Source organism: Ruminococcus sp. (assembly GCF_017549005.1).
Lineage (GTDB): Bacteria > Bacillota > Clostridia > Oscillospirales > Ruminococcaceae > Ruminococcus.
In genome coordinates, this window is record NZ_JAFYYT010000053.1 from 1 (window position 1) to 57671 (window position 57671).

Annotated in this window: 40 protein-coding genes (1 of these 40 running past the window's edge); 8 read left to right on the forward strand and 32 right to left on the reverse strand. The window is 44.7% G+C overall.

Going from position 1 to position 57671, the window contains the following annotated elements; all coding sequences use genetic code 11:
- Window positions 1–655: 655 nt before the first annotated feature.
- Together IKW96_RS12760 and IKW96_RS12765 are read right to left on the reverse strand one after the other, a co-directional pair.
- The gene (locus IKW96_RS12760; protein WP_296575531.1) at window positions 656–1654 is read right to left on the reverse strand and encodes a GGGtGRT protein; all 999 of its coding nucleotides are present in this window, start codon (window positions 1652–1654) and stop codon (window positions 656–658) included.
- 14 nt (window positions 1655–1668) lie between these two features.
- A complete protein-coding gene (locus IKW96_RS12765) occupies window positions 1669–2361 on the reverse strand; it encodes a hypothetical protein (RefSeq protein WP_295080535.1) in 693 nt (230 codons plus the stop codon).
- Between the two features lie 480 nt (window positions 2362–2841).
- Between IKW96_RS12765 and IKW96_RS12770 the strand changes: the two genes are divergently transcribed.
- The gene (locus IKW96_RS12770; RefSeq protein ID WP_296575534.1) at window positions 2842–3306 is read left to right on the forward strand and encodes a C-GCAxxG-C-C family protein; all 465 of its coding nucleotides are present in this window, start codon (window positions 2842–2844) and stop codon (window positions 3304–3306) included.
- Between the two features lie 134 nt (window positions 3307–3440).
- Window positions 3441–4550 (forward strand): GGDEF domain-containing protein, encoded by a 1110-nt coding sequence (locus tag IKW96_RS12775; RefSeq protein WP_296575537.1) that lies wholly within the window; start codon window positions 3441–3443, stop codon window positions 4548–4550.
- Between the two features lie 374 nt (window positions 4551–4924).
- Here IKW96_RS12775 and IKW96_RS12780 read toward each other — a convergent pair whose 3' ends face one another.
- The 26 genes from IKW96_RS12780 to IKW96_RS12905 form a co-directional block, all read right to left on the reverse strand.
- A complete protein-coding gene (locus IKW96_RS12780) occupies window positions 4925–7000 on the reverse strand; it encodes a transglutaminase domain-containing protein (RefSeq protein WP_296575539.1) in 2076 nt (691 codons plus the stop codon).
- Window positions 7001–7326: 326 nt separating this feature from the next.
- A complete protein-coding gene (locus IKW96_RS12785) occupies window positions 7327–7854 on the reverse strand; it encodes a class D sortase (RefSeq protein WP_296575542.1) in 528 nt (175 codons plus the stop codon).
- Entirely contained in the window at window positions 7844–14677 is a 6834-nt protein-coding gene (locus IKW96_RS12790) for a leucine-rich repeat protein (protein ID WP_296575545.1), read from the reverse strand. Before IKW96_RS12790 ends, IKW96_RS12785 begins: the two co-directional genes overlap by 11 nt.
- Window positions 14678–15020: 343 nt before the next feature.
- Window positions 15021–17015: an EAL domain-containing protein gene (locus IKW96_RS12795; protein WP_296575548.1), complete on the reverse strand. Its 1995-nt coding sequence runs from the start codon at window positions 17013–17015 to the stop codon at window positions 15021–15023.
- A gap of 384 nt (window positions 17016–17399) precedes the next feature.
- Entirely contained in the window at window positions 17400–19118 is a 1719-nt protein-coding gene (locus IKW96_RS12800) for a S41 family peptidase (protein ID WP_296575551.1), read from the reverse strand.
- Between the two features lie 120 nt (window positions 19119–19238).
- Window positions 19239–20045 (reverse strand): hypothetical protein, encoded by an 807-nt coding sequence (locus IKW96_RS12805; RefSeq protein ID WP_296575554.1) that lies wholly within the window; start codon window positions 20043–20045, stop codon window positions 19239–19241.
- Between the two features lie 99 nt (window positions 20046–20144).
- Window positions 20145–21860: an FtsK/SpoIIIE domain-containing protein gene (locus IKW96_RS12810; RefSeq protein ID WP_296575556.1), complete on the reverse strand. Its 1716-nt coding sequence runs from the start codon at window positions 21858–21860 to the stop codon at window positions 20145–20147.
- Window positions 21857–25099, reverse strand: coding sequence for an FtsK/SpoIIIE domain-containing protein (locus IKW96_RS12815; protein WP_296575560.1), 3243 nt, complete (start codon window positions 25097–25099; stop codon window positions 21857–21859). Before IKW96_RS12815 ends, IKW96_RS12810 begins: the two co-directional genes overlap by 4 nt.
- Complete coding sequence (locus IKW96_RS12820) at window positions 25100–25426, reverse strand: hypothetical protein (protein ID WP_296575562.1); 327 nt, start codon at window positions 25424–25426, stop codon at window positions 25100–25102.
- 8 nt (window positions 25427–25434) lie between these two features.
- Window positions 25435–27312, reverse strand: a complete 1878-nt coding sequence (locus IKW96_RS12825; RefSeq protein ID WP_296575565.1) for a protein kinase — start codon at window positions 27310–27312, stop codon at window positions 25435–25437.
- Entirely contained in the window at window positions 27302–27466 is a 165-nt protein-coding gene (locus IKW96_RS12830; protein ID WP_295090428.1) for a hypothetical protein, read from the reverse strand. The genes IKW96_RS12825 and IKW96_RS12830 overlap by 11 nt, the downstream gene beginning before the upstream one ends.
- Window positions 27467–27517: 51 nt before the next feature.
- Entirely contained in the window at window positions 27518–28783 is a 1266-nt protein-coding gene (locus IKW96_RS12835) for an SseB family protein (RefSeq protein ID WP_296575570.1), read from the reverse strand.
- Between the two features lie 59 nt (window positions 28784–28842).
- Window positions 28843–29472, reverse strand: a complete 630-nt coding sequence (locus tag IKW96_RS12840) for a hypothetical protein (protein ID WP_296575573.1) — start codon at window positions 29470–29472, stop codon at window positions 28843–28845.
- An 8-nt stretch (window positions 29473–29480) separates the two neighbouring features.
- Window positions 29481–31376 (reverse strand): polymorphic toxin-type HINT domain-containing protein, encoded by a 1896-nt coding sequence (locus IKW96_RS12845; protein WP_296575575.1) that lies wholly within the window; start codon window positions 31374–31376, stop codon window positions 29481–29483.
- Window positions 31377–31441: 65 nt separating this feature from the next.
- A complete protein-coding gene (locus IKW96_RS12850; protein WP_296575578.1) occupies window positions 31442–31927 on the reverse strand; it encodes a hypothetical protein in 486 nt (161 codons plus the stop codon).
- 20 nt (window positions 31928–31947) lie between these two features.
- Window positions 31948–32307, reverse strand: a complete 360-nt coding sequence (locus IKW96_RS12855; RefSeq protein ID WP_296575581.1) for a hypothetical protein — start codon at window positions 32305–32307, stop codon at window positions 31948–31950.
- Between the two features lie 12 nt (window positions 32308–32319).
- On the reverse strand, window positions 32320–33033 hold the full coding sequence (locus IKW96_RS12860; protein WP_296575583.1) for a hypothetical protein: 714 nt from the start codon (window positions 33031–33033) through the stop codon (window positions 32320–32322).
- Between the two features lie 17 nt (window positions 33034–33050).
- Window positions 33051–34115, reverse strand: a complete 1065-nt coding sequence (locus tag IKW96_RS12865; RefSeq protein ID WP_296575586.1) for a hypothetical protein — start codon at window positions 34113–34115, stop codon at window positions 33051–33053.
- Between the two features lie 50 nt (window positions 34116–34165).
- A complete protein-coding gene (locus tag IKW96_RS12870) occupies window positions 34166–40498 on the reverse strand; it encodes a YDG domain-containing protein (protein WP_296575589.1) in 6333 nt (2110 codons plus the stop codon).
- Window positions 40495–41721, reverse strand: coding sequence for a hypothetical protein (locus IKW96_RS12875; RefSeq protein WP_296575591.1), 1227 nt, complete (start codon window positions 41719–41721; stop codon window positions 40495–40497). The genes IKW96_RS12870 and IKW96_RS12875 overlap by 4 nt, the downstream gene beginning before the upstream one ends.
- Before the next feature lie 132 nt (window positions 41722–41853).
- On the reverse strand, window positions 41854–42156 hold the full coding sequence (locus IKW96_RS12880) for a hypothetical protein (protein ID WP_296575595.1): 303 nt from the start codon (window positions 42154–42156) through the stop codon (window positions 41854–41856).
- 20 nt (window positions 42157–42176) lie between these two features.
- Window positions 42177–42500 carry a hypothetical protein gene (locus IKW96_RS12885; protein WP_296575598.1) on the reverse strand — a complete coding sequence of 108 codons (324 nt, stop codon included), beginning with the start codon at window positions 42498–42500 and terminating at the stop codon, window positions 42177–42179.
- 28 nt (window positions 42501–42528) lie between these two features.
- Complete coding sequence (locus tag IKW96_RS12890; protein WP_296575601.1) at window positions 42529–42849, reverse strand: hypothetical protein; 321 nt, start codon at window positions 42847–42849, stop codon at window positions 42529–42531.
- Window positions 42849–44354 carry a tetratricopeptide repeat protein gene (locus IKW96_RS12895; protein ID WP_296575604.1) on the reverse strand — a complete coding sequence of 502 codons (1506 nt, stop codon included), beginning with the start codon at window positions 44352–44354 and terminating at the stop codon, window positions 42849–42851. Before IKW96_RS12895 ends, IKW96_RS12890 begins: the two co-directional genes overlap by 1 nt.
- Window position 44355: 1 nt before the next feature.
- Complete coding sequence (locus tag IKW96_RS12900; protein WP_296575607.1) at window positions 44356–44910, reverse strand: She9 / Mdm33 family protein; 555 nt, start codon at window positions 44908–44910, stop codon at window positions 44356–44358.
- Between the two features lie 16 nt (window positions 44911–44926).
- Entirely contained in the window at window positions 44927–45238 is a 312-nt protein-coding gene (locus tag IKW96_RS12905; protein WP_296575610.1) for a hypothetical protein, read from the reverse strand.
- Between the two features lie 476 nt (window positions 45239–45714).
- Here IKW96_RS12905 and IKW96_RS12910 point away from each other — a divergent pair, with 476 nt between their 5' ends.
- The 6 genes from IKW96_RS12910 (at window position 45715) to IKW96_RS12935 (ending at window position 53009) form a co-directional block, all read left to right on the forward strand.
- Window positions 45715–45939 (forward strand): cation transporter, encoded by a 225-nt coding sequence (locus IKW96_RS12910; protein ID WP_296575613.1) that lies wholly within the window; start codon window positions 45715–45717, stop codon window positions 45937–45939.
- A gap of 30 nt (window positions 45940–45969) precedes the next feature.
- Complete coding sequence (locus IKW96_RS12915) at window positions 45970–47841, forward strand: heavy metal translocating P-type ATPase (RefSeq protein ID WP_296575616.1); 1872 nt, start codon at window positions 45970–45972, stop codon at window positions 47839–47841.
- A gap of 45 nt (window positions 47842–47886) precedes the next feature.
- Window positions 47887–48729 (forward strand): ARMT1-like domain-containing protein, encoded by an 843-nt coding sequence (locus IKW96_RS12920; protein ID WP_296575619.1) that lies wholly within the window; start codon window positions 47887–47889, stop codon window positions 48727–48729.
- A 221-nt stretch (window positions 48730–48950) separates the two neighbouring features.
- Entirely contained in the window at window positions 48951–50015 is a 1065-nt protein-coding gene (locus tag IKW96_RS12925; RefSeq protein WP_296575623.1) for a MoxR family ATPase, read from the forward strand.
- Window position 50016: 1 nt separating this feature from the next.
- Window positions 50017–51858: a hypothetical protein gene (locus IKW96_RS12930; RefSeq protein WP_296575626.1), complete on the forward strand. Its 1842-nt coding sequence runs from the start codon at window positions 50017–50019 to the stop codon at window positions 51856–51858.
- Between the two features lie 197 nt (window positions 51859–52055).
- A complete protein-coding gene (locus tag IKW96_RS12935) occupies window positions 52056–53009 on the forward strand; it encodes a hypothetical protein (RefSeq protein WP_296575630.1) in 954 nt (317 codons plus the stop codon).
- Window positions 53010–53041: 32 nt separating this feature from the next.
- Here IKW96_RS12935 and IKW96_RS12940 read toward each other — a convergent pair whose 3' ends face one another.
- From IKW96_RS12940 to IKW96_RS12955, 4 genes are all read right to left on the reverse strand, one after another.
- Window positions 53042–54463: a sodium:alanine symporter family protein gene (locus IKW96_RS12940; protein ID WP_296575633.1), complete on the reverse strand. Its 1422-nt coding sequence runs from the start codon at window positions 54461–54463 to the stop codon at window positions 53042–53044.
- Window positions 54464–54530: 67 nt separating this feature from the next.
- The gene (locus tag IKW96_RS12945) at window positions 54531–57017 is read right to left on the reverse strand and encodes a heavy metal translocating P-type ATPase (protein ID WP_296575636.1); all 2487 of its coding nucleotides are present in this window, start codon (window positions 57015–57017) and stop codon (window positions 54531–54533) included.
- Window positions 57018–57033: 16 nt separating this feature from the next.
- Window positions 57034–57336, reverse strand: coding sequence for a metal-sensing transcriptional repressor (locus IKW96_RS12950; RefSeq protein ID WP_296575639.1), 303 nt, complete (start codon window positions 57334–57336; stop codon window positions 57034–57036).
- 244 nt (window positions 57337–57580) lie between these two features.
- A protein-coding gene (locus IKW96_RS12955; protein ID WP_296575641.1) for a CotH kinase family protein crosses the window boundary here: on the reverse strand, window positions 57581–57671 show its 3' portion. It continues 1274 nt past the right edge of the window; the window shows 91 of its 1365 coding nt (coding positions 1275–1365); the start codon falls outside the window, past its right edge — the gene reads right to left on this strand; the stop codon is at window positions 57581–57583.

Sequence of the window (57671 nt, forward strand, 5' to 3'; positions counted from 1 at the left end):
ATTGGATAACATTGATTGATAACGTGATCGAATTGATACACAAACGAACTTGCAAGTGGCTGTGAGATTCTTATTATTTTCCTACACTTTTCCTACAGTTTTAAGATTTTTCTGCAAAGGCAATAAGCGCCAAATCAGCTTTTCTCCCCGAAAAACAGGGACAAAACAGGATTATATTAAAACATGAAAAACTGCCGAAAATCCGTAAGCGTCGGCTTGTGGTCCCGAAGACCGTGGAGCATACAAAATCAACGTTATAACATGATGGCCGCCATTAGGCGGCCATTCGTTTTAAAGAGTGTACAAAAAAGCTCTCACAGCCGAAACTGTGAGAGCCTTGTTGTTTTATTCAGATAAACACATTAACGTGTATATCACGCCAGCTTAGTATCCTGCGCTTAGTGGATTTCGCATAAAGGTATTCTTTAGCATCGTCCAGATTCAGCGTAAAATAGCCAATCTGAGTATATTTTGGAATTACTTTCCTTCGTTGATTGCAGCCTGAGCAGCAGCAAGTGGAGCCGTCACCCACAATAAACTTAGGGTGACAAATGGGTGACAAATCACGTTGACGTTTCAAATAATAGTAAAATCCTGACAAATCATAAGACTTGTCAGGATTTCGCTTTTTTATCGTATTATAGCCGATTAGCTATTACTTCATAGCCTCTTCAACAGCAACTGCGCAAGCAACTGTTGCACCAACCATCGGGTTGTTGCCCATGCCGATGAGTCCCATCATCTCAACGTGAGCGGGAACAGATGAAGAACCTGCGAACTGTGCATCGGAGTGCATACGTCCAAGAGTATCTGTCATACCGTAGGAAGCAGGACCTGCTGCCATGTTGTCAGGGTGAAGTGTACGTCCTGTACCGCCGCCTGAAGCAACTGAGAAGTACTTCTTGCCAGCGTCAACGCGCTCCTTCTTGTATGTACCTGCAACAGGGTGCTGGAAACGTGTTGGGTTAGTTGAGTTACCTGTGATAGATACGTCAACATTCTCCTTCCACATGATAGCAACGCCTTCTCTTACATCGTTTGCACCGTAGCAGTTTACCTTTGCACGGAGACCGTCTGAGTAAGCCTTGCGGAATACTTCCTTTACCTCGCCTGTAGCGTAATCCATCTCTGTCTCAACATATGTGAAGCCGTTGATACGAGCGATGATCTGAGCAGCGTCCTTGCCGAGACCGTTGAGGATAACACGGAGGGGCTTCTGACGAACCTTGTTTGCCTTCTCAGCGATACCGATAGCGCCCTCAGCAGCAGCGAATGACTCGTGACCTGCGAGGAATGCGAAGCACTCTGTGTCCTCTTCGAGGAGCATCTTGCCGAGGTTACCGTGGCCGAGACCAACCTTACGCTGGTCAGCAACTGAACCGGGGATGCAGAAAGCCTGGAGGCCTTCACCGATTGCAGCAGCAGCGTCAGCTGCTCTCTTGCAGCCCTTCTTTATAGCGATAGCGCAGCCTACTGTGTAAGCCCACTTTGCATTTTCAAAACAGATAGGCTGGATTCCCTCTACCATCTTGTAGATATCGAGACCCTTAGCCTTACATACGTCAGCACACTCCTCGATAGAGCTGATGCCGTAGTTCTTAAGAACAGCGAGAATCTGCTTCTCACGTCTCTCATATGATTCAAATAAAGCCATTTTACAAGTCCTCCTTAGTCTTTTCTCGGATCAACGATCTTAACTGCGTCAGCAACTCTGCCGTACTGGCCCTGTGCCTTCTCAAATGCAGTATTTGCGTCATCGCCTGCCTTGATAAAGTCCATCATCTTACCGAAATTGATGAACTTGTAGCCGATGATCTCGTCGTCCTCATTAAGGGCGAGGCCTGTGATATAGCCGTCTGTGAGCTCGAGGTAACGGGGACCCTTCTTGAGAGTACCGTATGTAGTACCGATCTGTGAACGGAGACCCTTACCGAGGTCCTCAAGACCTGCACCGATTACAAGACCGCCCTCTGAGAAAGCAGACTGTGAACGGCCGTATACGATCTGGAGGAAGAGCTCTCTCATAGCTGTATTGATAGCGTCACAAACGAGGTCTGTGTTGAGAGCTTCAAGGATAGTTCTTCCGGGGAGGATCTCAGCAGCCATAGCAGCAGAGTGAGTCATACCCGAACAGCCGATCGTCTCAACGAGAGCTTCCTGGATAACGCCCTCCTTAACATTGAGTGTGAGCTTGCAGGTACCCTGCTCAGGTGCACACCAGCCTATACCGTGTGTGAAGCCGGAAATATCCTTTATCTCCTTAGCCTTTACCCACTTTGCTTCCTCAGGGATCGGAGCAGCGCCGTGAGCAACGCCCTGTGCGATAGGGCACATTGTTTCAACTTCGTGCGAATAAATCATTATAAATACTCCTTTCGGTTTTTAGGCAGCCCATATTGCCGACTGCCAAAAGCAGCGCTATATGCAGCTTTTCAGTTTCATGCACCGATACAGTGCGAATGTATCCTATTCCGTGCCGAACATACCTAATATATATTTTACGACTTTTTGGCTTTAAAATCAAGTCTTTTTTACAAAAATATTTCGCCATTTATTGTGGAGCTGCCGAACATGGCTATATTTCGCCATATGAAGCGTTAAAAAAATAACTTACTCCTCTGCTCTTGATTTTCTGCCCATAATAAGGTATAATATAAATCATAATTTTGCTTCGCAAAATTATGATTAGTTTAGAGTTTAGAGTTGAGAGTTAATGAATTCGCTTCGCTCACATTATTTAAATTATGTCGCCGCAGGCGACACCATAACTTTCAACTCTCAATTCTCAACTTCAGAATTTAGCATAGCTGAATTTCGATTTTTCGTAAGGAGAATAAATATATGGAATACGATCACGCTGATAATGCCTGCGAGCTCTTTGCAGGAGGTCTGAACTGCGCCCAGGCGGTTTTTGTAGCATTTACTGACGTTACAGGTATGGACAGAGACCTCGCCGTGCGCCTTTCCTCGTCATTCGGCGGCGGTATGGGCAGAATGCGTGAGGTCTGCGGTGCCTGCTCGGCTATGTTCATGATTGCAGGCATACTCTACGGCCCTGATGAGAGCTTCTCGCATGAGGAAAAGACCGGACACTACAAGCGCATACAGGAGCTTGCCGCTGAGTTCAGGGCAGAACACGGCACGATCATCTGCCGCGAGCTTCTAAAGGAACTCTCGGTAACAAGCACTCCCGAGCCGGAAAAGCGCACCGAAAAGTACTATAAAGTACGTCCCTGCGTAAGATTTGTAAGGACGGCTGCCGAGATACTCGACAGATATATTTCCGAAAATCCCCCGAGACTATGATTTTTTTGCAAAATATTGCCGTTTTAAAGAATATTTATTTATAAAATCTCATTATTAACAATTTATATATTGAAATTCTACGCTGATTGGTGTATAATAAATCATAACCACACCTGAGGGGAAGTGACAATTGTATGGATTCCCAGAAGAGCACTACTTTCCTAAGAGAATTCGTTTCTGACCACAAACAGCTCTTTGATAAAACACACGAAGTAACGGCATTTTCCGTTGGACTACTTGCCTGTCTCTGTGCTCATATCACGTATCTAATCATGTTCCGCATACTTGAAGTACGCGAAATGATGATATTCAATATTTTCAGCGTTCTGTTCTATATAGCGCTCATTATCTCCGTTCGTTTCGTACATGAAAGAAGCCTGCTGATCTACCTTTCGGATCTTGAGATAATAGTCCATGCTGCCTATGCAACGCACCTTATGGGCTGGCAGCCCGATTTCGCAATGTTCTTTATACTGATAATCCCCGCGACGTTCCTTACAAGTACAAAACGAATGTATATCCCGTTTATAGTCGGCGGTATATCACTGGGATTCTTCCTGTATTTCAAGATAACACTCGATTATGACGCAGTCGGCCAATACCCGTTCATGGATAACAAACTTATCAGAGCAATGCAGATAACCAACGCTTTCATTGGCGTTTTCGTTCTTGTTTGCGCTGCTATGACAAATATCCTTATCCGCGAATATATGGAGTTTCAGCTGGTGGACCAGCGCGAGAGCTTCAAAAGGCTCGCTTCTATCGACCCGCTTACCAATCTCTACAACCGACGTGCAATGAACGAGAACATCAGAAGTATCCGCAGAAGGAGCCGTTCACCCAAAAGTAAGTACGTCATCGGTATCGGCGATATCGACAACTTCAAGAAGGTCAACGATACCTACGGCCACGACGCAGGCGACAAGGTCCTTGTTTATGTGTCGAACCTCTTCATAAGCACCATTCCCGACGACGGATACGCCGCAAGATGGGGCGGTGAGGAGTTCCTGTTCATTATTCCCGAGTCCAGTATCGAGGAAGGTCTTGCCTTTACAGAAAAGATACACAAGTCACTGAGGGCTCATACCTTCGAGATCGATGACTGCGAATTCGGAGTTACCATGACATTCGGCATAAGCGTGGGAATTCCCGTCGATAAGATAGATACAGTCATAACAAAGGCTGACAAACGCCTCTATAAAGGCAAAAATAACGGTAAAAACCACACAGAATACACAGACTGAGCAAAATTCCCCGTACTCTATGTGCGGTACTCGTAAAGAAGTTTATATGGGACTTACCGGGGGAAACCTTTCTGAGGAAAGGTTCTCCCCCGAACCCCTTTCCAAAGACTTTTAACCCCAATTTTTGCAAACAGGACGCCCGACATAATAAAAACGCCCTCTGTATATCTTACAGGGGGCGTCCTGTTTGCAAAAATTTAAGCTGGAAGTTTTAGGAAAGGAGTTCGAGGATTACTCCCCGTTGTACGGGGAGATGTCCGAAGGACAGAGGGGACAGGTCCCTGTTAGGGAAACCCTTTTTCAAAAGGGTTTTCCTCAATAAATCTCACAAATACTTCTCTATGCGTATCACACAAAGTACGGGGACTTTTTTGTTATATAGGTAGCGCTTTTATGAGCTTCAGCAGGTATTTCTGTATTGTCAGAGCGTCATTCAGTGTTATTCCGTTTCCGCCGCCCTCAACATCGCCGTCTGCTATTCCCTGCCTTGTTATATGTGTTTCCGCCGTACCTTCCAGTCCGTATACATTCGGACTTGCAAGAGCCTGCATGATAAGTACTGCGTCCGACAAGTCTACTATACCGTCTCCGTTCGAGTCACCTGCAAGCTTCTGTTTTGGCTTTGCTGTGGTAGTTGTCGTCGCTTTTGCAGTTGTAATAGTCGGTTTTGCAGTAGTTGTCGTTGTTTTCGTGGTTGTAGTAGTCGGTTTTGCGGTAGTTGTCGTTGTTTTCATGGTCGTAGTGGTCGGTTTTGCAGTAGTTGTCGTTGTTTTCGTGGTCGTAGTGGTCGGTTTCGCAGTAGTTGTCGTTGTTTTCGTGGTTGTAGTGGTCGGTTTTGCAGTAGTTGTCGTTGTTTTTGTAGTTGTAGTGGTAGGTTTTGCGGTAGTTGTTGTCATTTTTGTAGTTGTAGTGGTAGGTTTTGCGGTAGTTGTTGTCATTTTTGTAGTTGTAGTGGTAGGTTTTGCGGTAGTTGTTGTCGTTTTTGTAGTTGTAGTGGTAGGTTTTGCGGTGGTTGACGTCGTTGTAGTTGTCGTGGTCGTTTCTGAAGCAGTTGTCGTAACAACAGTCGTGACCGCATTTATATTCGCCTCAAGTACCGATATTGACTTTCCTGTATACTTTACAGGAACACTTCCGGTGCTGTCGGCATGATGATACTCGGTATCCAGTCCGTAATACATATTCACTCCGTCTGAATACATACCGTAAATGTAACCCGTTTTCTTTTCAGCTTCCGAAAGCTCGTAGGCTTTTGACTTTTGACCGTCATACAGGGCATATATCACTGTAGGGGTCGAATAATACACTATACCGTTCACTATTTCGGGGACGGTAAAGGCCTCTGTCCAGTAGGAACGCGGATTTCCCCATACATACCATACAGAATCGGGAGAACCGATACTCGCCAAAGCCTGTACAGACGAGGTCTTATGAGCAGCTCCATCATATTTTGCCAGTTCTGCCGTGACCTTGCCGGGCTTGCCCTTTATTGTGAGCCAGCCGCCCTCATAGGGCTTGATAACAGCTCTCGAATCCAGCCAGAATGCGCTGCTGAATGTATCGGGCACCTGCAAATTATACAGGTCGTTTCCGAAAACGTCTTTCCAGTCATTGGTATCATGGTTCTCGACTGCGATTTCAGGTACAGTTCTCAGGAAATTTGAATGCTTTACGATACCCTTGTAGCCGCAATAGCCGTCGTCCCAGGCAACATCAACGAAATAACGGCTTCCGTCTATGGTAATGACGTTCCATGCGTGTGAAAGCTCGTCGCTTGTGACAAGCTCAGTGCGTATGCCGAGCTTATTCATAAGCTTCGCATAAAGCTCAGAATAGCCCTCGCAGACAGCCATGCCGTTCTTGAGCATTCCGTATGAGCTGTACTGCTCCCTGTCAGGGCGGGTAACAGCTCCGTAATAGGCAGGATAATCATAATCAAAGCTCACTGCAAGATAATCGTGGATATACAGGGCTTTTTCCTCATCGGACCAGCTGTCGTCAACTCCGGACAGGATATCGTCGAGCTTTGCCATATAGGCGTTGTACTGCTCCGTGTACTCGCTGCCGCTGAAAAGATAGGAAAGATTTATGGTACTGCTGCTCGGCAGATATGTGATTGTTCCTTTTTTTGCAAGCATTCCCACGTCATAGCAGGCGGCAACGTGCCTGTATATGCTTATAAGGCTGTCGGTATTCGCGGAAGTCATCTTTATGCCCTTATTCCTGAAATCCACAGTGCTGCTGTGTGAGTAAAGCGCCTCATATACCACCTCCGCAGCTTTTTTCGTCTGCTCAGCCGTCATGCCGCTTATCTCACCGATATACGAAAAATCGGGCATCGATGGAATTATGTACTCAGCAATGGCAACATCATTCGGTATCAGATACGTCATCATAAGGAATGAAACAGCCATTGCCGCTGCTCTTTTTGAATGCCGTTTGCTTGTCATACTCCATCACCCTTTCAGATACTGCATTTTATAGAAATAATTAACATATTTCTTTCAACTATTTATTCTATAATTGTATCATACCACAATAATAAAATTATTTCAATTGATATCATGCATGAAAAAAGAGTAAAATATGTATGCAAATTCACGGACACAATGAACTTTTTACGGTATACTGCGAAAAATCGGCTCGGCTCAAACCTGGTACTTATATAGCATTTTGTACTTTCTATTGAGGGAAGAACCTTTCCTCAGAAAGGTTTGCCCCGATATAAAGTATAAGTTTCTGTATAAGTATCAAGTTTGAGCCGGGCCGTTGTTTTTTATTTCAGGACTCCCACGACTATCTGCCGCTGAGTACCGTCGTCGGTACAGGTAACTATCGTTACTCTGTTATCACCGAAATCCCCAAGTATCCATGTTTCATTCGGTTCGACGATAAAGCTCTCGCTCACGGTATAGCTGTAGCAATTCTTAGCTGTGTCGTACAGCTTTATCTCCATGCCTGGCTCCGCTTTTTTGAGATCGTTGAAATACTCCTTGTAGATCGTACTGCTGTGACCTGCAATACAGTAATTTCCTTTTCCCAATTCGCCGCTTCCCATGAAATGCCCTGCCGCTTTGGCAAGTACTTCATTATCAGTTCCTTCCAAAATAGGAGCTTTAATATTCAGATCAGCGATCTCAATAACGGGATTTTCACGCATGAGCTTATGCTTGCGGTACTCTCTGTACAGCTTTCTGCCGCAAAAGAATCCTAAAATACTCGTTCCGAGAAGTATTGCGGCGAGCCCTGTTATAAACAGAGCCCACTGCTTTTTTGTTGGTTTTTCCTTTGTATTATTCTTCATTATCCTTATGGCGTTCAAATATTCCCGACTTCAGAACGGCTGCAAGACCAAGTGCGATCATGATAAGTGCTCCGAATGCCATTAAAATATTTGTCATTGTTTTGTTTCCTGTCTGCGGGAGCGAAACAGCTTCATTTGCTGAATTTGTTCCCTCACCTGTCTCAGGGTCGATAGTGTATGTATCGAGAACCTTGCCTGACTTGTCCCTGAGTACTATCTCAAGCTGACCGTCGGCGGTGGTCTTTACGTCTGTATCTCCGACCTGCTTGACATTCTTCTCCTGATAGTCGATGACTGCCCATTTAGCAAGCTGCTCGTCTGAAGCGATATTTTTATCGTCAGCTGTTGTTACGGGAGCTGTGGTGGTAGTAGTCGCAGTAGTTGTTGTTGAAGTCGTAGTTGTTGTAGATGTAGTTGTAGTTGATACAGCTGTCGTCGTATCGGTGACTACAGGACCATTTCCGCTGAGATCGTAATTTCTGCCCGAAAGGTCAGTCACCTTGCCCTCTGCTATGAGCCTGCAGCCTTCCTTTACGGTAATAACTGCATTATCCGCTATGAGAACATCAACATATTCGGGGATAGTCACGTCAGCTGTTACCACAACGTTTCCGAACAGTGTGAGCTCGGTCTTTTCGCCTGCTGTTACTGCATCTTCAACTGCATATCTGATATCAGCATATGCCTCATTGCTGCTGAGCATTGCGACTGCCTCGTGATGTATAGGACAACAGTCTGTGAGCTCTCCGCAAACGTCGCATACACGTACTGCAAAGCCCGCCTTTTCACCCTGTGGAGCATAAAGCACCCTGAATCCGCCTGTTGATATGCACTGATGCGCTTTGACGCTGTGTATCCTCTGCTCTTCCTTAGTACCGTCTGCGTACTCATATATGAGAGTTCCGTTTACTCCGTCTTTGAGAGCCTTTACCCTGATAATATCCTCATCGCCTGTTACTGCAAACTTTCCGTCTTCGCCTATTTTGCTGCCGTTGATGTCCGAAAGCTCAAATGCGCTGTCTGATACAGAGTTTGCCGCACCTTCGGCAGAAGGAGCTCCGTGACGTGTATCTACCTCAACGTAAATGTTTTTCAGCAGCTTGCCGTGATTACGATGATACACGAAATAGTCGCCAATTATGTTAAGAGCACCGCGAAGTCTTCCGTTTCCGTATCTTCCGTTCACATAATCGGTAAATGCATTGGAAACTTCCTGCTCGTCATTTATATTCATGTTGAATATAAAGTCATTCCTGAATTTTTCAAGTTCATTCCGAGGATCTGACGGTCCGTTGAAAATATCTCTCAGTCTGTTTCGTGCCGTGTCTGTGATAATGTCAACTTGTTTGCTGAATTTCGGAGCGTTTGAGCTGTCTTTTATCACCTCACAGTCTATAGGTGTCTGAGCGCCGTAGAAGTTCACAACTACATCGCGTAAGATGTGCTCCGTAGGAAGCTCGCTGAAATATTTCGCATACGCCGAGCGGACCAGGTCTAACCGGAAAAGGTCGGGATCGGCTGAGAGCATATCATACAGCAGATTTTCATTTGCGTCAAATATTTCCGCTGACAGATACTTTTCATAAACCGACTTCCAAAGATCCTTGACGCTGATCTCAAGCTTCGCCGCATTTTCCCTTCCCGGCAGCAGTTCTGAAACTTTCAGATCATAGCCGCCTGACCACTGGAGCGTTTCCTTTTTAGTCTGTGATTGTTCGCCGGAAATGTTGATAAAGCCTAAATCCATATCTACTTTGTCCTTAAGGGTTACCTTTGAGGTCTGCTTCAAGCTTTTCACAAACAGATCAAGGTCGTAGAGAGGTGCGTTGGTCCTGTTTTCAATTTCTATACTGAAAACATAATCCTTCCTGAAATACGAATACTCGGGAATAGTTATATACATCTTGATAGCGTCAGTGGTGAAAACCCTGAATTCGTCCTTGGTACTGAATTCTTTTTCATACGGATCATTGCGGTCACCGTTCTTGTAACCTTTCAATTCAGCTTTAAGCGGAGGATATACCCCTGCCTTGTCAGCACGGAGATACCAGTGAGCCACTCTCGGCACCCATGGATCAAGATTTTCAAGCTCCTGAATCCTTTCACTGTTAACAAGCGTCAGTCCGTCCTGAAAATCGAGAGCTGCACGGCAGTTTGTGACAGTACCGCCGCCTATGTTGAAAACAAACAGCTGAACATCGTAAAATTCCTTGAGCCACCTGCAATTTCCGTCCACGAACATATACATTTCTTCTTCCGCATTCTGCTCATGGTATACATATGCTCCGAGCTCTTCAATAAATTGACCGCCGTTATGCTCTGTATCATTGTCATCGTCGTCTTCCAGCTCGATTATACGTCCGTCTGCAAGTGTAAATTGTATTCTGCTGTAAAGATTATCAAAAAAGCTGTCGTAAATACAATCCCTCTGGATAACTACTCCAGCAGCGCCGTAAGTAGCGTCGATAGTATAACTGAAGCTGTTGAAGTTTTCCGCACCGCTGAGGTCGATACCTGTTTCTTCGATCTCTGTCTTGTTCATCTGCCTCATACTGAGACTGCCTACAATGAGAGGAGACTTTGTAGTAGTCGCTGCAGTCGTGGTCTCAGCGGTAGTTGTTGTAGTCGTTGATTCAGTAGTTGTGGGTGTTGTGGTAGTTGTTGTGGAAGTCGTTGTTGTAGTAGTGGTAGTAGTGGTCGTTGTGGTTGTTGTGGTTGTAGTAGTGATGGTCGTTGTGGTTGTTGAGGAAGAAGTCGTTGCTGTGGTAAGTGTAGTTGTTGTGGTGGTGGTAGCAGCAGTTGTTGGCGCTGCAGTGGTAGTTACAGGCTGAGCTTGCTCAGTCAATGCAATACAGAGCTCGCCGTCCTTATCAATACTGAGCTCGCCGTTTGCCTTTATCATCGGCATGAAGTTCTTCAGCACGTCTGCTGACACATATTTTCCGAGTCCATTGGTGACAGCTCCCGAAGCCTCTGCGTAAATACTGGTATCAGCTCCTGTAACTGCGCCTGTGATATTTACAGGCTTGTCCTTCGGAATGTAAATACCGCCGTTTTTACCTGTTATGCTGATATTTCCGCTGAGGTTGACAGCGCATTCGCCTAAGCACTTTATACCGTAATCATAGTCGCTTATGAGCTTTCCGCCGGAAATGTTTACTTTTGCGCCTGAATCACCTGTATAGACCGCAGGTCCGTAGTTTGAATGCAGCTCTGTTCCTGTGATGTTGATATTACCCGATACATTGCCTGCCAGCCATACAGCCGAACCATCTTCGTCGGATATATTTTCTCTGCTTCCGTTGAAAGTCAGTTTGCCGCCTGCAAGGTTTACATTACCCTTTTCCGTTCTGACAGAAAGCGCATTGCTTGAATAACCTATCACTTCTCCGCCGTTCAACTCGAAATCGCCCGCATTTATCCTTACTGTAGCATAGGTTGTTCCCTTATCATAGCCGTAGAATGTGCCGCCGTAAATGGTAAGCTTATTATACGATGTGATAAGATTATTGGAAGCTGTGCTCCTTACGGCACCTGTTTTTTCTGCCGAGCTGTCTCTTATGATGACCTCGCTGCTGTTGCTGCAGTTTATGGCAGGAGCATTTATTGTATGTCCGTTAAGGTCAAGGTCGAGTATACCGCTTATTGACGCTGTTCCGCTGAGAGTAACATCGCAGCCAAGCTTATAGATGCCGCCGACAGGAAGTCTGTCAGACCTGTTCCATATCCTGCCTTCGCTCTCAACAAACTTCAAATTGTGTTCGTTCGCATATTTTTCGGCAGCAGTACCCTTGTAGCCGTAAATGGTGTCGATCTTGCTTCCGTCAAGGGCTTTAGGATTGATATTCGTTACACTTGCAGGGATAAACAGAGACGTAAAGGTAGTTCCGCTGAATGCAAAACTGCGTATATCAGTAACATATTCAGGGATATCCACTCCCTTAAGCTTTGCACAGTTGCCGAATGCATAATCGGATATTGCCGTTACAGATGTGGGAAGAGTTACAGATTCAAGCTCTGTACAATCCATAAACAGGTAGGCAGTATTAATTGACTTGACCGCCTCGGGGATAACAACCGATCTCAGGCTTGTGCCTCTGAAAGCACTATTTCCAACGGTTGTTACTGTCTCGGGTATCTCTATCTCTTCAAGTGCCGCACAGTTATGGAATGCGGCATCGCCCAATGCCTTTAAGCCTGAAGGCAGTTCCACTGATTCAATAGAAGTGTTAAAAAATGCTGAAGCTCCCAAAGATTCAAGATTTTTCGGAAGCACTACAGATCTTATGCCGCTGTTCGCAAAAGTACTTGTGGCTATACTTTTGACATTATCAGGTATCTTTATGCTTTCAAGCGCAATAGTATCATAGAAAGCATAATAGCCGATATCCGTAAGCGCCTCGGGAAGCTCAATGCTCTTCAGCGCACTACAGCCATGGAAAGCACTATCGCCTATACTTGTAACCGTTTCGGGGATATCTATGCTTTCAAGTGCAGCACACCAATAGAAAGCATGATTCGGCAAAGCAGTAAGCTTCGACGGTAGCTTTACAGACTTCATGTTTTTGAGGCAGCTGTATGCATTATCGGGAAGTGTTGTAAGACTGTCATCATATATAACAGTTTCAAGATTTGCCCCCTCAAACGTATACGTATTCAGCGTTTTCAGAGAAATCGGCATTTTTAGCTCTGTAATGCCGCATTCTCTGAATGCCTGATAACCGATAAGCTCCACGCTGTCGGGAATATCCAATGTTTTGAGAGCTGTACAGCCCTTGAAGGCACTATCGCTTATACTTGTCAGGGCAGAGGGCAGCTTTACGCTCTCAAGCGCCATACAGTTGCCGAAAACATGAGTAGGAAGAGCCGTTATGCCCTCGTGGATTTCAACAGCCTTGAGCTTTGTGTTTGCAAAAGCAGAAGGGTATATCTCTTTGAGTCCTTTTGGCAGCTCAAGCTCTGTTATACCACTGCCGTTCAGCGCACTCGCACCTATGCTCGTTACAGTTTCGGGGAACTCTATGCCTGTGAGCCTGGAGCAGCCGTTGAACATATTATCAGGAACAGCCGTAAGCTTTGACGGCAGCTTTATGCTGCTGAGCATACCATCGCTATTGAACATACCCACAGGAAGTTCCGTGAATCTTTCGGGTATCTCCATAGATTCGATCTTTGAATATGCAAAACAGTAAGGCTCAAGTGTCTTGACAGAATCAGGCAGCGCCAATTCCTTTACGCCGCAGCTCTGGAAGGCATACTGACCTATACTTGTTACATTTTCGGGAATATCAACGCTTGTTAGCGAAGCACAGTTGTAAAATGCATTCTTTGGTATAGCTGTCAGCTTTGAAGGAAGCTTTACGGTTCCCATATGTGAAGCGCCCGAATAAGCATTGTCGGGGAGCGTAGTTTTGTCATCGGGATAGTTTATGGTCTCGATGTTGGAGCTTCCGAATGCATCTCCCTCAATATACGTCACAGAGGCAGGGATATCCAGCTCCTTTATCTTAGTAGCTTCAAATGTCCAGCGTCCGATATAAGTTAAGGTATCGGGGAGCTCCAGACTGCTGAGGGCTGTTGAAAAATAGAAGACATTATTCATAAGCTTTTCCAGCTTTGACGGAAGTGTCACTTTCTCCAGTGATTTACAGCCTGAGAATGTGTATTCTTTAAGAACTGTCACACTGTCGGGAATTTCTACAGACTTGAGCCCACTGCCACGGAAAGCGCTTGCCCCAATGGAAGTAACGCTGTCCGGGATAGTCACTGACTCAAGCGGACAGCCATTGAATGCGCTTCCACCTATAGAAGTAACGCTGTTTGGGATAGTTACTTTTTCGAGTGGGGAATTCAGGAAAGCAAAATTACCGATAGAAGTAACCGTATCGGAGATGACTGCCGATTTGATCTTTGTGTACGCAAAAGCAGAGTCGCTGATAGAAGTTACCTTTTTTCCGTTTATTTCAGACAGTATCTCAGCCTTTTCCGCTTCGTATTCGCCGTAAGCTACCTCAGCGTGGTCATCGTACACTGCATATGCTATAGAGTCCTTTACGATCAGGTCATATTTCTTTACAGTGCTTGAAGCCTTTGCCTCCGACTCAGGGTCGATGAGGATATATCCGTCGTAAGGAGTGCCGTTAAGAAGCTTATCACCGCTCGTATCGGCTGTTTTCGGCTTCTTTTCACTTTCATACAATATATTGTCGGAAGCATTTGCACCGTACATGGTAAGGCGTGTAGCATTATTGACCGTATCGCATATATTGAAGTAGAATATGTCGCCCGGCTTGGCATATTCGGGGATAGTTACATCAATAGCTGCATATACGCCGTTTTTGCCGTGTCCGCTGGTGAAATACATATGAAGCACCTGTCTGTACCCCGAAGCAGACAGATTTGAAGCTGAAAGATTAACTCCGCTCGTTCCTCCCGACTCAGGCTTCCTTACAGAAGCTGCAAGACGGGCGTCCATATCAATGTTCACGTTTCCGTATGCATAGTACGCGATTTCGTCACTTATATTTTCGTCATTGATGTAAACATTCATTGTCACCTTAGAACCTGCGGCAGACGCAGGAACTGTCAGTTTGTCCATAGAAAGGCATGGATCGGCTGTGATCTTTTCATCAGCAGCGCCTGCTTTTCTTTCTTCATCGCCCAACCAGTATGTATTATGGGACGGTATCTCAGCTGTGGAGCTGAGGTCGGCAGCTGTCGCGCTGAGGAGCATTGTCCCTGCCAGCTGTCCTGTTATCACAGAAGCTGCTGCAAGTAATGAAATTGCTTTTCGGGCAGGCATTCCGAGAATTTTGCGGATCATTTTTAATTCCTCCTTTTTCCAGTGCCGAATATTCAAGAAGATATGAACTATAGCACCTGTTATGGCTTATGATGTGTATGAGGCTTGGAAGCGACCGCCTCGTGTATGTGATTTATTTTGCATAATAAAATATAACAACGTAAGTAAATTATATCGCTTTTTATACAACAAGTCAATATTAAAAATTGCGCTCTTTCTCTTTCTGTTGTCTTTTTGTGCTATTTATTAATATTATTTAGTAATTCTGAACCGATTTCTCGTTTTTCCCGAAATATTTTCAGCACAAAAAAGCCTGTCATGCAGCAAGTCCAATGACTTTTCCTGCAAAACAGGCTTTTTATTATTACCCTTCAATAACGATAGTATCAGCTCCGTTAAGCGTAAATACGAATTTTCCGTGAGCCGAATCAATATTTTCGCGCTTGAAGTAGTTTCCCACATTCGCAGCAGAATTGAGGATCACATGAGTATTGGCGTCAGTCTGCATAATTCTCGTATCCCCTGTAAATCCGCCGATACCAAGGGATTGGCTGCCCTCCACCGTAAGTCTGACGGCAGCCTGTTCAAAGTTGATATCGCTTTTTCCCTCAAGAGCAGCAACAGCCGAGCAGCGCTCTCCCTTGATGTTCACGAAGCAGCTGGCTTCATTTACTGTAAGCTTCACTGTTTCACCGTCAAGAGTTCCTATGCCGACAAGCTCTATGCCCGACATGAATATCTTCGCAGAGGTCTTATATATCCTGATATCGACGCTTCTGCCGATAGTGCCGATAGCCGTTCCGCGTGCCGAGGTCATTTCCATGCCGATATCACAGTCATGTATACACAGCTCCGTAGACGCATACAGCGCTCCGATGCCCACTGCAACATCTCCCTGCAGATTCAGACGGTACTGCCCCGAGTTTATCCTTATGATACCGCCGTTTCCGGAACCTATGGCTACGCCCGTCTGCCCGTGGGAATTAACGGTAAGTCTGCCCGACTGCTCAAAAACGAGCTCACCGTGCAGAAGTCCTGCACCGTTTCCGATACCATAGTACTCCTTATCGTCGAGGCTTATCTCAAGTCTTCCGTCTCCTGCAAGGGTGAACTTCGAGGACTCGGGAACTCTTATTCCGCCCATATCGAGCTTATTGTCCCCGACAAGAACGACTGTTATGTCATTTTCCTCGCCGATGTCTATGCAGGGTTTGTTTTTTATGCTTGTGAGCCATGCGTTTTCGAGGATTATCCGGCCGCAGAAGCCCTTCCGCGTTTCGATACGTATCTGCGAGTCAACGTTCGGATCGCCCTCAACAGTGACATCGCCGTTTCCGTTTGCTCCCACTACTATACACTTGATACCCGACGGCGCAAGTCTGTCAAGGAGTACTCTCTCCGCACTGTCCGCAAGATAGACCTGCTGTCCTATGCCCTCCTCGCGTTCCTGATGATAGCGCTTTATGAGCTGCTTTATATCATCGGGAATCGAGCTGATTATCTCAGGAACAGGTCTTGCCGTAAAATAGCCCTGTATAAGGTCAGCTCCCAGGAGTATCACCGTATGGAGCTCCTCTGCGGTCTCAACTCCCTCTGCGAGAGCGAGGATATCATTATCGTGGCAGAACTGGATTATTTCTCTTACAAAATGGCGCTTTTTCGGGCTTGTATGTATCTCATGGAGCAGAGAACGGTCTATTTTCACGAAATTCGGCATATACCGCAGGAGATTTCCAACGTTGGAATATCCCGAACCGTAATCGTCGATAGCCATTTTTACGCCCATATTCTTGTAGCGTTCCTTTAGCGCCTCAAGGCTCTCATCGTCGATCTCTGACTGCTCTGTCATCTCGACAACCGCCGTATCTGCGTGCTTCAGAAGCATTTTCGTGACTTTTCTGTAGTCCTCTGCATCGAGCTTTGCCTCCGGAATGCTGTTTATGAACACCGCTCTTCCAAGGAACTCGCTTTTCCGCAGGTCTATGATACCGAGCACGTTAAGAAAAGTGCCGCGCTCTATATCGGGAAGTCTGTTGACAAGCCCTGCGTATTTCAGTATATGGAGCGGTGACAGCTTCATGGAGCTCTTTGGTCTCATAAGGGCTTCGTATGAGAATATCTCACCGTCCTTAGCGCTGACAATCGGCTGAAAATAGTAATCGAACTGGTTTTCGTCTATAATTCGCTCTGTTTCTTCGAGCTCAGCCCTCTCGTGATCCGTAAGCGACATCAGCTTGTGGTTGACAATGCCGCTGTAATTCCTGAAACGTACAAGCATTTCGGCTATGCTGTCCGCGTCCTTCAATATAAGTTCTTCTGTTTCCCCTTTATGCTCACTGCAATACTTTTCAAGGAGCAAATTGCGATCCCCGTCCGTAGAAAGCTTTAAAATGTCACTCAACAGGTCATGTATCCAAGATATATCGGGATTTTCGTTGCGTTGCTGTTCCAATTGCTCTCCCCCCTGTCCGAAAGCTATAAGCATTTTCCTTATTATACCACTTTTTTAAACAATTTTCAAGCATTTTAACCAAAAATTCATATTCTTGCCGAAAAAAATATAATATTTTTCTCCCTGTATAAAAATATCCCCGAAGTTTAACACGATTCTCATATAGGAGCTTTGTACCTTATACTGAGAGAAACCTTCTTTTAAAAGGACTTCTCCCGTTATAAAGCATAAATAGCTGTATAAGTATCGCGTTAAGGGCTTCGGAGATAACTGAATATATGAAGTTTGAAACTATTTCTCACCGTTTTCGAGGAAATCTACTGCCCAATCGAGCTCATAGTCCTTATTATCGCGGAATATTGCCATTGCCGCGTCATAGTCAAGCGGGATACGCACCTCAACAGGATTACGGCTGACCATATCGGCTCGGGTGTCTATGTCGGGCTCGCAGTCCTCATTGAGCGTAAGTCCCACAGGATAGCCAACGCTGACTACCCCATCTGACAGGATACAGCCGCCGCCTGTCATCTGACCGCTGCCGCTTGGGTCAGTGATACCTGCGAGAGTAACATTCGGCAGCTTTGAAAGCTGATACGCTGTTACGTCGCCTGCACTTATACAGTTCATATTTGTCAGCGCAACTACCTTAATATCGGCAAATTCTCCGTCGCCGTGCAGGCTGTGGTAAGCTGTGCGGACGTATTCTCCGTTTCTGCGGAAACCGACTCCCTGCACATAGCTGTCCTCGTTGGTGAAAAGGTCGCAGAGCGCGCAGCCCACCTCGTCATGACCGCCTTGATTGTTCCGCAGGTCAACTACAAGGTACTCCATTCCCTGCTCTTTCAGCCTGCGGAGCTTTTTGCGGAACATCTCCCTTGCACTGCTGCTTTCGCCCCTGAAAAAGTTGATATAGTCACGTATGTTGCTGCCCGTGGTCTCAGCGCTGAGCCTCAGGTAGCCGCATTTTTCGTTCAGCATTTTCGTGCCGAAATTGGACACCAGTATCTCCCTGCGGCTATCGGGACTGTGGGTAAAGGCGTCTAAAGCTTCGTCGAGCGTATGCTCGTCCTCACGCGCCGAAAGTACGGCAGTCTGCTCCGCACCCGAACTGTCGATGAACGTGACCTCAGCAGTTTCGCCGCCCGTTTGCGAAAGCTCAAACATAGCAAGGCGGTCAGCATTGGCTTTTACGGGAACTCCCTCATACTCCGTGAGCTCTTCGGCAGCCTGCAAAACAGGCTTTCCATTCCATTTCGTTATTACAGTTCCGTCCTCTATCCCGAGCCTGTTTACCTCTTTTTCGGTGCAGACCGCAATAACTTCTCCGCTGTCCAGCTGTACCATTGCAAGTCCGTAATCGTTCATCTCGAATGCAGAATGATACTTACTCTCGTCATAATCACTGTAGACCATTACGTGACCATCGTGGAGCTCACTGCAAAACATGAATACAGCGTCAGAAAAAACAGCAGGATCATTATTTTTCTCGGCTTCTCTCACAAGGGGCATATATTTCTCTTCAAGAGCGGAAAAATCCAGCTCCTTCCACTCCTTGAGGACGTAACTCCTGTCCATTTCCCTTACCATTGCATGAAAGGACTTTGTGTAGCTTTTCCGCGTGAAATTGTGCATATCACCGGAAAAAGTACAGGAAATAACACCTAATATTACCGTCATTACTCCTGTTATCGGTGCAAATATCCTGTAACCCTTTTCCATATCCGCGCACAGCATCGGCACAAAGGCAATGAGCGCTATGAGGTACATAGGCGTGTAATTGCTCAGCAGATGCGGAGCTCCCGAAACATAGATTAAATGATGGGCAAGCATTATCAGGTAAGGTATGAGGCAAAGCTTTCGCCAGCGTCTGATCTTGCCGTCATAGTCCCTCCAGCGATGATGAAGCACGGCAAGCACCAGCATAGTCAGCATTAAAGCTCCGCACCATAGAATATGTATTTTATTCGCTTGTGCAAGAAGGAACAATAGTCTTCCCCATAAATTTTTCATATCAGCTCTCCATAATCAAAGAAATTGCAGCCCACAATGAAGCTGCGTCGAAAAAGACAGTCACAGGCACATTTTCAGCTCCCATGACTGTCCGCACAGCTCTATTCTGACGAAAAGCGCTTATTTTCTGCGCTCCGTACCGAAAAATACCTTGTCAAAAAACTCTTTTGTCTTATCCTCGCCGAGAGCTTTTTTGAAAACATCGGTTGAAACTCCGCCCTTTGAAATGAGATTATCAGAGTATTCCCGGGTAAGTGCAAGCTTTTCAGCCTTTTCCGCGTCGGAAAGCTCCTCAAGCTCGTTCGCCCTTTCCATATAGGTTCTTATTGCATCGCAGAACATTTCCTCTATCACGTCATCGTCAGCGCGCTTTCCTGCCTTGTGGAGAACTACCGTCATAAGGTCGTCATACCACGCAGGGTCTGTAGTGATATCCTCAAGACTGCTGTATCTGTTCTCAAACTCCTTCAGCGAGTCAAGAACGCTCATAAATGCGCCGTCTGTCCTATCGGGAACAAGATCGTAGAACTCAGCATAAGCCTTGCGTTTTCCGAGAATATACATGAAATCCATGGACATCAGCGGCATATTCTTTTCATATGGCGTGATAACGTATGAAACCATCTGCATGAAGCCCATATTTACCGTCATAACGGAAAGATTTCCAACTTCGCTTACGTCGTACTGCGAAACATTGAACTTCATCAGTCCGTACATTTTTATCTGCGAAAAATCACCGGTATCAACAGGTGTGACCTCGGCGTACTCTGAGAGAGTCTTCATTCCCGCGTCGAGAGTCCTGTTCATGACCTCCATGTTCTTTGAGGCGTTAAAGGCGATAAATCCCGTAAGAGCTCCGCCTATTACAGCTATGGTCAGAAGCACCTTCGGCCACTTTTTCTTCTTTTTGACATCCTTATCCTTCATAATTTCTCTCCTTTTCGTCATTATATGACAGTATATCAAGCAAGCTTATTATATCACCGCTTTTGCGGTATGTCAAGAAATAATGCAGAAAAGCAGACCTTACGTATTCTTTATGAACTTCACCTTCTGAAGCTTATCCGCTTCAACGTCGTAATAATATCCGTCGCCGAGCTCGCATATCGCATATTCTTCTTTAAGATACTTTACGTCCATGTTGCCGAAAATGGTCTTCTGTCCGCGTTCGCCTGCAAATTCCGCAATATTGTCAAGCAGGAACGAAGCAGTGATAAGATTGTTGAAGAAGGCATTCTGCTCGCCGTCGCTTATCTTCTGAACGTCGGAAAATATGAAGATGTACCTCTTTTCATCAGCCATAGCAGCCATTTGCGGCATTATATAGTTGATAAATCTTCTGCATTCCACGGAATTGAGATATATCTGCTTACTTTGTATCACAAAGACAGTCAGCCTGTCATCTGCGGCATTGCAGTCGGGCACGAGCTCGTAATCCTTTTTTAGTTGGTCGCTAAGGTCATAATACGGAGCGAGGAACTTCTTGTCAAGCTCGATATGACTGCTGTTGAGATAAATGTAAAACTGCTGCAGCGGCGAGAGCTTTCTCTTCACAGAAGTGCCGTCCTTCCTCTCAAGCTCAGCTGTTTCAAACTTATTTATCATGACCGTTTCGTGAGAAGAAGCCATCTCAGAGCATATCTCCTTCAGCTGCTCTCTTCCGTCGTCAAAGAAAACGAAACGCGCAGAAGATTCTTTTTCCGCAATGCCATTGCAAAGCAGCCTAAGAAGATTGGTCTTTCCGAATTCCTTTTTGCCATAGACCGCAATAACGTGAGTTTTTTCAAAATCAACGGAAACAGGCTCGAATTTCAGATAATCGAGGCCGACATTTACCGAAAGCCCCGGCTTTTCCGCAGCATTTCTGTCGGCAAATATATCAAAATCCTCCATTGTCAGCTCTTTCGGAAAGGTCTTGTTCCGCTTTACATGTTGCAGGAACTCCTTCTCCTCTTCGCTGTATCCGAACTTTTTTCTCAGATTTATGCTGAAATCAGGGTCACTTATCCCCTCGGGCTTTGAGGTCTGGACCTCGTAGGGAAGGTTCATCTTGAATGTACCCGTGATATTATCTGGTTTTATGGTAACGTTCGCAAAGCCGTGGCCTGCGTTGTTTCCGATGATACCGGGCTTTGACACGAATATCTCGGAATATGCGTCGGCAGGCATCTCATACGCGATCTTCTGTCTGAAGCTTCCCGAAAACATTGCTGTTCCGCGTGTTTCCGAAGCAGTTACAACTATAGATATGCCCTTTGAGATACCGTCACGGGAAATTCTTGCAAATTTCTCATGATAGGACGAATAGCGCTGTTCGTCCATAAATGCATTGAAATTGTCGATAATAAACGTAGTATGGACAGGCTGTCTGCCCTCTGCCGCCTCACGGAAATTCTTTCCGTCCAGCACTTTTATGTTTTCCTTGAGTATGCCCTCGAGTATCCTGAATATCCTCTTTACGTATTCTTCGTTTGAATTGTCATAATATGCTGAAACCAGCGGCATACTGCGGTATTCCGAAAGTGCGCCGTCAAAGTCGAGGATAAATATCTGCTCGCACTTCTCGTCATACTTTTTGTGAAGGATATTGATGAGATTTTTCAGAAATGTCGTTTTTCCGCTCATAGACGAACCGAAAAGCATGATATTCGAGTCAAGAAGGTCGACTCTGAAAGGCGGCTGCTGCTGTATTACGGGTATATCGAATTTTCCAAGCGTACAAATCATTTTATCCATGATCATTCTGTTCCCTCCCATTCGGTTTTATCCATAATAACTCCCGGAAGTGGCGGAAGGAATATCTGGACAGGCCGCTCAAAGCTCCTGCCTGCCTCGGTTATGCATTTTACAATGTATGCAAGCTGGGTATCGTGCTCGCTGATGTTCCTGTTCTTGATCATTTCAGCCTTATTGTCCTTGTCTGATGAATAGAAGCTCTTGTCGTTCCTGCCCGAATTGGGTATGCATGAGACCTTAACGGCAGGAGAAATGTCCATATTTTTGTTTGCTCCCGTGTAAGCGGACTGGAAATACTCAAATCTTGTTCCCGTTCCTACCAAAAGATACGCACGTCCGTTGAGGGGCATTGTGGGTGCGGCAGCTGCCGAAGTTCCCAGCATTTCCTTTGAAGCCTGCTTTGTAGCGACTTTAAGACATATCCTTGCCTTTGAGTTGACTCTGATATCGTCGGTTATGGCACCCTCGATGTTCTGAGAAACAAGGATTATATGGAATCCCAGTGTACGTCCCACTCTTGCGATAGTTGTTATCTCAGCTATGAAATCAACGTCGTTGGTTTCGTTCGAGAACCTTTTAAGTTCGGTAAATTCGTCGACTACAAGTACAAGATGTGAAAGCGATCTCAGCTCCTCAGGCTTTCTGCCAAGCATTTCTTTCTGCTTTTCGTTGAGCTTTTTCCTGAGGTCATCGGTATTCTCGTCAGGAGCGGAGCTTTGTATCTTCCTTATTATCCTGAGCGCTCTCATATAGGCGTCGGTATTGTCAACACCGAACTCCGAAAGCAGAAGCTTTCGCCTTTTTATCTCGGCGTTAAGGGACTCAAGGAACCTTTTCAGCATATATGCCGCAGGAGTTCCCTCCTCCTCGCCTGCCGTATCGGTAACGACTCCCACACAGTGCGGTAAACTGCCGAGTCTGTCGGAGAAGCCTCCACCCTTCATATCGACCAGCATCAGATTGAGGTCCGCAGGGGAATACTTCATGCAAAGCCCTATAAGGTAAGTTATGATAGTCTCGGATTTGCCCGAGCCTGTCGTACCTGCCACCAGCATATGCGGTCCGTCAGCCTTTTCGTACAGGTCAAGGTACATATTTCCGTGTTCGTTCTTACCGATAGGAACGCAGAGATCCCGTGTAACGTCGTTTGCAGAGCTGTCGCTCCAGTTCCTTATGATATCCTCGGATATCCTGCCGCTGTTAACAAGCGATGAATCATAGCCGTAAAGCTCGAAAAGCGAGACCATTGACGGAACATTTCCGTTTTCTGCTATCCTTTTGTAATATATCGAACTCAGCTGCCTGTAGGCAAGCTCAAAGTCGCGGTCGGTCTGAGCGTCGCTCTCAAATATATACTTGTTCTGAAAATGCTTGTATTCAATGAGATTATCGGTATTATGAGCCTTGTTTCTGTCGTTCCTGTCCTCGCTGAGAAAGTTGAGAGTCTCACGGTTAAGAATATTGTAACGCAGACTTACCTTTCTCTCATTTTCATTGCCGCTGCTTATATCAACGATATTTCCGCAGTATTTAGGGAGCATCTCCTTGTGAGGCTGGATAAAGATAAATGTAAGTCCGAGACGGTTCACATAGGGCTTGCCCTCCTCGGGAACTTCAGGGAGATACTTTGAAAAGCCTGTTTCCTTGATGTCATAATCATGGAAAACTATGCAGACTATCTGCGTAAACTTGTTTTCCTCGCTCTGCTCTTCGTTTTCATTTTCCTTTGACTCGTTTCTGCTGCCGTTGCGCTCGTTCATAATGCTGAAAAGCTGTCCGAAAACTATTCCCGAGCTCTCCTTGTCAAAAACGAACTGCGAAACTCCGTCAAGAAGCTCATTTGTATGGGGAAGGTATCTGTATTTGCTGAGTATCTTATTCTGCTTTTCTTCGTCGGATTCTTCATTGAAAAGGAAAACGAACTGCAGATTCTCGGGAGAATGATAGAATGAAAGCTCATATACAACGTGTCTTATGAATTTCTCCGAAACGACATCATCATCTGATATCACGCCGAGAGCTCCGCAGCTTTTCAGGTCAAGCAGCAGAGGCGGCTTCTTTTCCTTGTTCCTGCTTCTCAGGTAATTGAAGCCGATAGTATTGTCATCGGCGGTAATACCCTTATTTGCAAAGTTATACGCAAGGTCGGTAAGCAGAAAACGATTCTTGTCCTGCTCGCTGTTCTCCTCGGGAGTAAGCTTTCTGCTTCTCTTTTTGCTTCCAGGGAGAAGTATCTCTATACCGTCGCCGCCGGGCTTCATTTTATAGAAGATATCGTAGAAAATATTGTCTTTTCTGTCATACTTTATCTCAAACAGTGGCTTGACTTCATCGGACGTGCCGAGAGAGATAGTCATAAAGTCCTTGTCGTTTCTCGAACGTGAAAAGATCATGCCGCTGATATCCGCTGTATTCCTGAAAAGCTCGCTCATTTCGGGATAGGTGGTATTAAGGTAAACTATGTCGCTCTCCTGCCATGTCCTGATAGTTTTTATCATTCGTGCAATGTAGTTTTCGTAGTTTTCCTTCCATTCCTTTACGCTGCCCTTGTGCTCCCTGCGCTTCTTGAAGAAGTTATACGTGGACGTAACAAGAGCAACAACGCCCATTGCCCCCGACATCATCAGCATTGTACTGCCCATTCCCGCAGCGGAGGGAGACAGCTTCATTATGAGGAATCTCGCCCCCAGCATACCGCCTGTGGACAGAAGCGTCGGTATCATGATATCGAGAAGCGACGTTTTGTCAGGCTTCGGCATTTCGTTAGGCGGAATGATGTCTATCACAGACGGCTCCACAACATTGAGTCTTCTTGTGCTGATATTGTACTCAAGACTGTTGTTTTCCTTAAGAATAAACCCTGATGAGTCCTTCGCACTGAAAAGCGAGGGGACGGTGAGCTGAGTTCTGAAAGTAATAAGAATGCAGCTTGAAGTAACAAATCCCAGCTTTTCAAGAGCCATGTCATAGACCTTTGTTCTTTTTTCACCGTAGACCTCGTTAATATCTATTATACTGTGATTTCCCTTTGCGGTATAAAGCACAATCAGCTCTTTTCTTGTTTTCAGATATCTTCGGAAAAGCTCGAAGCGTTCCGCATATTTCTTATCCTTTTCAAGTCCGTAATATACCGCTTCTATAAAATTTTTCAGAGTGATATCCTTAAGCACAAGAAAAGACATTTCATCGTATTTGTCAGCTTCTTTTTCAAATCTGACAGAAATCATTATCTCATTATTTTTCATTTATCCTGCCTTTCTTCCCGAAGAGCGGTTTTCTTCTCCCATTGCAGCCGAAACTGCCTTGCAGAACGCTGTTTTGTCCACAGTGCGCCTGTATTTGTAAACATACAGGATAAGCCCGAAAACAAGAACGACTGCCGCAAGTATCAGCGAAGCCAGCATCGGAAGCACAAGAACAGGAGAATCAAATTTAAGATCAAGCCTGCTGTACATCCCGCTTACAAGCAGAATAACAAAAAACAGCGCCGTAAACGGTATCGAAAACAGAAATGTCCTGATATATGCATTGGCAACGTATTTGAATAGCAATAAATATTTTTTTCTGTTCATATTCCACCTCAGGTATAGTCCCCTGTTTTTTCAAAAAGTTCCTTGATATCCGACTTGCCTACGCCCGTTTTTTCGGAAATAATGTCTATCGTATCATCATTGTCAAGAATGTTTTTAAGCTTCACCGCAGCGTTTCTGAACTGCGTATTCTTGTGATACTGACTGAGGAGCTCATAGGCTTCGGCGTAATTTTCCTTTTTTATCTCTGTATTGTAGATAGCACAGGCAAATTTGTGTCCGAGGCCTGCCTCTTCTATGTCGAGCTTCATTATTTCACTGGATATCTCCTTGAATTTGCGAGGATCTGCAAACTGCATTATCTCGTCGATATACTGCTCGGAAATACTGCTCTTTCTCTTATCAAGGAGACTTACAAGAAGAGCAGCCTCCTGTTCGTCGATCTCTCCGTCAAGATATGTAAATTCGGCGATCTTTCGGTAAACGTCGCCGAATCCCGAATTAGGAACAGTTTTCACAAGGTCGGTTGCTATAGTTTCAAGGCGTGAAAACTGCGTACTCCTGTAGTTTTCTGTAATCCGCTCCCACTTGCTGTATGCGAGCCTGTAGCCCAGCAAACGGAACACAAAAATAACGATAAGTATCGTGGTAAAGACCGAAAGCGCCTTTCCGACAAGACTGAAAGCGCTTCTTACCCTGATATTCTCGGCACGGACTATATTTGGCACGGAGTTTTCCGCTTCGATTATATCCCTTTTTATTTCGCTGTAGAAATGATAATATCTCCTGTCAGACGGGTCGGTATAGCCCTCGCTGCGCTTTCTCGTACATTTCCTTATTATGTCTTCCAACTTCTGATGATAATGGACTGACGTAAGGGAAAGGTCTCTTGAAGTATATGCGTCGTCATTCAGGAAATACTTCCTGTAAAACTCATGGGAATCTCTCGAAAAACCGCTGCCCTTTGTGACAAGATCAAAAATGTTGAGACACTCCCAGAAAGAAGCTCCGAATGAAAAAATATCGCTCTCTATGCTCATTTTTCCCCGCAGGCTTTTCTGCTCAAAGGGGTATTCCGAGTTTTCGGCTGCGGGAGCATAGCACTCGGGAGCTGCATATCCGATGGTGCTGTACGAGTACATCCTGTCTATGGTCTCGTCCGTGCTGTAGTCCGCACGTTCCATACTGCACTGAAAAAACTTTTCCGAAGACGGCAACCTCACCGATCTTCCGAAATCAATGAGCACAAGCTCTTTTCCGTGCTTTGTGACCATAATATTTTCGGGCTTTATATCAAGGTGGAGTATCCTCTTTTTCTCTGTTACAAATTCAAGTATCTCGCAGAGATTTCTCATGAAATGTATCATCTGATTCTGATACATGAGGATATTGTCGTAGTTTTTATAGTAAGTGGCGCAGACGTTTTCCTTTTCGTCATCTCTGAAATCATGGTACTCTATGACTTTTTTCAGTCCGTTTCCTGTCTCTTCGTACTTTCTCAGCTTCCAGAATTCACTTCGGCAGTACTCCTCCAGCGACCAGCCGTCTATGTACTCCTCAACTACGCAGAAATAAATCTCGCCTGTGATAACTCCGCTGCTGACTCTGTCGCATTTCAGCGTAAAGCTGCCCATATCCTCGATAACGTCGAAGATCTTTACGACAGAACGGCATTCCTTCAGCTCCTCGAATATTGAAAATTCATCTTCCTTGAATTTTTTTACCTTGTCTTTGTACTCGCCGTTAAGGTAAGAATGTTTCGGCTTGAATTTAAGTACGCAGGAGAACTCGAGATTGCCGCTCTGTGCGACCTTGATACCCTTGTAAACGATACTTTCCGTACCTATTGCGATAAATCCGTCCTGATTGATCCCGTATGATACATCGACTATGTATCTGAAATCAGTGCCTAAAATCTCATTGCTCATTTTCCTTTTTGCCCTTATCGTATTTATTGAGTTCAAGAACATTGAAGATACTAATCTCCGAGTTTTCATCAAGCTCCGTTATTTTTTTATTTACAATCTCACCTGAGATCCTTTCAGGTATGAATTCTTTTTGTCCGATATTAGGTGCAGACATTTTACACTGTTCCTTTCTTAAAGTTTGGGACAAAGCCTTGCATTATCAAGATCATTTTAACTGTTCTATCATTTCCTTGCTGAAATAACATCCGTTTGGATTTTTATCGGAAGTATTTATCACAATATCGTATTTATCGGTAAATAACGAAATTTTACTTGCTATTGCGTCGTATTTGTCACCGAAAAACGAAAGCAAATGAACTGCATCAGTAAAAACCGGAACTGCATATCTGTTATCACCTGTCTTTACAACGGGAATATCAGGTCCTTCTGTTTCATTTTTCTTGTCATCAGAGCTTACAGGAACAAGAACGACAGCTTCGGACATTCTGTTTACAATGAGCTTGCAGTAAAATTTCAATATGGTATTTTCATCATCGTTCTTTGGCTGCCCGATCTGATTGATAAGAAGCGAAAGCGCCTGTATCTCTGGATTTGTCACAGGCAGAGGGAGAGGATATTTCTTAGTGTGCTCCTCCTGACTTATGAAAGTATGTGCAGGAATAACAACGTCATCGTAAAGCAGAGAAATACCTGAGGCTCCGTTAACATAGAAACTGAATCCAAGGAATTTTTCGATACCGTTTTTGTCTTTTCCGTTCTCTATTTTCCGCAGCTCAAAATCCTCAGACGAATACTTCAGCTTTGCAAACGGCAGAAATGCTTCTGTTATCAGTATCAGCACAGGCGGTGCAGCTGAAAGACTGTCACCGTTTTTATACACATCCGACTTCATATACGGTTCGCCTGTGGATCTGCTGTAAACGCAGTAAATATATTCGGAATCATAAAGCTTTTCCCTGATAATTCCGTTGATTATACTGCTTTGCTTCTGAAGCTCAGCATTGGTCCGCTGAATATTTTTGCGCTTGACAAGAAGATAATCCGTTCTTACTATCTCCGCACATTCACTGAGGCTTGCATTTCTTAAAGTCTGCTCCTTGAGACCGACAACGTCCATCTGAGCCATAAATGCAACTGCATAATTATTGTACATATCCTGCATTTCATAGTTTCCGCTGTAAATTACGGTGCCTGTTTTCAAATTATATCCGTTGCCGCTTTTTATTCTGAGCTCAGCAAAGCTGTCTGTAACCGAATCCGCTTTATTGTTGTTTGTCTCTATCCCGCATATCTCAGCCGAAAACATCTGTGCATTATCATCTCCGAAATTGATAATGCTAACTATATCCCCAACATTAACAGTTCCGGAAACATTGCCGATAACAGCCATATCATCCGTCCCATTAAAGGCGAAAATATCGGCAACTCCCATAATAAATCTGTTGTTTTTATTATTCTTTGCAAAAAACATTCCAAACCCTGCTTTCTTTTATTATTCAGGTTCTTTTAATCTTTGTTACACGCTGTGAACTACCTCGGATCGTAACCTGCGATTTTCAATTTATACGTATCCATGTCCAAAGCCATACGCCATGTCAGATAATCTCCGCCGACGGTCTCTCCGCCTATCACCTGCATACGAAGTTCGACACGATCATTAAAGCATAAAACTCCGCAGATCCTGTACCTGTTTTCTTCAGGAATATAGCTTTCAGCAAACATTTTCGCATACTTAATATCGGAGTCCTCAATATCTATTTCATAAACACTATGTTCATCCAAAGTTTTTACAAGTTTCCGATCAGTACCATAAATGAAGAGGCATGATCCTTTTTTACCTTCTTCTTTGTAGCTTCCACAGACAAGAAGCTGATTTTTGAGCGGATAATATGCCACAACTCCAATTCTGATACCGATCTGAAGTTCATGCTTCATAAATATAACTCTTGATTGACGACGATAGAATTCATATATTAACTCACCATTAAGATCATATAATAGTTCTTTTTCGTTCGGTGTATTTGCGTCTGTTAATACACATACAAAATTATCGTTATATAACTTTGCTCTGAAAATATTATCTGTCTTTATCACAAAAGACTTGTCTTTATCAGATACTTTTATCTCACCCGATAAAGTATCCACGGTAATTTCTGCCATAACTTCTCCTATTTAATTGTATAATGTGAAACATAATCAAGATAATTCGCCAGATCATCGCCACGGGACAAATTGGCAAACAGTTTATATTGGGTAACAGACATATCTCCCGGATGATATATATTGTTAGCCAGATCAATCTGAGGACCAACCGGACCATATTCGACTTTCAGGCTCACTCCAGGCTTAACTTCAATAACCTTAACAACACTTGGATCGTTTTTCCACCCCAGTTTAACAGCAAGATTATTCCTAACAAAATCAATATCGGGTATCCTGGTATCCGACGCCCAGCCTCCCATTTTTGTGAATGGATCATCAGCACCTTCAATAGCCATATACAACTTCTGACCATGTTTTAACTCCATAACCTGTGGCTTATACCCTGGGGGCCATGGTGATTCAGTCTTGATTATATCCAGATATTCCGCATAATTTCCTTTGGGATTATCACTAATATATGCATTCCATGTTTCTTTTGTTCCAATATTGCTTGGATCGTCAAAGAATGCATCATTAATAACTTTTCCTCCATACATATGGTCTGCATTATGTACGAGAATACCTGTATCTGATACAAAATACGTATGATACTCTTCGACCTGAAAATTATAGACCGTAACAGGCGAGGCGGTTATTTCGGTTCTTACGGACTCAATCGGCATTTCGTTTCCGTCGCTGTCCGTCAGTACGTCGCCCTCGGAAAGCTCCGAAGCGACCACAAAGCCGAGCTCCCTGACGTAGAAGGGGTGTCCCTCCGTAGTAACTATCTCTTCACCGTTTACTATCAGGTGTACGAGCTTCATTGTTTCGCGGACATAGGTCTCGACTACCTTCTTGAAGCCTCTTTCGCCTGTTTTTTCGTCAGCCGAAAGCACGATATCTCCTGCACGGATATTTTCAATGGCTGTCAAACCGCTGACTGTGCTTATCATCGTTCCTGCAACGAAGCACTTGGAAATGCCGTTCTGCAGGTCAAACTGAATACCCTTGAGCATTCCTGCGCCGAACGCACCGACTGCTCCCAGACCTAGCTGAACTCCGTTGTAGAGCTTGCTTGAATGCAGCATCTGATTTAACTGCACAAGCTTGCACTTCGGATCTATCATCATTGCTCCCAGTGACACCAGATCAAAGCCTGCCATTCCGAGATTGAGGATATTCGCCGACAAAGTTACATTCTTTATGGCAGGTCCGAACTTTGCGATGAGATCGCATGATCTGCCGAGAGCCTGTCCTGCAAGCTCTCCTGCACCGCCGATACCGCCGAAAATAGCTCCCGTGATAGCTCCCGAGAAAGCTCCGTCTTCAAAGCCGTCAAGGAATGATCCTTTTCCCGTGGCTTTTGCGGAGATACCTCCGATTATTCCGCCTATAACAGCTCCTGCAATAAGACCCTTTGCTGCGCCGATAGCAAGAAGTCCGAGACCGGCGGCAGGGCACACGCAGATTACGACTATTGCCGCGATAACGAGAACTACCGTTACGATTATCTTCCAGTGATCCTTGCACCACTGACCTGCCTTTTTGAAGCCGCCCTTGACCTTTTCCCAGGTGCTCTTTTCACATTCGGGTTTAAGATATGAGTATTTTTCGTAGAAGTCCTTCTTGTTCTGCCTGATCAGAGCTGCCGCGTTATTGTCCGTTTCCACCGTATCGCTGATGAACTCGTCAAGGTTATCGTTGAATTTCCCGATGGAATCCGCAAGGACTTCCTGTGTATTCACCGAAGCACGAACAATTCCCGCTTCATTATATACATCGCAGGCAGAATTGTCTATATTCAGTATTTTCTTGTTGAGATTTTGCAACTCGTCCTGAAAAGCGGTCACTTTTTTCTTTGACGCTTTCAGAAGTTCTGGCATCTGATTTATCTTTGACGCAAATAATGATATTGTTGCCATAAAACATCTCCTCGCTGTTTTATCACAGTTCAGTTACGCTGTATGCAAATTCTATGCAATAAAGCTCATTTCTTCATCTGCATAATTTTTACCATCAGCTCGTGGGATTCTTTTGAAACGGAGTTATTTCCAAGCTCTCCGTTTTCATACTTTACAAGCAGATATTCAGCCAAAGTGTAAAAACCTTCCATACTGTGATTCAATTCAAGTTCATTGCTGTCAGTATAGATAGTTATTTCGTATAATGGTCCCAGCTTTGGTCTGTTATGATCTGAACACTCAATCTCTTTTATGTCTTTAAGGTCAAATCCGTAGCTTTTTCCGAATTTTGTCCTTACTTTGAAAACGTCATCTGAAACCCTGAGATGAAATAAACAATTTGAGAGTACCGTCATCACAAACATTACGGTTAAGATAACGAAAAAAACAACATTGAACTTAAAATGCCTGCCAAATACGAACATAAGTACGCACAATACTGCAAAAGCAAGATATATTGCCCCTGTCACCAGCAGATCATTTTTAGGAAATCTTACTTCAAACTCTTTCATTATATCACCTGCCAATATTGTTAATCGGATATTGCCTCTCTGATCTCATTGACGAGATTCTTCGGGAATTCAAATCCGTAATCCCATATACCATTAACAAAATCAGCTCCGAATCCTTTCATAATAGTCTTGATCTGTACACGAGTTCCGTTTCGGAGCGACCTGATTGACTGCGTCTTCCAAACGTGCTCCCAACTGCCTCGCCCCTTGTTTATTCCTTTTATCTTCAGCGGGAAGTAATTGCTCAGTTTACTTGTTATTCCTGTTGCAAGAGCACCGACGGCAAATGAGAAGCCTGCGTCGAATAAAACGTCCAGTACCGACAGCTTTTTACCGTTTATCGCAATATCACCAACATCTCCGAAGACGGACGCGACCATGTCTCCCAGTCCTCAGAATGTCATCTGTTTTCCGAGGGACAATGCTATTTCGCCGCTGCCCGAAAACCATGAACACAATCCACCTGCAACCGCGCCCGAAATTGCTCCGCTAAAAGCTCCTTCCTCAAAGCCTTCAAAAAACGATCTACCGCACATGACACTGAATATTCCTCCTGTCAGTCCGCCAATCGCCGAACCGATGATCAGACCTTTTGCCGCAGCGACTAAAAGTGCAGCGACAGGACCAAGCGCAGTACCCGCTGTTGCAACTATCACTACCACCGCAGCAATGACTAAAACGACAGTAGTCAGCAGTTTCCAGTGCTCCCTGCACCATTCGCCTGCCTTTTTGAAGCCGCTCTTGACCTTTTCCCAGGTGCTCTTTTCACATTCGGGTTTAAGATATGAATATTCTTGATAGAAGTCCTTCTTTTGCTGGCTGATAAGAGTCGCGGCTTTATTGTCAGTATTCACCGTATCATCTATGAACTTTTCGAGACTGTCATTGAGTTTCCCGATAGAGTCGGCAAGGACTTTCTGTGTATTCACCGAAGTCTGAACAATTCCTGCCTCATTATATACGTCACATACGGAATTGTCAACTTTAAGAATTTTTTTATTGAGATTTCTGAGTTCGTCCTGAAAAACGTTCACTTTTTTCTGCGACGCTTTCAAAAGCTCAGGCATATGGTTGATCTTTGAAGCATATAAGGATATTGTTGCCATTTCCGTGATCCTTCCGCTTATTTCTTTTTAGTCAGTTTTTGTAGTATGATAAATATGATAACGCCTGCTGCCAGTATTCCGCCTGCAACCAATTCAGATATATGGCTCTTCTTTTTTTCTTCTGAAGAGACAGCTTCCTCAGAAGCTTTATCCTGCGAAACTCCCGATGTTTCAGCTGTTTCTGACTGTATCTCAGTCAACACCGTAGTTATTTTTCTGCTTTCAGATGTCGAAACTTTAGAAGTGGCAGAAGTAGTTTTTGAAGTTGACGTTGTTGTTTTACTTTCAGAAGACTCTTCAGTCGCTGAAACTGTAGTTGATTCAGCAGCATTTCCTTTATCGGAGTTATTGTTATTGCTACAGTTATCAGCTTCGTTCCTCATGCTGTTATCGCTGTTTGTAGCAGCTTGTTCTCCATTCTGCTGCGGCTGTTCCTGATCCTGCGGCGCAGGCTCGTTGGATACCGCCCCCTCATTATTCGGTTCGGTTATATAATCCGTTTCAATACGATATAATGGGGCATCTTCTACTATCCTTACTCCGCCGCCTGTCAGTTTTCCAAAATTTTCTATGGAATAAATCACTCCATCTTTTTTAAAACTGAATTCCCGTTCATCTTCCATAAACTCAGGAGCAAATTCTACACCATAAAAATCGCCGACTTCAGCATTATCAGGTATATGAATAGCAATATAGCAAATAATATCGTTTGCATCATAATATACATCTTCACCATAAGTCGCAACTCTAATACCGTTTGTAAATCCTGACCATGATGAACTGTTAACTCCGCCAAATGGGATCAGGCTTTTTCTATATGTCGCAATAAACCTTCCCGGAACATTATCAGCTTTCCTTACAAGGAATGACAAATACGATATTCCGGGATTATTTGATACCCTTACAGGGAGCTCCACCTTATAATCGGGTTTGATTATCCAGTTTCTCGGAAGTTCCCAGGTGTCTATGCTCATCTCGATCGCATACTCTGCTTCTGCAAATGCTTTATCAGTTTTTAAAGTTAATGGAAAAATAACCGAAGCTGAGAAAATTACAGCTGCTAATAGTGTTTTGATTTTCATATAATTATTCCTCATTTTGTCATATGTCTGTTGCTGTACAGCAATTTAAATTATAGTAAGCGGTTTTTCCTGCGCTTTTTCTTCCTGAACAGGATAAGTCCGACTGCTGCCGCAGCAACCGCTGCAACTCCTCCGATGACCCATGACCAGAAATGTCCCACACAGATATTTTCAGCCTCCTGCATATCAAAAACATTTCCTGCCGTATCAACAAGATGTATGCCGATATTGTGCCAGCCCTCGTTTATGGAGAAACTGAGCGTCTTTGCTCCTTCTGAATAATCAAAGGGGATCTCCTCGTTGTTGTCGTAGATCTTGCAGAGTGCAACGTCAAGGACCTCGCTGATATCGGAAAGCACAATATTTCTTGGCTTTTTACCTGGATACCATTTCCACGACCTGAGTTCGGAAGGTATCTTAGCTTCGGGCTTTATATTATCAATGTGAATCTTTCCGAGGTCGATTCTCTCACCGTTATCCTTAACAGAAAGAATGAGCTCCTTATCGGTGTCGTTCTGATAGTTTTTCTTGAAGAAGTCCGATTTCAGAGTATAATTGTATATCCTGACACCGAACATATCGGTATTGACGCTGTCAGGCGACAGCTTTGTATCTGTTTCATCGCCGTTAAGATCGCGGAGAACTATCTTCTTGTCCGTTGAAGAGCCCGACATGATAGTGATATTGATATCACTGAAATCATCAGGCCGCTTGCTTATCGGACTTCCATTCTCGTATTCAAAGGAGAATAATCCGCTCTTTGTTTCGATACTGCTGTTGGGAATGTACGCAAGTATATCCCTTTCAAGCATTCTGACATAGGTATTCCTGTTGAGGAGACTCTTGTTTCCTGCCTTGTCAAACGCACATATCTCGATATAGTATATTCCGTCGTCATTGAAGTCTTTCAGTACGAAATTCCTGTCTTTGATATTCTCGCTGAATTCCTTCATACCAATATTGCCGAGCTCGTTTTTCTGATTGTACTTTGGTACGTACTTTTTCACCGTATAGCTGATATGGTCAAAATTGATATCATCAAACTCTACTGTGGGAGCTTCATCGGCAGCTCTTTCCGGCGTGTATGTGTCAAGAAATTCAAGTTCGTTTTCTTTTCCTTCAACTCTTTCACCATTTTTGCTTACTACCTTCGGAGCAACAGTATCTATCTCAAACACCTCGGTATTCGGCAGCGAATCAGCAAATACCGACCTGTTTCCGGCCTTGTCAAAGGGGTCTATGCTTATCCTGTACACGGAATCCCTGTCGACATCGAATTCAAGAGTGTATCTGTCGTTGTTGGACGGGTCTTTTTTCCAGTCCGAATGACTTACAAATGAGTAGGTCTCATCGTTAAAGCCGTTCTGATCGTGAGCAGAACCGGGCGATTTCCTGTAAACCCTGAGACCTGAAAGCTCAGGAGAGAAATTGTGCTCTGTTACGCTGATAACGGCGCGTTTTCCTTCCTTGTAGTATAATTTCTCGCCCGATCTGCCGAACTTATCAAAATTAGTTGTTATTACGGGAGCTGTTTCATCTACAAAGAACCTTTTAACTCCGTCATATGGCTTGTTTACAGCCGCCTTGAAGCCTGCAAGATCTTCGCCGCTGATATCGAAAGTATAATCGCCCTCGCCGAATCTCAGCACAGCCGTATGCAGCGACTTATTGTCCGGATCATCGGTAAATGAGATCGTCGGAGCACTCGTACCGTAAGAATTGCTGATATCCGCCTTGATAAGTGAAGGATCGAAGTTCCTTTCAGTAACGCTGACAACTATTTCCGCCTTTCTGTCGGCGTTGTAGTATTCCGTTCCGTTCAGTCCCTCTGAAACTCTTACATCTATGACAGGCGCAGTCTTATCGACTGTGAACTTATTGCTTTCCTTGCTGTCCGAATTTCCGCAGTTGTCGTTTGCCTCTATCTCAAGCGAGATGTCGTTGTCATCAGAACTGAATACAAAGGTCTTTGAAACAGCCGTAATGAGATTTGCGTCCATTTGCTCTATCTGCCAGCCGTTTCCTATCTCATCACCGACATTGTACTCACCTGCGGTCACCTGAGTTAAAACTGACTGATCTTCACCTGCTGCCTCCGACCTTATATTGACCCTCCAACTGTTAAGACCCGATTTCACGTCCTTTATCACGACCTTAACAGAAGCGTCCTCGGTAAACAGTGCATTGCCGTCTGCGGACTTATGGGCTGCTTCAGGAACAGTAATAAGTATCTCAGGCTTTTCATCTTCGGAAACTATTGCAGAGCTGAGCGTGTATTCTCCCGAACGGTTTCCAACGTTATCTAACGCCTCAACGCATATCCTTCCCTTGAAGCCCTTGGGAATATTTACCGGAGCATACCATCTGCCGTCCTCGTCGGCAACGATCTTTTCGGTATACACAGACGGATCTGCTTTCTCATCGGCAGTATCGTCTGAGATAAGCCTGTAATTCAGCTCTTTAAGTCCCGAAGAAGCGGCTTCATCGTCTACAAATATCTTCGCAGTAAATCCGTCCTGATAAAAAATACTGTAGCTTAACTCAGCTGAGGGCTCCTGCGTGAAGCTTTCGGCGGAAACTTCCTTCCCCTTATCATCGGAAACATCGCTTTCCCCGGCATTTGTCTTAGGAAATAAAGCACCTGTAATGCCCGGATTCCTGTTATCTATGTAATATTCATATATAACGGGAGTGCTCTTGTTTCCTGCATTATCTTCGGCAATTACCTCATACCTGTGAGCACCGCTGATATCAGTATTCTTATGGACTGCGGAGGTCCTGAACTTATAGGTATGCTCTTCGCAGTCTATCTCCTCAGCTTTTTCGGATATCTCAGCAGAAATTATCACGTTCCTGTCTTCGCTGTCATCTGTATCGAACTTTTCACCGTTTTCCCTGATGATGACCTCGCGCAGACCAGAATCTTCGTCCTTAACCGAATAGGTTATATCCTCGGAATCAGCTTCGCTGAACCATGAACGCTTTTCATTCTCTGAAACTTTCTCCTCATAATGCGCTGTCGGATAGCTGCAGGTCACGATTGGAGCGCTTTCCTCAACTACAAGGTCGATAAGCTTATCCTCGCTGATATCAAGGCTCTGCGAACCTCTGCCGCTTTTTGACGACGAGCTTATAACGTAGTCCGTACTGCATTCTCTGCCTGTATTATCGCAGACTGTAAGCCTGAATCTCTTTTTGAATGCATTTCCCTTTGAAGGGAGCGGTACAGTGAAAAAGGCGTTATATGTGCCGCCTAGCTTATTGTCTTCGGCAGGGGTCAGATCGACTGTCTCCTTATTTTCAAAGGTGACATAAACCTTTTTTATCTGACTTTCATTTCTGTTATGACGGGTATCACTTTTCGCCCTGTTTTTGGCGTCGCTGTCAAAAACAGAAACATTTACGGTTATACCTGTGTTTGCAAAAATGCCGTGATTTAATATATTTACGACCTTTCCGGAAACGTTTGTATCAGTTTGTGATACAGTAACATCATTTATCCACGGAACATAACGGTCGATGTGTACATCAAACTTCGCAAGTTCATCGGCTGCGAGCTCGTTTCCTGCTTTATCGCTTGCCTTGACTTCGATATGATAGCACTGATCGCTGTTAAGAGGAATGTTCTTTAAATGGGTGCTTTTATTGAGAGTATAGACAAGAGCATTATCTTTTCCGCTGATATGTTCCTCGTCAAATTCTATTTTTACTCCGTTTACGGTAATGACAACTGTGTTCCTGTCTATTCCCGAAAGTTTGTCGGAAAGACTGATATCTACCTTAAAATCATCACTTTCCCTGAACCAGCTTTTGTCATACACAGGATCGACAGCTTCGATGCTGCACGAAGGAGCCCCCTTATCATAGCCGAAGCTTACACTGCCCACATCAGACTTGTTGCCAGCGTTGTCCTCTGCATAATAGTAATAAGTATGCTTTCCTTCAGTTAATCCCGACATTTTAAGAGAATAGGAGTCCTTTATTTTCCTTTCGGAAGCAAATTCGTTATCAACAACTATATTATCTTCCGCTTCGGATTCGGATAAGCTTATCGAGTAAATACCACTTGCATCTCCTGACGCATAGGTATCATCAGCATTTATGACCAGCTCTCCGTCCTTGAACCATACAAACTCGTCATCTTCACTTCCTGTTGTTCTTCCCTGTGAAGTATCGGCTGAAATAACGGGTTTTACAGTATCTATCAGGATATCATTTGATTTTATGTTCTCTTCTTTATTAAGGAAATATTTGCCCGAACGGCTTTTATCAAATACCGCTATAAAAGTATCATGATATAATACATTGGTTTTATTGAAAACCAGCGTTGTTTCTTCTTCATCTGATGGATTCTCAACAAGCTGTTCATACCTTTTATCCCAGTCAGAATTGATGTCGATAATTTCTTCATCCGAGGACTGTACAGGCGACAAAAGACAATATTGAGTTATTCCCAAGCTTTGGTCGCTTTCACTCTCATCCTTAGCTTTAACAATAAATGTAATATCACTTTTGGAATAATTTCCCGAATTAAGATATCTTATTTCATCTTCGCCTGTCAGTTTAACGGAAGTTACAACAGGAGGCTTGGTGTCAAGAAAAGTCCTGCCGTCCATATAGGTTTTAGGCTCTGTTTTTAATACGTTGCCTGCGTTGTCCGTAATCCTGAGCGTCAGATTGTGCTGCCACCTTGAATCGGGAAGGCGGACTGACTCATGGTATGGAACCAGTATCTGAAATGAAGTATTGCGGCTCTTGACATATTTTACATTGTTTTTATCATTATACAGATTGCAGCCTTCCGCTTCTATCATATATCTGCCTCTGCTGTTGGTCGTCGATTCCCCTCCATATTCTTTGAAATCAGACTGTTCAACATCTTCATCCCATTTGTACTCGATCTTCGCAATACCCGAGCCGCTGTCAGTAACATTTCCATCAGCGATAAAGTATCCGTTGGAACCGTTGATCTGGCCATCTTTTTGGTAAAATATCTGAGAATTGAAATAACTAACTTCTATATTACCTACAGAAGGAGCTTTTTTATCAACGAAAACATCGCAGGTATAAGCCTGACCGTTATTATTTCTGAAAGAAAGTTCTTTGCTGACCTTCTGACCGAATTCGTCAGTGAGTTCAAAATCAAAGTTGTATTTTCTCTCGTCACCGTCTTTCACATCGTTGATATCAAACGTGTAGGTATATGAATATGCTCCGCTTGTACCGTTTAATTTCGCACTTACAGAAGAAGCTTCAAATACATCTTCGCCGTCCCTCAGGACTGCATTGTTTTTCTGCATGATACCATCGCCGTCAACGGTCACATCTATTCTCGGATTCTTGTTGGTAACGAGCATATATACGTCTTTTCCGTCAGCTTTCTGTGAAACGTAATTCAGCTTCTGTCCGTCAGATGCTTCAATTTTTACACTGTCCGACTTAACGCTGTACTCCGACCTGTCAAGAACATATTTTACCGAGGAGATCTTTTTGCTTCCCTTGCCCTGTTCGATAAAGAATGATATGCTGTCATCATCTGCAACATCAATATCAACGGCTCCGCCCATGTCCTTATCATTACTTCCCACGCGGTAAAGGATATTTCCGTCCCTGTCCTTAGGCGCACTTACAGTTACAGTATAGCCTGTTATTTCCTTATCCTCAGAGTAAGAAAACGATTTTAAGCTTATTTCAGGTCTTTCATCAACATAAAAGTATCCGTCCACAGCTAATTCGATATTTCTGGAAGGCTGACCGTTTTTCTTTACGCTGTAAGTATATTTGCCCGTACTGCTGTTTTCCGCACAGTCAGGCTGAATGCTGAGCGCTGCCGCGTTGATCTCCGAAGCCATATCGCCTGACAGTGAAAACGGAACTGACGCAGGAACTTTATCTCCGCGGAAAATAGTATCAGCCGCAGGATCGGGAACTATCTTAACTGTCGCATTTCTTATAGACGCAATTTTGCTTATCTCGTAAGTTTCACCGCTCAAGCCGTACTTTTCGGCATCATTGCCTTTAAAACCGAACTTTACGGTAACAGTTTTGTTGTCACCGACATCAGCCGAGTCAAAAAAGGCTTCCGCAGTAAGCTGCACATCGTCATCAGCGGCAACTCCGGGAATATGATAATCCTCCGCACTGCTTACGCCCAGCGGCGAAAAATCAATGACCGCTTTATCAGTGCCGTCGTATGTCTTATCAGCTACCCTGACATTATCCAGAACGCCTGACTGATACCATTTATTCTCTCCGAAAAAGCTGTTCTGTGTGCTGTTGACTTCATCATTTGCTGTCGGTTCCGCAAAAACCTCGGAACGGCAGCAGTTTGCAGTGATGAGCAGTGCAGAAACAAATGCTGTGATCTTCTTTAAATTCTTCATGGTATCTCCGCTTCTTTCTGTTTTAAACTATTTGTATCGGTGTCTGATGTTTGATTTTTCAATGATGTCAGGCTGTTATTGAACTTCTCTGAAAATGCCTTTATTCCGCTTTCGATATCATCTGCAGAACTGACGCACGGCATTTTGATCTCAAGATCGTGCTTGGGCATTTTCACATTTTCTGTGAAAAAAGGCTTTTCGTCTACAGCTGTATTGAGGGATATTTTTTCTATCCCGGGCATTTCAAAATCACTGCCTGCGAAATCATCAATACTGACCTCGGGCAGCTCTATTTCTGGACGGTCTATCACAAAAACGTCGTGCTTTTTCACCTGATTGACCTTAATGTTCGGTATTGCCCCCGCCTCTGCTTTTACCGGTCTGTGTTCGGGGATCGAAACATGACATACATTGAGCTTCGGCAGCTTTGATATTTCAGGTTTTTCCGCTTCAAAATGCGAGATATTAACCTTTTGGACAATCTCCATGCTCGGTACCTTTGCCGAAAACTCGGGTACCGTGAAATCACGTACTTCAATATTGCAGTTTATCTTCGGCTGTTCGATATCAGCCGCTGAATGCTCCGGAAGCGTAAACTCCGTTACTGCAGGAGAAACCGCCACATCAGTATCAAGAACAGGACTTGATATTTCCGGTCCTTTGAAACTGTGTAAAGTTATCTCATAGTTTCTCTTTATATTTTCCGTTCCCGAAATGGGATACTCAGGCGTTTCGTAGTTAACTTCATTAAACTCGGGAACGACATCTGTATCGACTTCAATACTGCCTGTCCCTGGCATTTTAAAGTACACCGGCTCAACATGAAAGTCTTTTGTTTCGGGTATATCAGATAGAAAAAAATCCATCTGTATTTCGTTTTTCAGTTCGGGAACTTCTGCTATCTTTATATTATTGCCATGCACCGAAAACTGCGGAAAATCAAAACCGTGAGGCAGCTCGGAATGTTCTTTTATCTCTATGTCATTTCTTACATCAGGTCTCTCAGGCTTGGAAAATTCAAATTTTGTCTCCCGAACTGTACCGATAGGTCTTATCTTTTTCAGTTCAGGCTCATATTCATCTATTTTCACATTTTCAAGTGCCTCGAGCCTGTCAACAAATCTGTTCCTTTCAAGATAAAGCTCGTACTCTTCGTTATAAATGCGAAGGGACTCTTCATCGAGAAAGCTTTTTTCTTCATCACTGAGAATTTTAAAAGACATTTTCTTTCCTCCGTCTGTTTCTTCCGTTTTTTACTCCGTTTACTGTGCCGACTAATCGTAAAACTCCCGAAAAAATAAATACAGATACAGAATATGCAGTCCTGATACTATATTCAGAACTGCATATCATATTTATTTTCCGCCGGAAATGCTTTCCGCGATCTTGAGGTCAACGCTTTCAAAATTTGATCTGTTGGCTTCAAGAAGCTGTGACATTCCATCAACAGCAGATGGAACACTGTCCGTTACGAGTGGAGCTGTCTGATGGTCGAAAAACTCCATAAGAGCGTCCTTTGCAGCGCCCTCCATGTTCGCGATAGCAGCTTTGAAGTCTCTTACAAAGTCTTCTCCTGCTGTTTTATATTCCTTTGAATAACCTGCAATTTCTTCAACTGCTTTTTTTACTGCGTCGTTTACGATTCTGCATCCTGCCATTTTGATCTATCTCCTTTGTATTACTTTGAATTTTCGTTTCCTAACTGATCGTCGAGTCCGTCTGTATCGGGGATTGCTTTAAGTATTCCTTCGCACATCTCTCTTAAAGCCTTTACCATACCCGTAAGACCTTCACCGATAAGGGGCTGTATCTTGTTCTCATTGAAAGATCTGAAGCCTTCAGCCGCATTGCCGCTGAAATTTCCCGGATAAAGCTGACTGAAAGTATTGTCGAGCTTTGCCTTGATCGAATTAGCCTTTGTTTCGTACTCGCTGATAGCATTAAGAGCGTTATGCAGCATTTCAGGTGTGATATTCACCGTTCCGGTTGTTCCCATTGACATAATCTTGTCCTCCTTGTAATTGATCGTATTATAAATTTATATTTTGATTAAGCTGTTCATACTTAATAAAAACATCTTTGTAGTATCCCGTATTTATTATCTGCTCCAGCGTGTTGGAAATGTGGTCGATGACAGCGATCATATCCTCTATCGGCTTGACGATCACCTTTTCTCCCGTTAACTCCAGCTGTTCTCCTGCGGGAGTATTGAGCGCCGTAGTCAGATCGTGATACATGGAATGAAGTTTTTCCTTTAATTTCTCGGTTCTGGTCTTGAGCTGCTTCATATCTGCCGAAGCAGTATCAAAAGCAGCATCATTCAGAACGATATCCTGATCAAGAAAAGCCATTATCCGTTACCTCCCGTTTTTGCCTCGGCAATGCTTTTCATAAAGCTTTCTTTCATGTCGTTTGAAAGCAGATCGCAGAGCTCCTCCGCTTCACTGTATCTGCCAATATCGGTCAAGCACTGTATCCTGTAGGTAACGGCTGTGATATCCGCTGGATCCCTGAGGACAGCATTGCGGAAGAAAATAATAAGCTTTTCATACTCGCTGTCTGCTTCTGCCCTGCCAAGCTTTTTCAGAGCGTTTACATAAGTATATCTGCCCATGTACTCGCTGAACGGCTCGCTGCTGCCCTGAAGCCTTCGCGCATATGTCATTACCTTTTCAAAGTCGCCTTTAAGTGTATATGCGCCGATATACAGGCGGTTTATCTGATCGGTCAGAGTACCGCCGAACTCGGGAGCATCCGCTTCGTCAAGCTTATAGACCGTATCCTCCGCTTCCGCGGGTTCGTCATCAAGAACGGTAAAGTAATCCCTTGCACCGTCTTCATCAGGCTCGACCTGAGAAGCAAGAGCGTCGATCCCCTCTGCACCGTATTCGTTTTCAAGCTTTACCCTGTCTGCTTCCAGCATTTCCTCAACGTCATATTCGGTGAGCTTATGTGGCTCAAACTCTTTCTGACCGATATCAAATCCAAGATTGAAGCTCTGTACTGGATTGAGTGCCGCATTAAGGCAGTTTATTGCGCTGTCAGCCTCTTCGAGCTGTAGATATATCTCCGCTGCGTTTATGTATGTTTCCGATACCTCCTGAACTGTAGGTTTCAGTTTCTTCAACGACTCATCAAGATAGCCGAGAGCTTTTCCAAGACATTTGACGTCCTTTGAATCACGGTACATATCAAGCTCACAGGACATACAGTCGAAATAGTAATCCATACCGATCTCAGTATATTTCGCAGCTTTTCTCAGCTCAAATTCCGCTTCCTTGTAGCGTTTCAGCTGACACAGGAATCTGAAAGCCGTTCTGTATCCGATATAGGACGACGGAGAGATCAGCTTCATCTGATTTGCTGTGAAGATACCGTTTTTCACATCTTCTTTAAGTCCGTAGATGACCGCCATTCTTTCAAGGACTTCCATATCGGGTCCCATTATCTGCTCGGCTTTTTTCAGATTTATGAGGGAATCATCAAGCCTTCCTATGTCAAAACATATGATACCGAGAAGATGATAAAGCTGAGCCGTGTTTTCCTGAGAACAGCCAAGCTCGTCAGCTTTTGTGAATTCCTTCAGTGCCTCCGCCGTTTTCTCACAGGCGCAGAGCGCATAGCCAAGATTAAAGTGCCTGTTTCCGTTATTACGGTCGTTTTCTACAGCCTTTAAGTAATAATCTGCCGCCAGCTCATAATTATCAAGGGACATTGCCGAATTTCCCGCAGCCTGATAAGCATCTGCGCTGTCTGGTCTGACCTCTATTGCTTTTTTTGCAAATTCAAGTGCTTTTCCGAACTGTCCGTTTACAAATGCAAAATTAGAATCCGAAAGTAAAGTTTCAAAATCCATATTATGTGTCTTCCTCCATTTTTTTCTTGTAGTATTCCATATCGATTGAAGAATTGTGTTTTACAGATTCCCAGTAGCCTATGTCAGAATTCGCATTCCTTATCTCGGACTCTCTCAGGGAAAGCGCTGTCTCCGAGTCACTTTTCTGCCTTTTAAGCTCAGCTATCTTCGTGTTAAGTGATGATTTTTTTAAGTTGAGCTGTTCATAAACTCCGTTTATCTTATTACGGGTATCGGTTTTATAAACATCACTGAGATTTTTGGCAGTTACATTGCTGCTCGCGACCATGCCGCTGAAATTGACATTCGCCTCTTCAATGGACGACTGCGACTTGTCGCATGAACGTACAACATCGTCCCTTGTCTTTACAGCTTTTTCAAGAGCATCAAGAGCTGCCGTATATTTCGTTATCTCTGCGCTGTATCCGTTTATATCGTTTATCAGTCGTTTTTTTTCATTTCTCAGCTCGCTTATCCTGTTTTCCTTTGAGTTTATCTCCGAGCAGGCGTCATAATATCTGTTTTTGGCGTTGTTATAGTAGTATTCGTAATCCATTTGCTCACCTCTCAGCTCATTTCTCTGAAACAGGATTCCTGTTGAATTCAGCCAGATCGTTGTCCAGCTGATTGTAGCTGTCGATAACGCTCTTGATGACTTCATCGTTGATAGTGTTAAGTACGTCTTTGAGGCTGCCTATTTTTTCAAGGATATGGTCAGTTTCAGACTTGTAAGCCTTTGCTCCGTGACCACTCCAGCTTGAAAGGAGCGTGGAATTGATCTCGTTGAATTTTGTCTTTATTTCCTGAAATTCTTTGATAGCTTCTGCACTCTGACTTACAAATCCTTCAAGTTTTCCGATATCAGCTTCAATAAATGCTCCCATAGGCAACTCTCCTTTTTATGCGATTTCAGTTCAGAAATATATACTTATATTTATTATACTTTCTTTTGGAAAATAATACAAGATTATTGGCTGATTATTGTATAATAACTCATTTTTTTCAACATACGATAAATTTTTATATCATTTATAGAAGTCAAAAACTGCTTTTATAATCTGGTTTTCAGCTTTTAAAGTTAACGCCTGCCGATAAGAAGTCCGACTTATAATACAATGCTATATCTTCCGCGTATTACGGCAACTTTTTATAAAACCAGAATAATCATGAAATAGTACTTGACAAATGGAAAAAAGTATGCTAATATATGAATAGATATTCAAGTGTTCAAATAACTACTCTCTTATATTCATATGTTTAACGGTAATATAAGCGAGGTTATCGGACATATAAGGGAATATAGGAGCTTTACGCTCAGAACTGCCGGAAAACGGCAAAAAATAATGAAAGGAACATGATTATGAAAAAGATTTTCAAGCTTATTGATCTTGACTGCGCTAATTGCGCGGCAAAAATGGAGAACGCAATAAAGGAGCTCCCAGAGGTAGAGGACGCAGTTGTCAGCTTTATGACGCAGAAAATGACTATCAAAGCTGCTGATGATACCGATTTTGACGCACTTATGTCAAAAGTTGTCAAGCTTTGCAAAAAAGTGGAGCCTGACTGCGAGATCGTACTGAAATAAACCCGTAATAGCAATAAGGAGTGCTGTATCATGAGCAAGAAGCAGAAAAACATACTGATAAGGATAATTGCAGCCGGTATTCTTCTGGTCATCGCTGCATTGCTCCCGCTTGAAGAGAAAAGCCCTGCAAGGCTTGCGGCATTCCTTGTTCCCTACGGCATCATAAGCTGGGACGTCCTTTGGAAGGCGATAAGGAATATAAAGAACGGACAGGTCTTTGACGAGAATTTCCTTATGGCCGTAGCGACTATCGGAGCTCTTGCGGTAAAGGAATACCCCGAAGCGACCGCGGTTATGCTGTTCTATCAGATCGGCGAGCTTTTTCAGAGCGTTGCAGTCGGAAAGTCGAGGAAAAATATCGCTTCGCTCATGGATATCCGTCCCGATCACGCCAATATCGAAGTTGACGGAAAATTAGAGGAAGCCGATCCGGAGGAGATCGAGCAGGGACAGATTATCGTTGTCAAGCCCGGTGAGAGAATACCTCTTGACGGCATAGTAACTGAGGGAGTTTCGTCGGTGGACACCTCTGCCCTTACAGGCGAGAGCGTTCCGAGGACTGTCAGAGAGGGCGACAGCGTAATAAGCGGATGCATAAATCAGAGCGGTATGCTCAAGATCAGGGTCACAAAGGAGTATGAGGATTCCACTGTATCGAAAATACTCGACCTCGTCGAAAACTCAGCTTCAAAAAAGGCGAAAGCCGAGAATTTCATTACCAAATTTGCGAAATACTATACTCCTGCCGTAGTTATTTCCGCACTTCTGCTTGCAATTCTCCCACCTCTTGCAACAGGCGGTAACTGGGCGATGTGGATACACCGTGCTCTTATTTTTCTTGTTATCTCCTGTCCGTGTGCGCTGGTGATATCAGTTCCTCTCAGCTTCTTCGGCGGAATAGGCGGCGCCAGCAAAAAAGGAATACTCATCAAGGGCGGAAACTTCCTCGAAGTTCTTGCAAATGCAGAAATAGTCGTATTTGACAAGACAGGAACCCTTACAAAGGGTGTGTTCGAGGTGAACGAGATACACCCACACATCATCGAGGAGGATAAGCTCCTTGAGCTTGCAGCCTATGCGGAAAGCTATTCCGACCACCCTATCGCTCACTCAATTTCGTCCAGATACGGAAAGGAAACTGACAGAAGCCGTATAAGCTCCAATGAAGAGATATCGGGACATGGAATAAAGGCGGTTATCGACGAGCATGAGATATGCGCAGGAAATTCAAAGCTCATGGATAAAATGGGCGTGGATATCGTGCCCTGCGATAAAGCGGGAACAATGGTGCACATCTCCGATAACGGACAGTATGCAGGTCATATCGTTATATCAGACAGGATCAAGGAGACCTCGCAAAGTGCTGTAAAACGCCTGAAATCACGCGGCGTGAAGCAGACGGTAATGCTTACGGGAGACTCTTCGTCAGCGGCAGAGGCTGCCATGAAAGAGCTCGGTCTCGACAAGGCTTACAGCGAACTTCTGCCTGCGGATAAGGTAGATAAAGTTGAAGAGCTGCTGAAAGAAAAAACTCCGAAAGGAAGCCTTGTATTCGTAGGCGACGGTATAAACGACGCGCCTGTTCTTTCAAGAGCAGATGTCGGTATCGCAATGGGCTCGCTTGGCTCTGACGCGGCAATAGAAGCTGCCGATATAGTTCTCATGGACGATGATCCTGAAAAGATCGCTCTTGCTATGGACATCTCAAAGCGAACGCTGGGGATAGTTTACCAGAATATCATATTTGCTCTCGGAGTCAAGTTCATCGTTCTTCTGCTCGGAGCTCTCGGTATAGCCAATATGTGGCTTGCGGTCTTTGCAGATGTGGGAGTTTCCGTTATCGCTATACTCAATGCTATGAGAGCTATGAAAATAAAGGATATCAGCTCAGAACAGGACTGATATGACTGCCATGTCATAAAAATAATGTTTTATAAGGAGAAAATGATGCGTATTTCTCAAAGCTGTGCCGACTGCCTGTACACGCGCCAGAAAAACAAGACCGATAACGCCGGATATCTTGCCGAGATAAGATCGCTTCTTGACAACAGAAGTGAAAACGATACCAGTCCGTATATGGTGTATCTTTTCAATAAAGCTCATATCAGATACTTCGGCAAAGCCGCGGATTACAGCGGCATAAAGAAACAGTACAACGACCTTGTCCTCTCAATGGAGGAAAAACTGCGGCGTGTGATAAGCTCTGCGGAGGATCCTCTTGCAAGTGCGCTTATCATAGCTCGTATAGGCAATTATATCGACTTCGGAGCTATGAACAGCGTTGATAATGACAAATTTCTCGGACTCTTTTCCGATACGGCCATGCGGGAGGACGACAAAAAGACCTATGAAGCTTTTCTGCGCGAATGCGCCGAAGCTGAAACTTTCCTCCTTATATGCGATAACTGCGGCGAGATAGTTCTTGACAAGCTCATGCTCGAACAGCTGAAAGTACGATTTCCGCAGCTCACTGTAAGAGCTATGGTTCGGGGCGGAAATGTTCTCAACGACGCAACTGCCGAGGACGCGGTATATGTGGGGCTTGACGATGTGGCCGAGATCATTGCCAACGGCGAAGCCATTGCAGGTACGGTCTACGAAATGCTCTCCGAAGATGCGAAAAAAGTGCTTGATACTTCCGATGTGATACTTGCAAAGGGGCAGGGAAATTTCGAGTCTATGTCGGGACAGGGGCGTCACGTATTCTATGAATTTCTGTGCAAATGCGAACTGTTTACCACTCGTTTCAATGTTCCGAAACTGACAGGTATTTTTATCGAAGAAAACTGAAAAAAACGACGTCAAAACTGACACCAATAAAGTGATTCCATGAGATCTTTAACAGTTATTGACTGCCGGTAAGAATCAGCCTGTTATAGGCTGATTTTTCTGTATATACTGCTTTTCCCCAATAATTCATGATGGATTGACTTATTACTCCATATATGGTACAATAAATCAATAATAACTGATCATGTTTACAGCTTAAAGCTGATTATATCGGAGGGAATATGAATCTGTCATTTACTGTTACACAAAACGAGTTGTCTGATATTCTTCTCAACCTTTCCCCTATCAGACCTGTTTTCATCTGGGGAGCACCTGGCATAGGCAAATCAGCGCTTGTGCAGAAATTCGCCGATGATGTGGGACTGCCCTGTGTTTCACTGCTCGGAAGCCAGCTTGCTCCCGAGGATATCATAGGTATACCGCAGATAAAGGGCGCAACGTCTGAATTTATACCGCCCAAAATGATTGCACGGCAGGAACCGTATGTACTTTTTCTTGATGAACTCAACGCCTGCTCTCAGGAAGTGCAGAAGGCTTTTTACAGCCTTATCCACGAAAAGCGCATAGGCGAATATCATCTTCCAAAGGGCAGCGTTGTTATCGGCGCAGGAAACCGCTCACAGGACGGTGCTATCGTAAAGACCATGTCCACCGCCCTTGTGAACAGAATGTTCCATGTACAGCTCGTAGCCGATCCGCAGCAGTGGATTAACTGGGCATATGAGAATGAGCTCCACTCGTGGGTCATCGACTATATAACCCAGCGCCCCGACCACCTCTTTTCGGAGCCGCCCAAAACTGAAGAGCCTTATTCCACTCCGCGTTCGTGGCATATGCTCAGCGACGCTCTGAAAGCCTACGGCGCAGGAGAAAAGGAAGTTCCCGAAAGCATATTGCGAGTTCTTGCATACGGCTCTGTTTCGGCAAGTCATGCAGGTCTGTTCCTTGCCTTTGTCAAAAATCTCAGCAACAAGAACCTGCTCAGCCAGATAATCAAGGGCGACGCGAGGTTCCCGAGCGACCCCAAGGACAGAGATGTGCTTTACTTTGTTTCCCAGAGCTTCCGTGCAAAGCTTCTCATGGAGCTTCCCGAGGACAAGCAGAAAATGGACAAGAACGCTCAGTTCCTCACTCACCGCGCAAAGGCTCTTATCAAGGATCTGTCCCACATCAGCCTTGAACTTGCTCAGATGATAGTATCATCAGACGACGGCAAGGTACTTCCCGAATGGTTCATGGTCGAGATAGTACGCGACCTGCCGCGGCTTATTCAGAACGACAAATAATATGGCTAAGAAAAAAGAAGATAAGATATCAAAATGCGAGCAGCAGCTTCTCGACGGTATTGAGCTGATAGATAAGCACCCTCTTTTCGGAAAGCTGCGTATAAGTACCATAAATGTCCCGAAAAGCAAATTAGGCAGGAATGTCCCTGCAAAAGTCTCCTCATCAGGCTATGTATACCTGAACAAGGACTGCGATAAAACGCCTAAGGAATGGGCATATATCATTGCACACTGTATGCTCCACCTGTCTTTCGGACATTTTGACGCAGACCGTATGCCAGGATACTGGCAGAAGATCAGCGAAAAAAAGGAGAAGTGGGTAAACGACTATGTCCCTGCACTATGGAATATGGCCTGCGATATTTTCATAACCCGTTTTCTTGCAGATGTAAAATTCGGCAGCAGCAATATTGATATGACTCTGCTCAATACATACGGCTCGGCTTCAAGTGAACTTAAAATATACGATCAGCTCGTTGAAAGGCACATCTCCGCAGACAGCAACGTTTTCGGAACAGCAGGCGAATTCCCCGATATGATAGGAACAGACTCGCCGCTCACATACCGCTACGGAAAAAACCATCATATAACGGATTTCGCCTATGCACTTGCCGATTCTGTACGTTCCGTGATCAATGAAGCTGCCGACCGCCCTGCTTCTGACGGCAGACACAGATCAGTAATGGCAAAGGCAGCCGAGTGGTTCATCAACCACTATCCCCTGCTTGGCGGAGTCGCCACAGGCTTTAAACTCGTCGAAACGCATCAAAGAAATGACCTTGACGATATCGAAATAGCCGCTGTTAATGTAGTAAACGGGGAAATATACGTTAATCCTGCCGCCGGCCTCACTCTTGAGGAGTGGAAATTCGTACTTGCTCATGAGTACCTGCACGCCGGCTTGCAGCACCATGCCCGCAGAAACGGTCGCGAGCCTTACCTCTGGAACATTGCCTGCGACTTCGTTATCAACGGCTGGCTGAACGAGATGCAGATAGGCATCATGCCGCAGAACGGTCTTATGTATGACGAAACATTAAAAAATCAGTCCGCCGAAGAAATATACGACCGACTGATAGAGGATCTGCGTAAGAACTCAAAGCTCTCGACCTTCCGAGGCTATGGCAAGGGCGATATAATCGACAAGGGCTGGTCGCCCGATAAGGGCGGCGCAACTTCACTGGACGACTTCTGTAAAAGTGCGCTGCGAAGCGGTCTTGAATACCATACTTCAACTTCACGAGGATATATCCCCGCAGGACTTATCGAAGAGATAAAGGCACTTTCAATGCCGCCTGTTCCGTGGGATGTTGAACTTGCAAAATGGTTCGATACATGGTTTGCTCCCCTTGAAAAGCACCGCACCTATGCACGTCCCAGCCGCAGACAGAGCAGCACTCCAGATATTCCCCGACCAAGCTGGGTGCAGGCTGATATTCCCGAATACTCACGGACTTACGCAGTAATAATCGACACCTCGGGCTCAATGTCTCCCACTCTGATTGGAAAAGCCCTCGGAGCTGCCGCAAGCTATTCGGTAGCAAAGGACGTTCCGCTTGTAAGAGTAGTTTTCTGCGACGCACATGCATACGATATCGGATACGTTGATCCCGAAGACATTGCAGGCCGAGTAGCAGTCAAGGGCAGAGGCGGAACTGTATTGCAGCCTGCTGTCGATCTGCTCGAAAGGGCTAAGGACTTTCCTAAGGACGGTCCGATACTCATAATTACCGATGCAGGCATCGAACACGACCTTAAAGTTCATCATGAACACGCATTTCTCATACCCAACGGGTCAAGACTTCCCTTCCGCGCCAAAGGCAAAGTGTTCTATTTCAAATGATTTTTTATAGCATATAAAGGTATGCAGCCTTTTAGTTGTGTAAATCAGGAGCTGGTACAGATGATCACTGTATCGGCTCCTGAGCTTTTTTAATAAGATGTCAAAGGCAGCCAATATTTATGCAAAGTAACAGTTGCAATCATGTTTGTAAAGTGGTATACTATACTTTGTGATTCTAAACAGAAAAGGTGACCTGATTGCAAACATTCAGAAAAGCGCTCCCTGTTATCCTGTCACTCATACTGGCGACCGGTATGGTGGCTGCATCGGAGCTTTTACACGATAAAGAGATAATCTTCCCTGAAATAACGGCTGTTGCCATAGGAGCACTGGCAGCTCCGAAACAGTCATGGAACGCATCAAGGCTAAGGCTGCTGCTTACGATAACCGCGGCAGCTGTAATAGGCGTAGGACTGGCATTTGTACCGCTCCTGACCGTTATTAAGATACCGCTTGCAATACTGTGTGCAATTGCTTGCGTTACCGCTTCAAAAACTGAGTTTCTGCCTGCTGTATCAGCCTGCGTACTGCCAGTGCTGCTGGGCACAAAAAGTCCCGTCTACATAGGCTCGGTAATCGTGATGACTTCACTGATACTCCTTACACAGCTGACACTTGAGAAGTGCGGTCTACGTGAGAAAAACGTTTTTACGCCCGTAAATCCCGATAAGCAGCTGTTCGCACTGCGGATAAGACAAATATCAGCTGCAAGTATCATCTGCATAATCCCGGCGCTGACAATGGAGATATTCTTTATAGCACCTCCGCTCATCGTAGCATTCTTTGAGATGTCAAAACCGCACAGCAAGCTGCTGGAGCGTTCACCGCAGGCAGCTTCGCTTATAGTCATCGCCTCGGTCAGCGGAGTCCTCTCACGCTTTCTTCTCACAGAAAAGCTGAATCTTCCCCTTGCAGTACCGGCTGCAGTTTCGTGTACAGTAATACTCATCGCCGTTTGCAGAATGAAGCTCTATTTTCCACCATGCGGAGCGATAGCAACTCTGCCGTTCATAATTCCCGAAGAAGCTTTGCTGATATTCCCGTTCGAGATAGCAGCTGGCACATTGTTCTTCATTGCTGCAGCTTTTGCGCTTTCAAAAGAACGCCGCATAATATTAAGAGTAAAGAAAATATTAAGGCCGCAGAATTAACTGCGGTCTTTTTACATCAGAAATGCATATTATCACTCTTTGACCAGCCCTGCTTTAAGCCTTGTCAGATAATCCTTTGTCTCAGCTGAAACTACACCAGAGAGAAGTATTATCGCAATAACATTCGGAATAGCCATCAGGCCGTTGAAAATATCCGCAATGTTCCATACTGCTTCAACTGCGAGGTACGGACCTATGAAAACAGCGGCAATGTATACCCAGCGGTATATATTGGTGACCTTTTTATTTGCGCCTGTAAGATAGGACAGGCAGCGCTCAGAATAGTAGTTCCAGCCAAGGATAGTCGTGAATGCGAATACCGCCAGACATGACATCAGAATGAAAGAGGACACTCTCTCGCTGAACGGCAGACCGTAATCAAAGGCGTCCATAGTTATCATTACGCCTTTAAGCTCAGAGGTATTATGACTGCCCGACATGATTATAGCAAGTCCTGTCATTGTACATACTATGATAGTATCGATAAAAGTACCTGTCATTGTAACAAGTCCCTGGCGGACAGGTTCGCTGGTCTTTGCTGCGGCAGCTGCGATAGGAGCTGAGCCGAGACCTGCTTCATTTGAGAAAATACCTCTTGCTACGCCGCTCTTCACAGCATACATCATAACAGTGCCTGCTGCACCGCCGGCAGCGGCTTTAAGGCTGAAAGCCCCCTTGATTATTGAAGCAACCGATGAAGGTATCTCGGTTATATGACAGAAAATAATTGTAAGGCAGCAGCCTGCGTAAGCTACTATCATAACAGGCACTACGACCTCGGAAACTGTAGCTATACGCTTAATTCCGCCGATAACGATAAGTGCTGTCAGCAGAGTTATAAGAGCTCCTGCAATTACCGTTGTCCATGTATATTCCATGCCAAATACAGAGATTGTATGGATTTGCTGAGGATCGAAGAAATTGTTTGCAGCCGAGGTTATACCGTTTATCTGTGTTATGGTACCGATGCCCATTATACCTGCAAGCAGTCCGAACAGCGCAAACATTTTGCCCAGCCATTTCCAGTTCTTACCGAGTCCGTTTTCAATGTAATAGAAAGGGCCGCCGAGGATATTACCGTTTTCGTCCTTGATACGGTACTTTACCGCGAGGAGCCCCTCTGCATATTTTGTAGCCATACCAAGGAATGCGGCAAGCTCCATCCAGAAGAGCGCACCTGCTCCGCCTGCGGCAATAGCAGTAGCAACTCCGACTATATTTCCTGTTCCGACCGTAGCGGACAAAGCTGTACACAATGCTGCAAAGCTGGAGACCTCACCGCTTCCGTTTTCCTCGTTTTTCACCATGTATTTCAATGCTTTACCAAGCTTGCGGACCTGCAGAAACCTCAGTCTTACCGTAAGCAGGATACCGCACGCCATAATTAGGATTATCAGCGGGAGTCCCCATACATAGCCGTCTATCTGATTTATCACATCGTTTATCTTACTCATTGACACCTCTCCTGTAAAGTAAATAAAGCCCTGTCCTCATATTTCATAGAGCAGGGCTTTTTATAGTTTACTCTATGCCGACAAAAGTGTAGTCCTGAGCTTCAACAGCAGCTTTTATGACATCTTCGGGAACGTCCTTGCTGAGTGTTATAACAGCAGTATCTGCATTGTGATCGGGAACAGCACTCTCGATACCGTCAATCGCTTCAAGAGTTTTTCTTACCCTTGCCTCGCAGTGCTCACACATCATGCCTTCGATCTTTAAAGTCTTTGTCATAGCTTTTTCCTCCGTTTTTATCACTGTAGTTTTTATTTTCTTATCATGATCTGCGTCATGTATCTTCACTAAATTCAGCCTGAGAGCATTCATGCATACACAGAAGCTGGACATCGCCATAGCCGCCGCACCGTATGCAGGCTTCATCTCGATACCGTACAGACCTATGGCAAGGGGTATGCACACAGCGTTGTAGATGAACGCCCAGAACAGGTTCTCGTGAATATTCCTTATAGTTGCACGGCTGAGACGTATCGCAGCGGAAACGTCCGTGAGCCTGTTTTTCATGACAACTATATCAGCCGCGTCAATGGCAACATCTGCACCCGCACCTATTGCAATGCCCGTATCAGCCGTAGTCAGTGCAGGAGCGTCGTTGATACCGTCGCCCACCATGATCACTTTGCCCTGCTTTTTAAGCTCTGAAACTTTCTTTGACTTGCCGTCAGGAAGAACTCCGGCAATGACCTCGTCAACGCCTGCCTGTCTGCCTATCGCTCCGGCTGTGCGTTCATTGTCTCCTGTGAGCATATAAACGTTTATACCCATGCCTTTAAGCTCTTTTATTGCAGCTGCCGAGTCGCTTTTTATTGTGTCGGCAACAGCAATGATACCGATAAAGCTGCCGCCCTTTGCAAAGAGCAGAGGTGTTTTTCCCCCGTCGGAAAGCTCCGTAACTTTTGCGGTATATTCCGGTGAAATATCATAATTCTGAGCGATATACTTATAGCTGCCGCCTTCAAGAATCTCTCCGTCAAGCACAGCCGAAACACCGTTCCCTGCAAGTGCCTTGAAATCCGTGACTTCGGGAATGGTCATGCCCGAAGTTCTTTCCGTGACAGCTTTTGCAAGAGGGTGTTCGCTTCTGGCTTCAAGGGCCGAAGCATATGTGAGCAGTTCGTTTTCGGTGATACCGCAAGGAAGTATATCCGTAACATCTGGCTTGCCCTCGGTTATAGTTCCTGTCTTGTCAAGTGCTATCATGTTCGCTCTGCCCACAGCTTCAAGAGAAGCGGCAGTCTTGTAGAGTATGCCGTTTTTGGCACCAACGCCGCTGCCCACCATTATAGCCACGGGAGTAGCAAGTCCGAGGGCGCATGGACAGCTTATAACAAGTACTGATATTGCCCTTGCAATGGCAAAGCTGAACTCCTTGCCTGCTATGAGCCAGCCGATCAGCGTCAGCAATGCTATTGCCATAACAGCAGGAACGAATATCCCTGATACCTTATCGGCTATTCGCGCGATAGGAGCTTTTGTAGCTGCTGCGTCCGATACAGTCCTGATTATCTGCGAAAGAGCAGTATCTTCACCGACTCTTGTTGCACGGCAGCGGATATACCCCGATTTGTTTATAGTTGCTGCCGAAACAGCAGAGCCTTCTTCCTTGTCAACCGGTATGCTTTCACCTGTAAGAGCCGATTCGTCCACCGATGATGAACCGTACACCACAACTCCGTCAACCGGAATGCTTGCACCGGGCTTTACTGCGAAAATATCTCCCTCTCTGACTTCTTCGATACCGACTTCGCGCTCCTCGCCTTCCTGATAAAGAACTGCCGTTTTCGGAGCGAGCTTCATAAGACCTTTCAGCGCGTCCGTAGTCCGACCCTTAGACATGGATTCCAGCATTTTGCCCACAGTGATAAGCGTGGGTATCATGGCTGCGGACTCGAAATACAGGTTCATTCCGTATTTCATGACTGTCTCATGGTCGCCGTTGCCCTGTGCAAGTATCATTATGAACAGCTCCGCAAGCGAGTATCCGAATGAAGCACTCGAACCCAGTGCAACGAGAGTGTCCATATTAGGGTGCCCGCTGAAAAGCGACTTGAAACCGTTCGTGAAGAATTTAGCATTTATCATCATTATGACGATAGCAAGAAGCATTTCAAATATGCCGAGGAATACGTGATTATCAAATGCCGCAGGTGCAGGAAATCCCCACATCATGTGTCCCATTGAAAAATACATCAGCACTAACAGAACTGTCACTGATTTTATCAGGCGTTTTCTCAGCTTCGGAGTTTCTGTATCCTTCAGCATATCATCATCAGCCGCCGCAGTTCTGACCGCTGCTCCTTTTTTGGAAGCTCCGTAGCCTGCATTCTCAACGGCACGGATTATGTCTGTTTCCGAGGCAGTTCCCTCAACTCCCATTGAATTTGTGAGGAGACTGACCGCACAGCTTTTGACTCCCGGAACTGCTGATACTGCTTTTTCAACTCTTGCACTGCAAGCGGCACAGCTCATTCCTGTCACATTATATTGCTCCATTTAAGTTCCTTTCCTGTTATTTCATTATCTTCTGCAAAGTAGACACAAGTTCGTCTATAACTTCATCTTTCCCTGCACGGATATCGTTTATGACACAGCTTTTCATATGCGAAGCCAGCAATTCCTTGTTGAAGCTGTTCAGAGCGCTGTTTATAGCAGATACCTGCGTCAATATGTCAGGACAGTAAGCGTCGTTTTCAAGCATTTTTTCAACTCCGCGTACCTGTCCCTCTATTCTTTTCAGACGGTTCATCAGCGACTTGAATTCTTCTTCACTGCGTTTTTTCTTACGTTCACAGCAGCAATTCTGTTTGTCCATATTATCCCTCCTCAAATACCCGTATGGGGTATCTTGTGATTATATTATATACCCCCACAGGGTATTTGTCAAGAGCTTTTCAAAAAAACTTTCTGCTTATATCGCTTTTTCACGCAAAAGCTGTTTCGTGTACTATATTGAAGAAATAAAAAGGAGCCGACAATGCGGCTCCTTCTCTTTCAATAGATTGTCACTGTTATTTGCAATGCTTGATCAGCTTTAGCATATCATGCACCGCCCATTTTCAGCATATCAATATCATCACAGTTAATGAGTTTATCAGGTTAGGTTCAGACTGCTGACCTTCCCATGTTGAAGGAATGCTGCCGCTGATC

Excerpts from the sequence above, each read along its gene's own strand:
- IKW96_RS12760 (WP_296575531.1), bottom strand. The coding sequence starts at position 1,654 with ATGGCTTTATTTGAATCATATGAGAGACGTGAGAAGCAGATTCTCGCT.
- IKW96_RS12765 (WP_295080535.1), bottom strand. The coding sequence starts at position 2,361 with ATGATTTATTCGCACGAAGTTGAAACAATGTGCCCTATCGCACAGGGC.
- IKW96_RS12770 (WP_296575534.1), top strand. The coding sequence starts at position 2,842 with ATGGAATACGATCACGCTGATAATGCCTGCGAGCTCTTTGCAGGAGGT.
- IKW96_RS12775 (WP_296575537.1), top strand. The coding sequence starts at position 3,441 with ATGGATTCCCAGAAGAGCACTACTTTCCTAAGAGAATTCGTTTCTGAC.
- IKW96_RS12780 (WP_296575539.1), bottom strand. The coding sequence starts at position 7,000 with ATGACAAGCAAACGGCATTCAAAAAGAGCAGCGGCAATGGCTGTTTCA.
- IKW96_RS12785 (WP_296575542.1), bottom strand. The coding sequence starts at position 7,854 with ATGAAGAATAATACAAAGGAAAAACCAACAAAAAAGCAGTGGGCTCTG.
- IKW96_RS12790 (WP_296575545.1), bottom strand. The coding sequence starts at position 14,677 with ATGATCCGCAAAATTCTCGGAATGCCTGCCCGAAAAGCAATTTCATTA.
- IKW96_RS12800 (WP_296575551.1), bottom strand. The coding sequence starts at position 19,118 with ATGAAAAATTTATGGGGAAGACTATTGTTCCTTCTTGCACAAGCGAAT.
- IKW96_RS12805 (WP_296575554.1), bottom strand. The coding sequence starts at position 20,045 with ATGAAGGATAAGGATGTCAAAAAGAAGAAAAAGTGGCCGAAGGTGCTT.
- IKW96_RS12810 (WP_296575556.1), bottom strand. The coding sequence starts at position 21,860 with ATGATCATGGATAAAATGATTTGTACGCTTGGAAAATTCGATATACCC.
- IKW96_RS12815 (WP_296575560.1), bottom strand. The coding sequence starts at position 25,099 with ATGAAAAATAATGAGATAATGATTTCTGTCAGATTTGAAAAAGAAGCT.
- IKW96_RS12820 (WP_296575562.1), bottom strand. The coding sequence starts at position 25,426 with ATGAACAGAAAAAAATATTTATTGCTATTCAAATACGTTGCCAATGCA.
- IKW96_RS12825 (WP_296575565.1), bottom strand. The coding sequence starts at position 27,312 with ATGAGCAATGAGATTTTAGGCACTGATTTCAGATACATAGTCGATGTA.
- IKW96_RS12830 (WP_295090428.1), bottom strand. The coding sequence starts at position 27,466 with ATGTCTGCACCTAATATCGGACAAAAAGAATTCATACCTGAAAGGATC.
- IKW96_RS12835 (WP_296575570.1), bottom strand. The coding sequence starts at position 28,783 with ATGTTTTTTGCAAAGAATAATAAAAACAACAGATTTATTATGGGAGTT.
- IKW96_RS12840 (WP_296575573.1), bottom strand. The coding sequence starts at position 29,472 with ATGGCAGAAATTACCGTGGATACTTTATCGGGTGAGATAAAAGTATCT.
- IKW96_RS12845 (WP_296575575.1), bottom strand. The coding sequence starts at position 31,376 with ATGGCAACAATATCATTATTTGCGTCAAAGATAAATCAGATGCCAGAA.
- IKW96_RS12850 (WP_296575578.1), bottom strand. The coding sequence starts at position 31,927 with ATGAAAGAGTTTGAAGTAAGATTTCCTAAAAATGATCTGCTGGTGACA.
- IKW96_RS12855 (WP_296575581.1), bottom strand. The coding sequence starts at position 32,307 with ATGGTCGCGTCCGTCTTCGGAGATGTTGGTGATATTGCGATAAACGGT.
- IKW96_RS12860 (WP_296575583.1), bottom strand. The coding sequence starts at position 33,033 with ATGGCAACAATATCCTTATATGCTTCAAAGATCAACCATATGCCTGAG.
- IKW96_RS12865 (WP_296575586.1), bottom strand. The coding sequence starts at position 34,115 with ATGAAAATCAAAACACTATTAGCAGCTGTAATTTTCTCAGCTTCGGTT.
- IKW96_RS12870 (WP_296575589.1), bottom strand. The coding sequence starts at position 40,498 with ATGAAGAATTTAAAGAAGATCACAGCATTTGTTTCTGCACTGCTCATC.
- IKW96_RS12875 (WP_296575591.1), bottom strand. The coding sequence starts at position 41,721 with ATGTCTTTTAAAATTCTCAGTGATGAAGAAAAAAGCTTTCTCGATGAA.
- IKW96_RS12880 (WP_296575595.1), bottom strand. The coding sequence starts at position 42,156 with ATGGCAGGATGCAGAATCGTAAACGACGCAGTAAAAAAAGCAGTTGAA.
- IKW96_RS12885 (WP_296575598.1), bottom strand. The coding sequence starts at position 42,500 with ATGTCAATGGGAACAACCGGAACGGTGAATATCACACCTGAAATGCTG.
- IKW96_RS12890 (WP_296575601.1), bottom strand. The coding sequence starts at position 42,849 with ATGGCTTTTCTTGATCAGGATATCGTTCTGAATGATGCTGCTTTTGAT.
- IKW96_RS12895 (WP_296575604.1), bottom strand. The coding sequence starts at position 44,354 with ATGGATTTTGAAACTTTACTTTCGGATTCTAATTTTGCATTTGTAAAC.
- IKW96_RS12900 (WP_296575607.1), bottom strand. The coding sequence starts at position 44,910 with ATGGATTACGAATACTACTATAACAACGCCAAAAACAGATATTATGAC.
- IKW96_RS12905 (WP_296575610.1), bottom strand. The coding sequence starts at position 45,238 with ATGGGAGCATTTATTGAAGCTGATATCGGAAAACTTGAAGGATTTGTA.
- IKW96_RS12910 (WP_296575613.1), top strand. The coding sequence starts at position 45,715 with ATGAAAAAGATTTTCAAGCTTATTGATCTTGACTGCGCTAATTGCGCG.
- IKW96_RS12915 (WP_296575616.1), top strand. The coding sequence starts at position 45,970 with ATGAGCAAGAAGCAGAAAAACATACTGATAAGGATAATTGCAGCCGGT.
- IKW96_RS12920 (WP_296575619.1), top strand. The coding sequence starts at position 47,887 with ATGCGTATTTCTCAAAGCTGTGCCGACTGCCTGTACACGCGCCAGAAA.
- IKW96_RS12925 (WP_296575623.1), top strand. The coding sequence starts at position 48,951 with ATGAATCTGTCATTTACTGTTACACAAAACGAGTTGTCTGATATTCTT.
- IKW96_RS12930 (WP_296575626.1), top strand. The coding sequence starts at position 50,017 with ATGGCTAAGAAAAAAGAAGATAAGATATCAAAATGCGAGCAGCAGCTT.
- IKW96_RS12940 (WP_296575633.1), bottom strand. The coding sequence starts at position 54,463 with ATGAGTAAGATAAACGATGTGATAAATCAGATAGACGGCTATGTATGG.
- IKW96_RS12945 (WP_296575636.1), bottom strand. The coding sequence starts at position 57,017 with ATGGAGCAATATAATGTGACAGGAATGAGCTGTGCCGCTTGCAGTGCA.
- IKW96_RS12950 (WP_296575639.1), bottom strand. The coding sequence starts at position 57,336 with ATGGACAAACAGAATTGCTGCTGTGAACGTAAGAAAAAACGCAGTGAA.